Annotated in this window: 54 protein-coding genes, 2 tRNA genes and 1 pseudogene (2 of these 57 running past the window's edge); 22 read left to right on the top strand and 35 right to left on the bottom strand. The window is 65.8% G+C overall.

All coding sequences use genetic code 11. The features are described from left to right. The 6 genes in view from GZH52_RS03140 to GZH52_RS03115 are tightly spaced (at most 43 nt apart) and all read left to right on the top strand, a layout consistent with a single transcriptional unit that may run on beyond the window. Positions 1 to 90: the end of an urease accessory protein UreD gene (locus tag GZH52_RS03140; protein ID WP_203525600.1), read on the top strand. The gene continues 849 nt to the left of window position 1, outside the view; the window shows 90 of its 939 coding nt (coding positions 850-939); its start codon lies off the left edge, out of view; its stop codon occupies positions 88 to 90. 30 nt (positions 91 to 120) lie between these two features. Beyond that, a complete protein-coding gene (gene yut, locus GZH52_RS03135) occupies positions 121 to 1,104 on the top strand; it encodes an urea transporter (protein ID WP_163315051.1) in 984 nt (327 codons plus the stop codon). A gap of 43 nt (positions 1,105 to 1,147) precedes the next feature. Then, positions 1,148 to 2,149 (top strand): energy-coupling factor ABC transporter permease, encoded by a 1,002-nt coding sequence (locus GZH52_RS03130; protein WP_163315050.1) that lies wholly within the window; start codon positions 1,148 to 1,150, stop codon positions 2,147 to 2,149. 13 nt (positions 2,150 to 2,162) lie between these two features. Then, positions 2,163 to 2,975: an energy-coupling factor transporter transmembrane component T family protein gene (locus GZH52_RS03125; RefSeq protein ID WP_163315049.1), complete on the top strand. Its 813-nt coding sequence runs from the start codon at positions 2,163 to 2,165 to the stop codon at positions 2,973 to 2,975. A gap of 4 nt (positions 2,976 to 2,979) precedes the next feature. Next, positions 2,980 to 3,762, top strand: a complete 783-nt coding sequence (locus GZH52_RS03120; RefSeq protein ID WP_163315048.1) for an energy-coupling factor ABC transporter ATP-binding protein — start codon at positions 2,980 to 2,982, stop codon at positions 3,760 to 3,762. Then, positions 3,759 to 5,234, top strand: coding sequence for an MFS transporter (locus tag GZH52_RS03115; RefSeq protein ID WP_163315047.1), 1,476 nt, complete (start codon positions 3,759 to 3,761; stop codon positions 5,232 to 5,234). The genes GZH52_RS03120 and GZH52_RS03115 overlap by 4 nt, the downstream gene beginning before the upstream one ends. Positions 5,235 to 5,712: 478 nt before the next feature. Here GZH52_RS03115 and GZH52_RS03110 read toward each other — a convergent pair whose 3' ends face one another. From GZH52_RS03110 to GZH52_RS03050, 13 genes and pseudogenes are all read right to left on the bottom strand, one after another. After that, positions 5,713 to 7,041: an FAD-dependent oxidoreductase gene (locus GZH52_RS03110; protein WP_163315046.1), complete on the bottom strand. Its 1,329-nt coding sequence runs from the start codon at positions 7,039 to 7,041 to the stop codon at positions 5,713 to 5,715. A gap of 121 nt (positions 7,042 to 7,162) precedes the next feature. After that, the gene (locus GZH52_RS03105) at positions 7,163 to 8,377 is read right to left on the bottom strand and encodes an SAM-dependent methyltransferase (protein WP_163315045.1); all 1,215 of its coding nucleotides are present in this window, start codon (positions 8,375 to 8,377) and stop codon (positions 7,163 to 7,165) included. Between the two features lie 77 nt (positions 8,378 to 8,454). Next, the gene (locus GZH52_RS03100) at positions 8,455 to 10,011 is read right to left on the bottom strand and encodes a multicopper oxidase family protein (RefSeq protein ID WP_163315044.1); all 1,557 of its coding nucleotides are present in this window, start codon (positions 10,009 to 10,011) and stop codon (positions 8,455 to 8,457) included. A gap of 358 nt (positions 10,012 to 10,369) precedes the next feature. Beyond that, a complete protein-coding gene (cueR, locus tag GZH52_RS03095; protein ID WP_163315043.1) occupies positions 10,370 to 10,771 on the bottom strand; it encodes a Cu(I)-responsive transcriptional regulator in 402 nt (133 codons plus the stop codon). 41 nt (positions 10,772 to 10,812) lie between these two features. Further along, positions 10,813 to 13,209: a heavy metal translocating P-type ATPase gene (locus GZH52_RS03090; RefSeq protein ID WP_163315042.1), complete on the bottom strand. Its 2,397-nt coding sequence runs from the start codon at positions 13,207 to 13,209 to the stop codon at positions 10,813 to 10,815. 148 nt (positions 13,210 to 13,357) lie between these two features. Then, a complete protein-coding gene (locus tag GZH52_RS03085; RefSeq protein ID WP_163315041.1) occupies positions 13,358 to 13,555 on the bottom strand; it encodes a heavy-metal-associated domain-containing protein in 198 nt (65 codons plus the stop codon). Positions 13,556 to 13,748: 193 nt separating this feature from the next. Next, positions 13,749 to 14,201 (bottom strand): annotated as a pseudogene (locus tag GZH52_RS03080) (IS5 family transposase); the annotation flags it as partial. A 223-nt stretch (positions 14,202 to 14,424) separates the two neighbouring features. Then, on the bottom strand, positions 14,425 to 15,441 hold the full coding sequence (locus GZH52_RS03075) for a site-specific integrase (RefSeq protein WP_163315040.1): 1,017 nt from the start codon (positions 15,439 to 15,441) through the stop codon (positions 14,425 to 14,427). 156 nt (positions 15,442 to 15,597) lie between these two features. Beyond that, positions 15,598 to 17,277, bottom strand: a complete 1,680-nt coding sequence (locus GZH52_RS03070) for a recombinase family protein (RefSeq protein ID WP_163315039.1) — start codon at positions 17,275 to 17,277, stop codon at positions 15,598 to 15,600. Then, positions 17,274 to 17,453 carry a hypothetical protein gene (locus GZH52_RS03065; protein WP_163315038.1) on the bottom strand — a complete coding sequence of 60 codons (180 nt, stop codon included), beginning with the start codon at positions 17,451 to 17,453 and terminating at the stop codon, positions 17,274 to 17,276. Before GZH52_RS03065 ends, GZH52_RS03070 begins: the two co-directional genes overlap by 4 nt. A 12-nt stretch (positions 17,454 to 17,465) precedes the next feature. Next, on the bottom strand, positions 17,466 to 18,479 hold the full coding sequence (locus GZH52_RS03060; RefSeq protein WP_163315037.1) for a site-specific integrase: 1,014 nt from the start codon (positions 18,477 to 18,479) through the stop codon (positions 17,466 to 17,468). Between the two features lie 158 nt (positions 18,480 to 18,637). Then, positions 18,638 to 18,713: transfer RNA gene (locus GZH52_RS03055), tRNA-Asn, on the bottom strand. A 37-nt stretch (positions 18,714 to 18,750) separates the two neighbouring features. Beyond that, positions 18,751 to 18,841 (bottom strand) — tRNA-Ser (locus GZH52_RS03050). A 213-nt stretch (positions 18,842 to 19,054) separates the two neighbouring features. Here GZH52_RS03050 and GZH52_RS03045 point away from each other — a divergent pair. Both GZH52_RS03045 and lolA read left to right on the top strand, forming a co-directional pair. Next, complete coding sequence (locus GZH52_RS03045) at positions 19,055 to 20,647, top strand: NAD+ synthase (RefSeq protein ID WP_163315036.1); 1,593 nt, start codon at positions 19,055 to 19,057, stop codon at positions 20,645 to 20,647. Then, positions 20,648 to 21,256, top strand: a complete 609-nt coding sequence (gene lolA / locus GZH52_RS03040; protein ID WP_163315035.1) for an outer membrane lipoprotein periplasmic chaperone LolA — start codon at positions 20,648 to 20,650, stop codon at positions 21,254 to 21,256. A gap of 71 nt (positions 21,257 to 21,327) precedes the next feature. Here the strand turns inward: lolA and GZH52_RS03035 are convergent, their stop codons facing one another. The 10 genes from GZH52_RS03035 to GZH52_RS02990 form a co-directional block, all read right to left on the bottom strand. After that, positions 21,328 to 22,590, bottom strand: coding sequence for a dicarboxylate/amino acid:cation symporter (locus tag GZH52_RS03035; RefSeq protein WP_163315034.1), 1,263 nt, complete (start codon positions 22,588 to 22,590; stop codon positions 21,328 to 21,330). A 134-nt stretch (positions 22,591 to 22,724) separates the two neighbouring features. After that, positions 22,725 to 23,501 carry an MBL fold metallo-hydrolase gene (locus tag GZH52_RS03030; RefSeq protein WP_163315033.1) on the bottom strand — a complete coding sequence of 259 codons (777 nt, stop codon included), beginning with the start codon at positions 23,499 to 23,501 and terminating at the stop codon, positions 22,725 to 22,727. Next, positions 23,494 to 24,267: a TatD family hydrolase gene (locus tag GZH52_RS03025; protein WP_163315032.1), complete on the bottom strand. Its 774-nt coding sequence runs from the start codon at positions 24,265 to 24,267 to the stop codon at positions 23,494 to 23,496. The genes GZH52_RS03030 and GZH52_RS03025 overlap by 8 nt, the downstream gene beginning before the upstream one ends. A 40-nt stretch (positions 24,268 to 24,307) precedes the next feature. Further along, on the bottom strand, positions 24,308 to 24,679 hold the full coding sequence (locus GZH52_RS03020) for a PilZ domain-containing protein (protein ID WP_136553748.1): 372 nt from the start codon (positions 24,677 to 24,679) through the stop codon (positions 24,308 to 24,310). A 12-nt stretch (positions 24,680 to 24,691) separates the two neighbouring features. Next, positions 24,692 to 25,678, bottom strand: coding sequence for a DNA polymerase III subunit delta' (gene holB / locus GZH52_RS03015; protein WP_163315031.1), 987 nt, complete (start codon positions 25,676 to 25,678; stop codon positions 24,692 to 24,694). Beyond that, positions 25,678 to 26,298, bottom strand: coding sequence for a dTMP kinase (gene tmk, locus GZH52_RS03010; protein ID WP_203525599.1), 621 nt, complete (start codon positions 26,296 to 26,298; stop codon positions 25,678 to 25,680). The genes holB and tmk overlap by 1 nt, the downstream gene beginning before the upstream one ends. Next, on the bottom strand, positions 26,298 to 27,290 hold the full coding sequence (gene mltG / locus GZH52_RS03005; RefSeq protein WP_163315029.1) for an endolytic transglycosylase MltG: 993 nt from the start codon (positions 27,288 to 27,290) through the stop codon (positions 26,298 to 26,300). The genes tmk and mltG overlap by 1 nt, the downstream gene beginning before the upstream one ends. 54 nt (positions 27,291 to 27,344) lie before the next feature. Beyond that, on the bottom strand, positions 27,345 to 27,872 hold the full coding sequence (locus GZH52_RS03000) for a DUF2946 family protein (protein WP_163315028.1): 528 nt from the start codon (positions 27,870 to 27,872) through the stop codon (positions 27,345 to 27,347). A 9-nt stretch (positions 27,873 to 27,881) separates the two neighbouring features. Further along, positions 27,882 to 30,374: an ABC transporter permease gene (locus GZH52_RS02995; protein WP_163315027.1), complete on the bottom strand. Its 2,493-nt coding sequence runs from the start codon at positions 30,372 to 30,374 to the stop codon at positions 27,882 to 27,884. Continuing rightward, positions 30,371 to 31,069 carry an ABC transporter ATP-binding protein gene (locus tag GZH52_RS02990; RefSeq protein WP_163315026.1) on the bottom strand — a complete coding sequence of 233 codons (699 nt, stop codon included), beginning with the start codon at positions 31,067 to 31,069 and terminating at the stop codon, positions 30,371 to 30,373. Before GZH52_RS02990 ends, GZH52_RS02995 begins: the two co-directional genes overlap by 4 nt. Here GZH52_RS02990 and GZH52_RS02985 point away from each other — a divergent pair. Next, a complete protein-coding gene (locus GZH52_RS02985; RefSeq protein WP_163315025.1) occupies positions 31,068 to 31,661 on the top strand; it encodes an arylesterase in 594 nt (197 codons plus the stop codon). The genes GZH52_RS02990 and GZH52_RS02985 overlap by 2 nt on opposite strands. Before the next feature lie 126 nt (positions 31,662 to 31,787). Here the strand turns inward: GZH52_RS02985 and selD are convergent, their stop codons facing one another. After that, on the bottom strand, positions 31,788 to 32,828 hold the full coding sequence (gene selD / locus GZH52_RS02980) for a selenide, water dikinase SelD (RefSeq protein WP_163315024.1): 1,041 nt from the start codon (positions 32,826 to 32,828) through the stop codon (positions 31,788 to 31,790). Positions 32,829 to 32,846: 18 nt separating this feature from the next. Here selD and mnmH point away from each other — a divergent pair, with 18 nt between their 5' ends. Together mnmH and mnmC are read left to right on the top strand one after the other, a co-directional pair. Continuing rightward, positions 32,847 to 33,887 carry a tRNA 2-selenouridine(34) synthase MnmH gene (mnmH, locus tag GZH52_RS02975; RefSeq protein WP_163315023.1) on the top strand — a complete coding sequence of 347 codons (1,041 nt, stop codon included), beginning with the start codon at positions 32,847 to 32,849 and terminating at the stop codon, positions 33,885 to 33,887. Then, positions 33,887 to 35,845 (top strand): bifunctional tRNA (5-methylaminomethyl-2-thiouridine)(34)-methyltransferase MnmC2/FAD-dependent 5-carboxymethylaminomethyl-2-thiouridine(34) oxidoreductase MnmC1, encoded by a 1,959-nt coding sequence (gene mnmC, locus GZH52_RS02970; RefSeq protein ID WP_163315022.1) that lies wholly within the window; start codon positions 33,887 to 33,889, stop codon positions 35,843 to 35,845. The genes mnmH and mnmC overlap by 1 nt, the downstream gene beginning before the upstream one ends. On the opposite strand, the gene GZH52_RS02965 is transcribed toward mnmC, so the two are convergent. Further along, positions 35,842 to 36,273 (bottom strand): acyl-CoA thioesterase, encoded by a 432-nt coding sequence (locus tag GZH52_RS02965; RefSeq protein ID WP_163315021.1) that lies wholly within the window; start codon positions 36,271 to 36,273, stop codon positions 35,842 to 35,844. The two genes, mnmC and GZH52_RS02965, sit on opposite strands and share 4 nt — an antisense overlap. 155 nt (positions 36,274 to 36,428) lie before the next feature. Here GZH52_RS02965 and GZH52_RS02960 point away from each other — a divergent pair, with 155 nt between their 5' ends. The 8 genes from GZH52_RS02960 to GZH52_RS02925 all read left to right on the top strand — a co-directional run bounded on the left by GZH52_RS02960 (position 36,429) and on the right by GZH52_RS02925 (position 44,462). Next, a complete protein-coding gene (locus GZH52_RS02960; RefSeq protein ID WP_163315020.1) occupies positions 36,429 to 36,995 on the top strand; it encodes an isochorismatase family protein in 567 nt (188 codons plus the stop codon). Beyond that, positions 36,986 to 37,876 carry an EamA family transporter gene (locus GZH52_RS02955; protein ID WP_163315019.1) on the top strand — a complete coding sequence of 297 codons (891 nt, stop codon included), beginning with the start codon at positions 36,986 to 36,988 and terminating at the stop codon, positions 37,874 to 37,876. Before GZH52_RS02960 ends, GZH52_RS02955 begins: the two co-directional genes overlap by 10 nt. Continuing rightward, entirely contained in the window at positions 37,873 to 38,829 is a 957-nt protein-coding gene (locus tag GZH52_RS02950) for a GlxA family transcriptional regulator (RefSeq protein WP_163315018.1), read from the top strand. Before GZH52_RS02955 ends, GZH52_RS02950 begins: the two co-directional genes overlap by 4 nt. A 113-nt stretch (positions 38,830 to 38,942) precedes the next feature. Further along, a complete protein-coding gene (locus GZH52_RS02945) occupies positions 38,943 to 39,869 on the top strand; it encodes an alpha/beta fold hydrolase (protein WP_163315017.1) in 927 nt (308 codons plus the stop codon). A 59-nt stretch (positions 39,870 to 39,928) separates the two neighbouring features. After that, a complete protein-coding gene (locus GZH52_RS02940) occupies positions 39,929 to 40,573 on the top strand; it encodes a 2OG-Fe(II) oxygenase (RefSeq protein ID WP_163315016.1) in 645 nt (214 codons plus the stop codon). A 70-nt stretch (positions 40,574 to 40,643) separates the two neighbouring features. Then, positions 40,644 to 41,750, top strand: a complete 1,107-nt coding sequence (aroC, locus tag GZH52_RS02935) for a chorismate synthase (RefSeq protein WP_163315015.1) — start codon at positions 40,644 to 40,646, stop codon at positions 41,748 to 41,750. A 20-nt stretch (positions 41,751 to 41,770) separates the two neighbouring features. Continuing rightward, entirely contained in the window at positions 41,771 to 43,090 is a 1,320-nt protein-coding gene (locus tag GZH52_RS02930) for an EAL and HDOD domain-containing protein (RefSeq protein WP_163315014.1), read from the top strand. 19 nt (positions 43,091 to 43,109) lie between these two features. Further along, a complete protein-coding gene (locus GZH52_RS02925) occupies positions 43,110 to 44,462 on the top strand; it encodes an EAL and HDOD domain-containing protein (protein ID WP_163315013.1) in 1,353 nt (450 codons plus the stop codon). A gap of 1 nt (position 44,463) precedes the next feature. Here the strand turns inward: GZH52_RS02925 and corA are convergent, their stop codons facing one another. The 9 genes from corA to GZH52_RS02880 form a co-directional block, all read right to left on the bottom strand. Continuing rightward, positions 44,464 to 45,462: a magnesium/cobalt transporter CorA gene (gene corA / locus GZH52_RS02920; protein ID WP_163315012.1), complete on the bottom strand. Its 999-nt coding sequence runs from the start codon at positions 45,460 to 45,462 to the stop codon at positions 44,464 to 44,466. Next, positions 45,455 to 46,957, bottom strand: coding sequence for an exopolyphosphatase (ppx, locus tag GZH52_RS02915; protein WP_203525598.1), 1,503 nt, complete (start codon positions 46,955 to 46,957; stop codon positions 45,455 to 45,457). Before ppx ends, corA begins: the two co-directional genes overlap by 8 nt. A gap of 79 nt (positions 46,958 to 47,036) precedes the next feature. After that, complete coding sequence (gene phoU / locus GZH52_RS02910) at positions 47,037 to 47,744, bottom strand: phosphate signaling complex protein PhoU (RefSeq protein ID WP_163315171.1); 708 nt, start codon at positions 47,742 to 47,744, stop codon at positions 47,037 to 47,039. 77 nt (positions 47,745 to 47,821) lie between these two features. Beyond that, positions 47,822 to 48,481 (bottom strand): ribose-5-phosphate isomerase RpiA, encoded by a 660-nt coding sequence (rpiA, locus tag GZH52_RS02905; protein WP_163315011.1) that lies wholly within the window; start codon positions 48,479 to 48,481, stop codon positions 47,822 to 47,824. A gap of 71 nt (positions 48,482 to 48,552) precedes the next feature. After that, positions 48,553 to 49,029, bottom strand: coding sequence for a 2-C-methyl-D-erythritol 2,4-cyclodiphosphate synthase (gene ispF / locus GZH52_RS02900; RefSeq protein ID WP_163315010.1), 477 nt, complete (start codon positions 49,027 to 49,029; stop codon positions 48,553 to 48,555). Continuing rightward, a complete protein-coding gene (gene ispD, locus GZH52_RS02895) occupies positions 49,017 to 49,721 on the bottom strand; it encodes a 2-C-methyl-D-erythritol 4-phosphate cytidylyltransferase (protein ID WP_163315009.1) in 705 nt (234 codons plus the stop codon). Before ispD ends, ispF begins: the two co-directional genes overlap by 13 nt. Beyond that, complete coding sequence (gene dnaQ, locus GZH52_RS02890) at positions 49,718 to 50,440, bottom strand: DNA polymerase III subunit epsilon (RefSeq protein ID WP_163315008.1); 723 nt, start codon at positions 50,438 to 50,440, stop codon at positions 49,718 to 49,720. The genes ispD and dnaQ overlap by 4 nt, the downstream gene beginning before the upstream one ends. A gap of 40 nt (positions 50,441 to 50,480) precedes the next feature. Next, positions 50,481 to 50,924, bottom strand: a complete 444-nt coding sequence (gene rnhA, locus GZH52_RS02885; protein WP_136553697.1) for a ribonuclease HI — start codon at positions 50,922 to 50,924, stop codon at positions 50,481 to 50,483. After that, positions 50,921 to 51,652, bottom strand: coding sequence for a class I SAM-dependent methyltransferase (locus GZH52_RS02880; RefSeq protein ID WP_163315007.1), 732 nt, complete (start codon positions 51,650 to 51,652; stop codon positions 50,921 to 50,923). Before GZH52_RS02880 ends, rnhA begins: the two co-directional genes overlap by 4 nt. A 17-nt stretch (positions 51,653 to 51,669) precedes the next feature. On the opposite strand from GZH52_RS02880, the gene gloB reads away from it, so the two are divergent. Both gloB and GZH52_RS02870 read left to right on the top strand, forming a co-directional pair. Beyond that, complete coding sequence (gene gloB / locus GZH52_RS02875) at positions 51,670 to 52,425, top strand: hydroxyacylglutathione hydrolase (RefSeq protein ID WP_163315006.1); 756 nt, start codon at positions 51,670 to 51,672, stop codon at positions 52,423 to 52,425. 161 nt (positions 52,426 to 52,586) lie between these two features. Then, on the top strand, positions 52,587 to 54,587 hold the full coding sequence (locus tag GZH52_RS02870) for a lytic transglycosylase (protein WP_163315005.1): 2,001 nt from the start codon (positions 52,587 to 52,589) through the stop codon (positions 54,585 to 54,587). A 57-nt stretch (positions 54,588 to 54,644) separates the two neighbouring features. Here the strand turns inward: GZH52_RS02870 and dtd are convergent, their stop codons facing one another. Then, positions 54,645 to 55,097, bottom strand: a complete 453-nt coding sequence (dtd, locus tag GZH52_RS02865; protein ID WP_163315004.1) for a D-aminoacyl-tRNA deacylase — start codon at positions 55,095 to 55,097, stop codon at positions 54,645 to 54,647. An 84-nt stretch (positions 55,098 to 55,181) separates the two neighbouring features. On the opposite strand from dtd, the gene yaaA reads away from it, so the two are divergent. Next, a protein-coding gene (gene yaaA / locus GZH52_RS02860) for a peroxide stress protein YaaA (RefSeq protein ID WP_163315003.1) crosses the window boundary here: on the top strand, positions 55,182 to 55,763 show its 5' portion. 195 nt of this gene lie beyond the right edge of the window; 582 of the gene's 777 nt are visible here — the first part of the coding sequence; the start codon lies at positions 55,182 to 55,184; the stop codon falls past the right edge of the window.

Genomic DNA, 55,763 nt, shown 5'->3' with positions numbered 1-55,763 from the left:
CAGGTGCGCGAGCGGATCAGGGAGTGCTGGCAGGTCGTGCGCGAAGAGGCAACCGGACACACGCTGCCAGCCGAGTTCCGCTGGCGCTGAAACCAAGTCAAGTAGCCTAGGAGGATGATCATGGGTTACCGTTTACCGGAGCATTTCATCACGTACTGCCTGCGTGGTGCGGGTCAGGTTTTCTTCATGGAGAATGCACTGACGGGGGTGTGCTTTCTGCTCGCGATTGCGTATGCGTCCGTTGACACCGGCAACTGGGCCACCACTGTTGGTGCCGTTCTTGGGCTGGTCGTCTCGACCGGGACTGCCTATCTGATCGACGCACGCGACAAGGCGATCACCCAAGGCTTGTATGGCTTCAACGGCATTCTGGTTGGGATTGCTGTCCCCACCTTCCTGGCGGCAGGGCCGGTGATGTGGGTCTTGCTGCTACTGGGCGCCGCCATCTCGACGGTCGTCATGGACGCATTCTCTAATGTGGTCACCAAAAACTGGGGCGTTGCCGCATCGACTGGCCCCTTCGTGCTGACTACCTGGATGCTGATGCTGGCAGCCTACGCCTTTGCCAACCTGCCGATCGCCAGCATGGGGCCGCCCAAACTGCCCGAAGCTATCTCCGTGGCAGGCTTCGCGGGTATGGCGCCGCAGGACATGCTGGTCATCCTCTGCCGCAATATCGCGCAGGTCTTTCTTCTAGGCAATGCGGTCAGCGGCGTACTGATCGTGATCGGCCTTCTAGTCGAATCAATACCCGCCACCATCGCCGCCATCCTGGGCTCGGTAGTTGCACTCTTTTGCAGCGTGCTGTTCGGCGCGGATCCGGCTGCGGTCAAAGCTGGCCTGTATGGCTTTAGCCCGGTACTGACGGCGATTGCGTGTGGTGTCATCTTCCTGAAAACCGGCCCGAAGGTGCTTGTGTTTGCCCTGTTGGCGACCATTTTCACGGTCATCGTACAAGGAGCGCTCGACACCCTCTTGGCGCCTGTCGGCATCCCGACCTTTACCGCTCCTTACGTCTTGGCGATGTGGCTCTTCACGCTGCCCAAAACACAATTGCAGCCTCACCCGCATGCACCAAGCCCAGACGCAAAAATTGGCAACTAGTGGGCTCTTATCTTTCCTTAAACGACCTCCTTGGAGAACCCACATGCACATGGCCGATGCTTTGCTGTCCCCCGAGGTAGGCGCCAGTTTTCTCGCCGCGAGCCTCACCGCCCTGGCCATTGGCGCACGCCGCCTGCAAGCAAGCTTGCAGGAAGACAGCCAGCTCGTTGCGCTGATGGGTGTTCTCGGTGCTTTTGTATTTGCCGCACAGATGATCAACTTCAGCATCCCCGGAACCGGCTCTAGCGGTCACCTAGGTGGCGGAATGCTGTTAGCGATCCTGCTGGGGCCTTGGGCTGGGCTCATCGTGATCGCGTCGGTCCTGCTGGTGCAGGCCCTGTTTTTTGCCGACGGCGGCTTGCTGGCCTGGGGTGCCAATGTGTTCAACTTGGGAGTGGTCAGCTGCCTGATCCTCTATCCGCTGATTTACTGCACGCTGGCCGGAGACGGCAATAGTCGCACCCGTGTCACCCTGGCGGCGGTGCTCGCCTGCACGCTGTCAACCACACTGGGCGCAACAGGCGTCGCCCTGGAAACGGCAGCGAGTGGAATCACCCGCTTACCCCTGCCCGAGTTCCTGACGTTGATGATCCCGATCCATCTGGCCATCGGTTTTGTAGAAGGTCTCGTCACGGCCGGCGTGCTGGCTGCGCTGGCGCAACGACGGGGTGGCTTTTCCGGGCGACCTTTGCAGGCTGGGAGCCGTGGCATCATCGCCAGCTTCATCCTGGCCGCGCTACTGACAGGTGGCGTGCTCTCATGGCTGGCCTCGGCACATCCGGATGGTCTGGAATGGTCGATCGAGCGGCTGGGGGCAACTCATCTGCTGGAAGAGGCACCCGTCGACGCTTTGCACCGCCAGAGCGCGCAGGTGCAACAAATCACCGCGATCCTCCCCGACTACGAGCTGCCTGCCGCTTTGCCCAAGGCCGGAATTGTCGCGCCTGGCGTGTCGATTGCCGGCATTGTCGGCAGTCTGGCGACCCTTGCGCTTGTTGCGCTGGTCGCCCTGATATTGCGCCGCCCCTCGCGCCGCATTAAATAGGCCATGGCGAGCCATGGCAGGCTTGGCACACGCACTTTCCTCGATCCGGCGGGCCGATAGCCTCGCCGGCCGGTCAACTCTCGCCTCTACAATCGATGCGCGGGCCAAGTTGTTGGCTAGCTTGTGGGTCGTTGGGGTGCTCGCCTCGTTCCCATCTTACGAAGTCGCCAGTCTCCTACCGCTCGCATTGTTTCCGGTCGTCCTGCTGGTAACAGGCGAAGTGCCGCTTGGCTGGCTGTGCGGACGCCTGCTGCTGGCCCTGCCATTTGTACTGATGGTTGGAATGTTGAACCCTTGGCTTGACCCAAGCCCCATGGCATCGCCGTGGGGTGCTCCGATCGCGGCGGGATGGTTTTCGCTGGCGTCTATCCTGCTGCGTGGCCTGATTGCCGTCTCCAGCGCGCTCCTGCTGCTGGCGACCACCGGCATCATCCGCATTGGCTACGCCATGTCGGCCTTGGGCTTGCCCGCTGTGCTCGTTAACCAGGTGCTGTTTCTGTACCGCTACCTTTTTGTGGTCGGCGAGGAGCTCGCGCGCACCGTACAGGCTTGGCAACTGCGTAGAGCCGGAAAACCTCGGCATGGGGTACCACCGCATCAGCTCAAGTTGCTGCTCGCAGCAGTGCTTGCGCGAACGTTCCAGCGTGCCATGCGCATCCACCAGGCCATGCTCGCGCGCGGCTTTGACGGGCAATTGCGTCTGCCAAGCGCCCCTCGCTGGCACCTGCGTGATACCGTATTTTTGCTGTTCTGGATCGCCTTCCCGCTACTCGCAAGACTGGTGGACATCCCCCTGACGCTGGGCCGCTTGCTAACTGGAGCATGAGCACATGAGCCATCACCTGCTGCAGGTCGAAAACCTAGGCTTTGCCTATCCGGGACAAGCACCGGCACTGGACAAGGTCAGCTTCACCCTGCACCACGGCGAGGCGGTTGCCGTCGTCGGCGGCAACGGCGCGGGCAAGTCAACGCTGCTGCAGTTACTGACCGGCTTTCTCATGCCCGCGCAGGGGCAGATCCGCGTCGGAGAACTGCGCGTCGAGCGACGCACTCTGCCGCAACTGCGCCGCACGCTGGGCTTTGTCTTCCAGAACCCAGACGACCAGTTGTTCATGCCTACAGTGTACGAAGACGTCGCGTTCGGCCCCCTCAACCTTGGTGTATCCCCCCAGGACATCGACCGAGTCGTGATACACGCCCTTGAACAGGTCGGCGCAGCTAGCCTAGCCGGACGTGCTCCGTGGGAGCTCTCGGGCGGGCAAAAAAGAGCAGTCGCCATTGCTGGCGTGCTCGCCATGCAACCGGACATCCTGATCCTTGACGAGCCATCCGACGCACTAGACCCTGCCGCACGGCGACGGCTGATCGGGCTGCTGCAGCGTTTCGAGCACACAAAGCTGATCGCCACCCACGACCTCGACCTCGTCCTTGACGTATGCAGCAGGGTAATCGTGCTCTCGCAAGGCAGGGTACTTGCCAACGCCCGCCCGCTCGAATTGTTCAGCGACGATGCACTGTTGGCACAGGCCTCCCTTGAACGCCCGCTCTCTATGCAAACACGGGGCTCAATACCAAATGCATCCCACCTGCGGCCAATACGCGAAATCAAATGAACACACCCGCTCCGCAAGACTCCAGTCCCCATCAGGGGCTGCTCGACCTGATCGACCAGGCTACGCTTGATCGTAGTCATGCGCGGCTATGGGCGCTGGCCAGCGGCGGTACTTTGCTAAATGGTATGTCGCTAATGTTGCTAGGAATCGCGCTCCCGCTGCTCACGGTCAAATTTGCGCTGTCGCCTACCGAACAAGGACTACTGGGGGCAGCACTAGTATTCGGCTCGGTGCCTGGCGCGCTTCTGGGCGGTTTCGCGGCCGACCGTGCTGGCCGCAAACCCGTTTTCATTGTCGACATGGTACTGGTTGCGTTGGGCGCAGCGCTCGCGGCCTGGGCGCAGACACCGCTCGTGCTGGCTGCGGGACTGCTGCTGGTCGGTTTCGGTATCGGAGTCGACTTCCCGGTCAGCGGCACCTACGTTGCCGAATGGATGCCCGTCGCCAGCAGACCGCGCGCGATGGTCGCTCTGAAAGGGTCGCAGGCAGCCGGTATGGTCATCGGGGCAGGCGCGGGGCTCGCTCTGCTCGACGCAAGCCCCGCAAGCGAGGTCTGGCGTCTGCTGCTGGGATGTACGGGCTTGTGCGCGGTGCTGATCGCATTGGCAAGGCTGACCCTGCAGGAAAGTCCCCGCTGGCTGATGCTGCACGGACGCAACCTGGAGGCTGCGCATGCACTCGCCAGCATCCTGCCACACCTGGCTGGGCACAGCCTGCGCCATGCGCAGGCTGCCGGCACGGCACGGCATGTCCAGACCCTCGCCAATCCAGCACACGCCATGCACGTACGCAGCCTTCTACAAACGCCCTACCGGCGTAGGACGGCGTTGTCATGCCTCCCTTGGTTGCTAATGGATATCGCGACGTACGGAGTCGGCCTGTTCACGCCAGTCATCCTGGCGAGCTTGGGTCTGAACGACGCTGGCGCCAGCCTAATCGGCCGAGACGCAGCCGCCACCCGCGGCAGCACGCTGGTCGACCTGGCCCTGCTCGCTGGCGCGGTTGCCAGCCTGTACTTTGTTCCCTGGCTTGGCGCCATCCGCGCACAAGCGATCGGCTTCGCCGGGATGGTCTGCGGCATGTTACTCATGCTGCTAGCCATCAGCGGTCTCGCTAGCCCACACTCACTGGTCTGGACACTGAGCGGCTTCGCACTGTACAACTTGGCCATGTACGCAGGCCCTAACGCGACAACCTTCGCGCTGCCGCCGGTGCTTTTTCCGACGCAACTTCGGGCAACCGCCTGCGGTATTGCCTCCAGCATGGCCAAGGTAGGTGCTTGCATCGGCATCCTCTTCTTGCCGATGGTTCGAGAACAGTGGGGCATTGCGGCCGTGCTGGAACTGGCTGCCATCATTAGCCTGAGCGGCTGCATCCTGACCCTGTGGTTGAGCGGTCGCAACATCCCGGTCAGACCGCTTGAATATCATCAAACCACAGCTTCCCTACCAGAAATACCATCTATCCGCTAGCGCATACCAAGCAATAACAATTAATCAATAAAGAACTTACCAATCCAAAACCGGCGGCAACCAAGTCCTAGACTGGGCACAACCTACATATAACCAAACGAAATATCAGCCTTCTGACGCCTGCAAAACGCCTGAAACCCTGTAAAATCCACCCCAAAGACAAATAGAAAGACTACTAGCGATAGAAAAAATACAATCGACAAATAAGCATTATCCCTCGTTAGCTACGAAAGTAGTCAGGAGACAGACCCCTGGAAGTTCCCATCAAGACCTTCCGACAAAACCGCACAGGTCATCATGAATTTACCGATCTGCCCAGCACGCGAAGGCCAGAATCATAATTTATTTAAAAACTCTAAATGCACTGCCATAGCAATAAATACAGAAAGTGAACACGAACACTAGGAAATAAGCACAGGAAAATCCGAAATAAATTGACATGACCACTTTAAATCCACACTTCTTTTTTACTCCGCATTCAATTTATCTGCATGAGCAACTCGTTAAAAGCTTCACTCATCGTTGGGTGTGTATAAACATGGTCACGCAAAACCCTATATGACAAACCATTATCCATGGCCAGCTTAACAATATTAATTGTTTCATGCGAATCTCGACACAACAACGCCGCCCCTACAATCTGGTCGGAATCAACCGAAACCAGCACTTTTAATATGCCACGCGTGTCACCAAGGGTATGAGCCCGAGTCACAGCTACAGCAGGAATTGATGCAATTTTTACCGCAACACCCAGCTTACTAGCCTGCTGTTCGGTTAATCCGATTCGAGATAATGTGGGCGTCATAAAAACAGAATAAGGAACCTGCCCCCGATTTCCAGTATTACGAACCCCATCGCCGTACAGTTGATCGCGCACAATACGGAAGTCATCCAAAGAAATATAAGTAAACTGTGGCCCACCCTTAACATCCCCCATAGCCCAAATATGGTGCTGACTGGTACGTAGATATTCGTCAACTTCTATTGCACCGTTGGCATCTATTTTGATACCTGCGAGATCTAGACCCAAGCCATCCGTATTGGGAGCTCGACCCGACGCCAGTAATACGGCATCGAATGATTCTCGTAAATTCGATCCGTACATCACACATGCATCATTGCCATCAGCAAATAACCCCATAACATTAGCCCCAAGATGCAAATTAATCCCTTGCTCACGCAAAATAGATTCCACCAGATCTGCAATATCTCTATCTTCACGACCTAGAAATGATTGCGCAGAATCAAACAGAGTCACCTCTGTTCCAAAACCGCTGAATATCGATGCAAACTCGATACCAACATAACCTGCTCCAATGATACCAAGTCGCTTTGGTTGTGTTTCAAGTTGCAGTATTCCAGTGCTATCGTATACATTCGGCAATTTTTCCAAACCAGGTATCGCCGGCAGGCGCGCTCTCGCCCCAGTATCAATAAATATCCTATCGCCACGAATAGAATACAATTCTTTTTCGTTGGCAACCTCCACCGTGTGAGAGTCGATGAACTTGGCATGCCCATTTATTAGAGTTACGCTCGAAATACCAATGAGCTTTTCCTTGTTTTTTTCTCGCAGAAGTTCTACAACCTGCCGTTTGTGCTGCATGGCAGCAGCAAAGCCAATTTTTACATCCGAGTCATGCACTAGTGTTTTAGTTGGAATGCAACCTACATTTATACAGGTACCGCCATACATATTAGGATCTTGCTCGATAATTGCTACAGACTCCCCCTTTTCCCCCAAAAATGCAGCCAAGGTTTTTCCTGCCTTGCCAAAGCCTATCACGACATTATCATAGGTGATCATGGGTTTCTCCTAACTGCAGTTCAAGTTGGCAAATTTACAACTCATCAGCGGCAAAAACATCGGCACCATCATGCGCAATTAATGCATGTTAAGGTCGATCCAATTTGAGCCTTTTCTTAAATCACCCTGAAATATCAGCGCTCCAACTCAGCGGCACACTGCCGCTATATAGGTAGCCCCAGTCGCGCGGCAGGGTATTGTTGTTGCCCTTGGAGACCAGCAGCTGGTGGATGTCGAGATCCCCCGCACGGAAGGCGGCCGAACAGCCGCGCAGGTACAGCGTCCACATGCGCTCGAAACGCACGTCGAACATCGCAAGCACCTGCGGCGTCACCGCCTTGTAGCGATCAAGCCAGCACTGCAAGGTCTGCGCGTAGTGCAGGCGCAGGCTTTCCATGTGCACAAGTTTTAAGCCCTGCGCCGGCAGCGCCGCAACCAGCGTCTCCGGCGCCGGGATATAACCGCCAGGGAAGATGTACTTCTCAATCCATGGGTTGGTTTCGCGAGTCTCCGGCCCGGTGATGGTATGCAGCAACATCAGCCCGCCCTCCTTCAGCATGCTGCTTGCGCGCCCGAAGAAATCGTCGTGGTGACCGCGGCCGACATGCTCAAACATGCCGACGCTGACCACCCGGTCGAAACGCTCGGCGTTGCCATCGAGGTCGAGGTAGTCCTGCAGACGGATGTCGACACGGTCTGCCAGTCCTGCCGCTGCGACCCGGTCACAAGCACCGCTGCGCTGCTCTGCAGAAAGCGTGATACCGACAACCCGCGCGCCACGGCGCGCCGCGGCGATCGCCATCTCGCCCCAACCGCAGCCGATGTCGAGCAAGCGGGTGCCTTCGCCGACGCCCAGCTTATCTAGGCACAGCGCGACCTTGTTGCGCTGTGCGGTGAGCAGCGAGTCGTTAGGGTTGCGGAAGTACGCGCAGGAGTAGGTCTGCGTCTCGTCCAGCCACAGCCGGTAGAAATCGTTGCCGATGTCGTAGTGATGACGGACGTTGTGGCGTTGCCGCTCGCGCCGCGCGGCAAACTTCTCGCCCAGCCAGCCCAATGCCTTGCCAGTGCCGCGTCCCATCAGCGTGGCGGAGCTGGCAACCATCGTGGCGAGCAACGCGTCCCACGAGCCGTCAATCTCGAGTGTGCCATCCATATAGCACTCACCGAGGTAGACAACAGGCTCGTCCGGCTGCCCATTGGGCTCGCGAGTGAAACGCAACGTGAAAGCGGGCTCGCCCCGCCCGTAGATAACCTGTGCGCCGTCCCAGTACGCGACAACAAATGGTACCGGCCCGTTTAACCCCGAGAATAGCGCCTGCAACATCAGTTTGAGCATGCCCACCTTCTTCTCCGTTAACAACGGATAATACGAAACTTGTCATCCGCAGAAAATCACAGCGAGCCACCAAAATACTACCCAGAAATGTCAGTTGCGTTATAACTAATCACACGTAGCATGCCTGCTGCCATATGATACATATTGTGACAATGAAAAACCCATCGTCCAGGATTATCTGAATAGAACGCTAGTGTCACTTTGGATTTAGGTGGAACAGAATAGGTATCCATTAAGGGTGCATACTCATCTTCTGGCATGTCTTCGCGTTCAACCCGGAAGAAATGCCCATGCAAATGCATCGGGTGATACATCATGGTGTCGTTTACCACTTCAAGTCGTACTCGTCGGCCTGATGCGATGATCTCTGGCTTAGCATCAGGATAGTATTCGCCATTAATACTCCAACGATAGCTTTTCATATTACCTGCAAGTACCTCCCGAATGGTTTCTACGTTAGCATCAGGAAGTACCGTTGAATATTGAGACCTTATATCATTGGCATCAATGGTTTTACCTTCAAACCTGGTATTCCCTGGCAGAGGAGCATCAATCTTCACTGGCAATGGCGAATTGCCTACTCTCAACAGCGCCAGCGCACCCGTAGTTTGCCCGACAGCGGCACCTGTGATTCTGTAAACACCGGGCTTGCCGACTTTAATCAGTGCATCATATCGTTCTGCGGTGGCAATCAGGATATTTTGGGTAGCAAGTGGACGTGTACGATTACCATCCTTGGCGACAACTTCCAGATTATGATCGTCAACCTTGAATAAAAAATACGAAGACGCAGAGGCGTTGAGTATGCGCAGACGCAGCACTTCATCCGGCATAGCATCAATGATAGTAGGAGAATTCGGCAAGTTACCATTCAACGGGAAGCGGGTATACTGCACATCAACACCGAACATTTTTCCATCAGGGTAGGGAAAAATCGGAGCACTTGGGGCAGCAATGGCAGCTTTAGCTGCAGCGGGTGCCGTTTTCCCTTGCAGGGCGTCAAGTACCTGATTGGGGTTAGCTGAAAGGCGATCTTCCATGAAAAGCACAGCCTCGCGATCATAGTTTAGACCATCGTTGTCTGAGCTTTCAAGAATAAGTGGGCCGGCTAACCCCTGCTGTTCTTGCAGTCCCATGTGTGAGTGATACCAGAACGTACCAGACTGGATCACCGGCCAAGCATAAGTAGTTTCGATTCCCGAAGGGATGGGAACTTGCGATACGTGCGGAACACCGTCCATTAAGTTTGGAACGATAATACCGTGCCAATGCACGGTCGTGGCTTCACGCAAACGGTTGCGTACAGTGACGTAGAACACCTCGCCCTGCTTCAGGCGAATTTCCGGGCCGCTTTTCTTACCATTAATACTAATCAGTTTCCCACCACCTGACATAACAGCACCTTCAGCAATATCAAGGTGAAACCGCTTCCATGGAAAACCAGGGGGAGTGGCTCGTGTCAGGTCTTCAGGTTTAATTTTACCCACAGGGCGCGGCACAGCATGTGCGTGATCAGGCCTGAGGACCGGTGCAATCAAAATGGCCGCGCCTAGACCTAGGACTTGACGACGATTGAGTAGATTTCCAGACGAAATATCCTGTCTGGCTGGCTTGGCAGAACGATACGGCGACATGACCATCTCCAGAAGAAACTAGATGAAATCCCAGTTCACTCTAGAGTAGAAGTCATTGACGATATCGCAAGCCATCTTGAAAATGCAGAAAAATCACCCTACTGCGAGATGCTTGACGTGACAGACTTGTCGTAGATCCGCTAATAAAACCGAACGAGCCACCAATAAATTACTGATTTGCCAAGCACGAGAGACCAGAAATGTGGGTTTTGTGAGCCACTCTTAGAGTCGCTAACAAAACTACACGGGCAACCAGTAAGTTGCTGATCCGCCAAATTCTCGACAGCCAGAAATATAGGTTTTGTTAGCCGGTCTTAGTCGTCCTACCCTCATCGCAAGTGGCTTCTGATCAGACTACCTAGGTCGAGCCGCCTTGTTGTGCCAGCCCTTGCAGGATCGGACAATCGGGGCGGACGTCGCCGGCGCAGCCGGTCGCCAGCGCGGACAGGGCGTCGCGCATCGCGCTCAGTTCGCGGATGCGCTGGTCCAGCTCGGCGATATGCGCCGCCGCCAGCTGCTTGACGTCGGCGCTGCTGCGCTGGCTGTCCTGCCACAGCGACAGCAGTAGGCGGATCTGCTCCAGCGGGAAGCCCAGCTTGCGGGCCTGGCCGATAAAGCGCAGCAGGTGCACGTCGCGTTCGCTGTACTGGCGATAGCCGGCGGCGCTGCGCAAGCCCGGCTGGATCAGGCCGATGCTTTCGTAATGGCGGATCATCTTGGCGGAAACGCCGCTGTGATCCGCCGCCTGGCCGATATTCATGTGCTACTCCTGTCAAAACGGCGGGCATGCCCGCCGCGGGTTCAGTGATGCGGGACCGGCTGCCAGCGGCGCAGCAGTAGGGCGTTGGCTACCACGCTGACACTGGAAAACGCCATCGCCGCGCCGGCGACCATCGGGTTGAGCAGGCCGAACGCCGCCAGCGGGATGCCCACCAGGTTGAAGATAAACGCCCAGAACAGGTTCTGTCTGATTTTGCGGTAGGTCAGGCGCGAGATGGCGATGGCCTGCGCCACCAGCGCCGGGTCGCCACGCATCAGCGTCACCCCCGCGGCGTGCATGGCCACGTCGGTGCCGGTGCTCATGGCCATGCCGACATCGGCGGCGGCCAGCGCCGGCGCGTCGTTGATGCCGTCGCCTACCATCGCCACGCGTACCCCGCCTGCACGCAAGCGTGCCACATGTGCCGCCTTGTCACCCGGCAGCACCTCGGCGATCACTTCGTCGACGCCCAGCGCTGCCGCCACCTGCTGCGCCGCGCCCTGGTTGTCGCCGGAAATCATCACGCTGCGTATTCCCAGCTGGTGCAGCTGGCTGATGGCGGCCGCGGCACCGGGTTTGACGCTGTCGCCAAAAGACAGCATGCCGAGCAGCAGGCCGTCGCTTGCGCGCGCCAGCCACGATACGCTGCGCCCCAGCTGTTGCTCTTGCTGCTGGGCATCACGCATGGCCGACAGCTCGACCCCGTGCTCCTGCATCAGGCGCTGGTTGCCCAGCAGCCAGCCGACGCCGTCGACCTCGGCTTGCAGACCGCGCCCGGGCAAGGCCTGCAGTTGTTGTGCCGTCGCATCCAGCGTCACGCCGCTGGCCGCCTGCCGCACCGCCTGCGCCAGCGGGTGCTCGCTGCCTTGCTGCAAGGTCGCGGCGAGCTCCAGCACGCGGTCTTCATCGCCGTCGCGGGCGACGATGCGGGTCAGTTGCGGTTTGCCCGCCGTCAGGGTGCCGGTCTTGTCGAAGGCCACCAGCCGCACGCCGTGCGCCAGCTCCAGCGCCGTGGCGTCCTTGATCAGGATGCCGTGGCGCGCGGCGACGCCGGTGCCGGCCATGATCGCGGTCGGCGTCGCCAGGCCCAGCGCGCAGGGGCAGGCAATCACCAGCACGGCGACGGCGTTGAGGATCGCCTGTTCGATATTGCCGCTCAGCAGCCACCAGATGCCTAGCGTCAACAGGGCGATCAGCAGCACGAGCGGGACGAAGACCGCGCTGACGCGATCGACCAGCCGTTGCACCGGCGCCTTGCCCGCCTGCGCGTCTTCGACCAGGCGGATGATGCGGGCGAGCGTGCTGTCCCGGCCGACGGCGCGGGTTTCGATCAGCAGCAGGCCGTCGTGGTTGATGGCGCCGCCGGTGACGTAATCGCCCGGCTGCTTGGCCAGTGGCAGGCTTTCGCCGGTCAGCATCGATTCGTCCAGCTGGCTGCTGCCTTCGCGGATTTCGCCGTCAACCGGCACGCGCTCGCCCGGACGCACCACCACCAGGTCGCCAGGCACGACTTGTTGCAGCGGGACCTCGCGCTCGACTCCGTCCTTGCGCACGCGGGCCGAGCTGGGGCGCAGCGCCTGCAGGGCGCGGATGGCGGCCGTGGTCTGTTGCTTGGCGCGCGCTTCCAGCTGCTTGCCCAGCAGCACCAGCGTGATGACGACGGCGGAGGCTTCGAAGTACAGGTGGCCGCCACCATGCCCGCCCGCCTGCCACCATTGATACAGCGACAGCCCGTAGGCGGCGCTGGTGCCGATGGCGACCAGCAGGTCCATATTGCCGCTGCCTGCGCGCAACGCTTTCCAGCCGGCGCGGTAGAAGCGCGCCCCCAGCCAGAACTGGACCGGGGTCGCTAGCAGGAATTGCAGCCACGGCGGCAGCATCCAGTTGGCGCCGGCGAAGTGGCCCAGCATCGGCAGCACCAAGGGCAGCGCCAGGGCGGCAGCCAGCAGCACCGGCCACCATGGCGTCGCATGCGGCGGCTCGGCCGGCTGCTCTTCATCCTGGCGCAGCACGGCCTGGTAGCCGGCGGCAGCGACAGCGGCGAGCAGGGCGGCGGGGGCGGTGCCGGCGCGCAGGGTGACGCGGGCGCTTTCGCTCGCCAGGTTGACGCTGGCCGCGCTGACACCATCGAGTGCGAGCAGGGCGCGTTCCACCCGGCCGACGCAGCTGGCGCAGCTCATGCCGCCGATCGACAGCTCGACGCTGTGGCTGCCGACTTGGTAGCCGGCTTGTTCGATCGCGCCATACACCGCGCCCAGCGCGAGGGTAGGCGCGACATCCAGCGTGACCGATTCGGTCGCCAGGTTGACGCTGGCGGCGCGGACGCCGTCCACTTTGCCTAGCGCTTTTTCCACCCGGCTGGCACAACTGGCGCACGTCATGCCCAGCACGGGCAACTGCAGGCGGCGAGCGCTGGCGGGGGAGGAGGAATGGGACATGATGCATGTCTCCTGTAGTGGGGATCGCGCCAGCATCGACCTTGCCATCATGGCAAGGTCAAGCCCTGGCGCTGCTTGGGGGATACGCCGCCGCCCATGCCAGCGCCCCTGTCGGCAGGGGCTGGTGATGGTACGGCTTGGCAGCGCTTCAGACGGAGCGGGCCGGGTAGCCGCTTTTGCCCAGTTGTTCGCACACGCTGGCCAGCGACGCAGTCGTTTCGATATGGGCCAGTCCGCTGGTACGGTCGATCTCGACGCGGACATTTTCGTCTAGTTGTTGCAAGGCGCGGGTCACTCGGGCGACGCAGCCGCCGCAATGGATATTGTCGATATGTAGCTGATGCATGGCGTGTCCTTTCGGTTGAGAACGGCCGGTGATCTGGCCGTGACTGCAGTCTGAACCTTGCCACCGTAGGAAGGTCAAGCTACAGATCCGAAGTAAATGTGATGGTCATCCTGACCATGGCGTTGATTGAGAACGTGTGGGGGCTTTGTTGCACAAATCACCTGAAGGCTAGCCCCCCCTTTCCCCAACGCAGTTACCCCACGCGCACAGTGAGCGGCCTGCTCAACTGCGTGAGGCGGTTGAGGAGTACCGCGCAAATCTGTCACTCTGCCGCTTGGCGTTCAAACGTTCGCGCCATGACGCGCTCACCCAGCCGTTTGAAGCAGCGTATCTTCGTTTCGACTAGGCTACGCCGGTGGTAGCCACTCCAGCGCTTCCAGAGGGTCGCTCCCAGTCTTCGGGTAGCACGTAGAATTTCGTTCCGCGCCCTAGCACCCGCGCCATCCTCCTTCCACGGTCGGCCATTCTTGCGAACCGGGATGATGGCTTCGGCGTGGCGTGCCGCAATGGCCGCGTGACAGGATTTGGTGTCGTACGCACCGTCGGCGCTGACGCTCGCAATCGCCTAGTCAGACGGGATCTACTTGAGTAGCTCTGGCAACATCGGGGCGTCACCCATGCCATTGCTGGTCACTTCGATCGCGCGGAATCCTCCGCTCTGCTTTGGCAGTCAGGTCAGCTCAACACCGTTTTGTATTGTTCTGGGAACCGGGTGATACAAATTTAATGCCGGAACGCAACGCAAATCTCCCTTATAAACGGCGGGATTTTCGTCCAGCCGGCGCTACAGGGACGGCGCATTGGCGGCTGTGCCGAGGTAAAACGGCCCCGAACACAGCTTGACCATACCGGACACACAGTTTGAAGGCTCAGTGCAGGCATGCCGCCGGCGGCGTGCGACCGATCGCCGCGTGCAGTTCGGCGATCTGTGGGTTGTAGTAGCGCATCGCCATCTGCAGGTTCTTCCAGCCGAACAGCTTGGCGAGGGTCTGCGGAGGCATCTGCGGCGCGCGCAGCGAAGCGGCCTCGTGCCGTAGATCGTGAAAGCGCAGCCCCTCGATGCCAGCGACCCCACAGGCCCGCTTGAACGCACGGTCCAAGCCCGAAGTGTCGTAGAAGTTGGGAATGACACGCAGGCCAGGCCGGGGCAATGCGGTCAGTACCGCCTCGGCTTTCTCCGACAAGGGCACCAGCCGCGCATCGCCGTTCTTGGTCTGCTCAAGTCTGACTGCGGCCGTAGCCAGGTCGACTTGCTTCCACTCCAGGCTCAGCAACTCGCCAGCGCGCATGCCTGTTTCCAGTGCAAGCTCGATACAGGCCTTCAACCAGGGTGCGGCCCGGCCACCCTGTGCGTCGATTGCCGCGAGCAGGCGCGCCAGTTCGCCCCGCTGTAGCCGACGCTCACGACCCGGTGACGCTTTGGGGCGGCTGATATTCTTCAGCTCGTGCACAAGGGGCAATGACCATTCGCGAATCGCAATGGTGTAGAGGTGAGAGAGCAGCGCGAGCTCCAGCCGCACAGTGCTCGGGCCCACCTGCTCAAGCCGCGCATTGCGGTAAGCCGCATAGTCGCAGGCCCGCAAGCCGGACATCGGGCGCAGCGCCAGTGGGTGGCGAAGCAGTTGCCTGATGCGATTGCCTTCCTGCACTGCTCCCCGCTTGCTAGGCGTCACCTCTTCGCCATAGCGGCGCAACAGATCTCCGAGGGTCAGCTTGTCGAGCAGGCGCAGATCCCGGAACTGGCCGAAGTCCATTCCCGACTCGACCATGCGGGCCCAGATCTCGGCTTCTTCTTGGCTTTCGAAAGTCCGGGTTTGCGTGGGGTAGCCCTTGCGGCGAATAATCACCTGGTACTGGTAAGGGCCACGATGGGTGATGCTTGCCATGCTGCTGCTCCAAAAGGTAGAGCAGACGTATAGCGAAGCTGCAGGAATTTCTACGCCCTTAATTGGCGGACGGATGGTTAAAGTTACCATCGCTGTCCCGACCACAAAAAACGGCGTGGTAATCACCCCGCCGTCCTGTTTGCCCCCGCCCGTGGCTTAGCTGGACAACACCTCCACCGACCAGTGCGTCCCCTTGTCGTTGCCAGCAGCGTCGCCGCGATGACGAGGCGTGTACTGCAGGCGGAAGCGCAGCGCCTGGCGGCCTTCGTCGACCTGTTCAGTACCGCTCGCCAATGCCAGAGCTGCGCCGGCGGCAAACTCGACGTAGAAGCGGGAGCAATAGCGCCCGCGTTTGCCGTCAAAACGCAGCACCGGGAACAGCCTGGCCAGCAGTGCACGCTTGCGCTCAGGCGCGAGGTCCGCCTGCAGCAGGGTGCCGAGCAGCACAGCTGGGTCGACCTGCAACTGCGCCTCGATCGCCTGGGCGTCGACCTGCAGTTGGGTGCTTTCCAGCTCTGCCAGCTCAGTCTTGCACGCGGCCACCTTGTCGCGCGTTTCCGCGTAGCGCTGCTCCAGCACGGGGTCTTCATCACTGATGCCAGTCAGCATGTGCGACAGCCGCGCCTGCGTGCGCTCCAACTGCACCAGCCGCTTGCGGCAGTCTTCCAACTGCTGGCGGGTGTCGCCGGTCAGCCGCAGTTGTAACGACGTGCGGAACGCTTCGACGAACGCAGGGGTGAGAAAACACTGCAGCATGTGGTTCAACAGAGTCTCGATACCAGCAACCGCGATGGTCTGCGTCTGATACGTACCACCCGCTTCCGATGACTGGCCGACCGTACAGTTCGCGCAGTACAGCGACTTCGCGCGCCGATGCGCCGACAGCACCAAGGTTCCGCCACAGCAGCCACAGCTGAACAGTCCGGCCAAAGCATGCTTGCCGCCGCCGTAACCGGTCCGGCTGTGCGTTTTCTGGTTGCAGCGATACCAGGTCTGGTCACTGACCAGGCGCAGCTCAGAGCGAGCAAACACCTCTTGCTCCACCTCAATGCCGCGTTTGGCCGCGCGCTTTGCGTAAGTCGTCGATCCGTGCCAAGTAAAGGTACCCCGGTAGATCGTATTGCTGAGCAGGTTGCGCACCCGCGCCGGCCGCCAATAGCCACCGTCCGACTTGCGCGCCATGCGGCTACAGGGGATCGCTTCGGTATTCAGCCAAGCCGCGATCTGATGCATCGATTGCCCAGCCTCCCGCCGCGCATACACTTCGCGCACGACCGCAGCTTCAGCCTCGTTGACCTGCCAGTGACTACCGACCCGGTTCCCAACATCGTCAAACTCCCGCTTGAGTTCGTAACCATAGGCCGGCGTCGCGATCATGTAGCCACGCAACAGTTGGCCGTACATGCCGCGACCAACCCTGTGGCGCAAGTTCCGGCCTTCCTGCTGTGCGATCATGCTCTGTAAGCCAAAGCGGATCTCCCAGCCCTGGCTGTGGCTATCCAGGCCGTCGCAACTGAGCATGCGCACCCGCCGGTTTTCCAGCAACTTCATCAACTGGGCCTGCTCTACCGGGTCGCGCGTCAGCCGCGAGGGTTCGTCGACGATGAATACGTTGAACGCCCCTTGCTGCCACGCCTTCTGGAACGCTTGGTAGCCTTCCCGCTTGTGTAAGGCGTGTGACTGGCCTGAGATGGCTGCGTCAGTGAAAATCAGCGCCTCATCGACTTCCAGCCCGTTTTGTTGGGCGAGTTCCCGGCAACGCCGGATCTGGTCGTCGAGCGACGTTTCGTTTTGCTTCTCGCACGAATAGCGCGCGTAAATCGCGACTTTTGTCATTCGCGATCTCCTTCTTGTTCGGACCCTTCCGGGATCAACGCTTGACGCTTGAGCTGCCGGCAGGCTAGTTCAGCCAACAGGTCAGCCAGTTCCCGCACGGCAGGCGACAGCTCGCTCGTGCGGTTGCTTCGTATAGCTTCGCCAGCAGAAAAGTCGCACTCATTTTTGAACGTCATGTTCGGTCCTCCTTACAGTCCGGCCGCCAGCGGCGCACGGCCGATCGCGGCGTGCAACTCAGCGATCTGCGGGTTGTAGTAGCGCATCGACATCTGCAAATTTCGCCAGCCGAACAACTTAGCGAGCGTCTGGGGCGTGACGTGCGGGGCGCGCCGCGATGCGGCTTCATGACGTAGATCGTGGAAACGCAGCCCCTCGATCCCTGCCCGCAGGCAGGCGCGTTTGAAGGCGCGATCCAGGCCAGAGGTGTCGTAGAAGTTGGGGATGACGCGCAGTTCGGGCCGGGGCAAGGCAGCCAACACCGACTCAGCATGTTCGGACAGCGGCACCAGCCGGCTGGTACCGTTCTTGGTCTGTTCCAGCTTGATGACCGCCGAAACCAGGTCGACCTGCCGCCATTCAAGGCTCAGGATCTCGCCGGCACGCATACCCGTTTCCAAAGCCAGCTCAATACAGGCCCGAAGCCAGGGTGCGGCCTGGCCGCCCTGATCTTCGATCGCAGACAGCAGGCGCGACAGCTCACCTCGTTGCAGGCGGCGCTCACGGCCAGGAGCCGCCTTGGGACGACTGACCTTATGCAGCTCATGCTCCATCGGCAGCGACCACTCGCGGATCGCTACCGTGTACAAATGGGAAAGCAGCGCGAGTTCCAGGCGCACGGTGTTAGGACCGACCCGCTCAAGGCGCTCATTGCGATAGGCAGCAAAATCGCACGCGCGTAACGTGGACATCGGTCGCAGCGAGAGCGGGTGCCTGAGCAGTTGCTTGATGCGATTGCCTTCAGCGACAGCACCACGCTTTGTCGGCGTAACTTCATCACCATAACGCTGCAACAAATCGCCTAGAGTGAGTTGGCCGAGCGGGCGCAGATCGTGGAACTGGCCCAGGTCTATTTTCGACTCAACGCTGCGTGCCCAAGCCTCGGCAGCAGCACGTGTCTCAAAGGTGCGGGTTTGTGAGGGGTAGCCCTTGCGGCGAATGATCGCCTGAACCTGATCGGGGCCCCGTCGGAGGATGCTTGCCATACTGATCCTCCATAAGTGGATGTGCGTATAGCGAAGCTGCAGTGCGGAAGGGGGCGGGAAATTTGCAGCAGGCTGCAACGAGTGCAGCAAAAATGCAGCAAAAAAGGCGGCACAAAGCAAAAAGCCCACCTAATGGCGGGCTAAATGCTTGAATCTATTGGCTCCCCGAGCAGGGCTCGAACCTGCGACCTGCGGATTAACAGTCCGTCGCTCTACCAACTGAGCTATCAGGGAACAAAACCAGTTTCGCGCTACACGCAAAACTTTAAACTGGCGGAGAGGGGGGGATTCGAACCCCCGTCAGGGTATTACCCTGAACACGCTTTCCAGGCGTGCGACTTAAACCACTCATCCACCTCTCCAGGTGCTCCGACTCGCCGGTTGACAGCGTTTCGTCGTCAGAGGCTGCGCATTGTATAGGCCATTTTTTTACAAGGCAAGGCTTTTGTGAAATTTCCTGAAAAAAACCCGAGATTGCGATGTTTTGCCGTTGAGCCGAGGCGCCGCCCGCGCGCCCGCCGGCCGGGTAAAACGGGGTAGAATGGCGCGTCTACTTCACTCTGCCGCCCTGCCCCATGCGCATCGCCCTTGCCCAGTTCAACCCCGTCGTCGGTGATATCGCCGGCAACACCCGCAGGATCCTCGAGCTCGCCCGCGAGGCGATGGCCGCCGGCGCCGACGTGCTGGTGACGCCGGAGCTGGCACTCACCGGCTACAGCCCGGAAGACCTGCTGCTGCGCGGCCACTTCTTCCGCGCGGTCAGCGCGGCGATGGATGAGCTCTTGGAACTGGACGGCATCACGCTGGTGATCGGCCACCCGGTGCGGCTGGGCGCGGAAACCTTCAATGCGGCGACCGTGCTGCGCGACGGCAACCGCCTGGGCCAGTACCACAAGATGCTGCTGCCGAACGACCAGGTATTCGACGAGTGTCGCTACTTCACGCCGGGCGCGGCGCCTTTGGTGTTCGAGCAGGACGGCGTGAAGCTGGGCGTATTGATCTGCGAGGACATCTGGTCGGTCGAGCCGGCCGCCGAGGCGGCCGACGCCGGCGCCCAGGTGCTTATCACGCTCAACGCGTCGCCGTTCCACCGCGACAAGGTCGCCACCCGCCAGGAAACCGCGCGCTACCGCGTGCAGGAGACCGGCCTGCCGCTCATCTACGTGAACCTGGTTGGCGGCCAGGACGAACTGGTGTTCGACGGCGCGTCGTTCGCGCTGGATGCCGCAGGCGAAGTCGCGGTGCAGGCGCCGGCGTACGACGAGGCGCTGGTCTACGTCGACGTCGACAACGGCCGGCTGCAGCCGGGCGACCAGGCTGCCCTGCCCGCGCCGACCGAGAGCGTGTACCGCGCGCTGGTGACCGGCGTGCGCGACTACATCGGCAAGAACGGCTTTGCCGGCGCGCTGCTCGGCCTCTCCGGCGGCGTCGACTCGGCGCTGACGCTGGCGGTGGCCGTCGACGCGCTCGGCGCGGACAAGGTGCACGCGGTGATGATGCCCAGCCGCTACACCGCCGACATCTCGCTGATCGACTCGCGCGACATGGTGAAGCGGCTTAACGTGCGCTACGACGAGATCGACATCTGGCCGACTTACGAGAGCTTCATGGCGGCGCTCTCGCCAGCCTTCGCGGGCCTGGCGGCCGACACTACCGAAGAGAACCTGCAGGCGCGCATCCGCGGCACCTTGCTGATGGCGCTCTCCAACAAGAGCGGTAAGCTGGTGCTGACCACCGGCAACAAGTCGGAGATGACCACCGGCTACTGCACGCTATACGGCGACATGGCCGGCGGCTTCGCCGTACTGAAAGACGTCGCCAAGACGCTGGTGTTCGAGCTGTGCCGCTGGCGCAATACGGTGGGCGAAGTGATCCCCGAGCGCATCATTACCCGCCCGCCGTCGGCCGAACTGCGTCCCGACCAGAAAGACCAGGACAGCCTGCCGCCTTACGAAGTGCTCGACGCGATCATGCAGCGCTACGTCGAGGAGAACCACTCGAGCGAGGAGATCATCGCCGAGGGCTTTGCCGAGGCCGACGTGCGCCGCGTGGTGCGCCTCTTGAAGATCAACGAATACAAGCGCCGCCAGGCGCCGGTCGGGCCGCGCATCACCCAGCGCGCGTTCGGCAAGGACTGGCGCTACCCGATCACCAACCGGTTCAGCTAAATGAAGAAACCCCTGCTTTTGATGCCGCTGTTGGCGGCGCTGGCGCTGCCCGCGCACGCGGCGGCCGTCGCCCAGCTCAAGGCCTTCGTCGCCGGCACCCGCACCGTGTCGGCACAGTTCGAACAGACCGTCACCAGCCAGGGGCGGCAGGAGCGCGCGCACGGCACGCTGGAGATCTCGCGCCCGGGCAAGTTCCGCTGGAGCTACGCCAAGCCCTACGAGCAGCTGATCGTCGGCGACGGCAAGCGACTGTGGATCTACGACAAGGAGCTTGCGCAGGTCACCAGCCGCGCACTCGATGCGGCGCTGGGTTCGAGCCCGGCGGCGCTGTTGGCCGGCGACAATGCGATCGAGGCCAACTACAAGCTGCGCGAAGCCGGCAAGCAAGGCGGCATCGAGTGGCTGGTCGCCACGCCGCGCCTGGCCGACAGCGGTTTTTCGTCGCTGAAGATGGGCTTTGCCGGCAATACGCTCAAAGAAATGCAGCTGACCGACAGCTTCGGCAACGTCACCGACATCCGCTTTGACGCGCTGAAGAAGAACCCGCCGCTGGCGGCCGACCGCTTCCGCTTTGCCGCGCCGCCCGGCGTCGACGTGCTGAGCGAATAAGCGCAAGCCTCCACAAGAAAACAGCCCGGCCGCTTGCGCGTGCCGGGCTGTTTTTATGTGTGAAGCCGTGTTCAGGCGTTCTCGGTGGCCGCCTCCGCCAGCGCAGGCTCGATATCACCCGCGTAGACGTCGCGTTCCAATTCGCCCTCGCTCTTGGCGACCAGCACCGCGGAGAGGGTGTCGCCGGAGACGTTGGTCGGCGTGTTGATCATGTCGATGATGCGGTCGACCGCGGCGATGGCGGCGATCACTTCCAGCGGCAGGCCGACCGACGCGAGCACCAGGCTCATCACCACCAGGCCCGTACCCGGCACGCCGGCGGCGCCGATCGCGGCCAGCGTGGTGGTCAGCACCACGGTGACCTTCTGCATCAGCGTCAGCTCGATCCCGTAGGCGTTGGCGGCGAAGATCGCCACCGCGCCCAGGTAGGTCGCCAGGCCGTTCATATTGATGGTCGCGCCCAGCGGCAGCACGAAGGACGCGATGCTGTTGTGCACGCCGAGCTTCTCTTCGGCCACCTGCATGTTCAGCGGCAGCGTCGCGTTCGAGCTGGTGGTCGAGAACGCGAACAGCTGCACCGGCAGCATCTTGCGGATGAAGTGCCACGGGTTGAGGCCAAACACGGTCAGCAACAGCGCGTAGACGACGACAAGCATGGTCAGGCACGCCAGATAAATGGTGCCGACCAGCGCCGCGAGTTCGGACAGGATCGCGAAGCCGTTGTCGGCGGTCACGTACGCCATCAGCGCGAACACGCCGTACGGCGCGAACGACAGCGCGATGTTCACCAGCTGGAACACCACGTGGTTGAGCGAACGGAAGAAGTCGGCGACCACCTCGCCCTGCTTGCCGGCCAGGTTGATCGACAGGCCGAAGAAGATCGCGAACACGATCACCGGCAGGATGGCGCCGTCGGCGAAGGCCTTGAACGGGTTGGACGGCACGATGGCCATGATGGTGTCGACGAAGGACGGCACTTCGGCCACCTTGGCCACCGCCGGCACTTCGTAGCCCAGCCCCTGGCCGATGCCGAAGAAGCTGGCCAGCGTCATCGACAGCGCGCCGGCGGCGGCCATCGTCACCATGTAGATCAGCAGGGTCTTGCCTGCGACGCGGCCCATCTTTTTCAGGTCGCGCATTGCGGTCACGCCGCACACCAGCGACACGAAGATCACCGGCATCACGACCATGCGGATCAGGGTGATAAACAGGTCGCCGACCGGCTTGAGGACCATCGCCCAATCGCCGGCGACAAAGCCGGTGGCGACGCCCAGCACCAGGCCAAGCAGGATCTTGGCCCACATGGGCAGGGGCGCCCGGGATGCCTTGCTCATTTTCTCCACTCCCTCTTGTTCGGTTCTGAATACCCGAATGTAGTGGGGAGCATCACCCGCCGTCAACTTTGAAAGCGATTGCTATTGGCATAACAGACCAAAAAAACGCTTTAAATAGCAATCGAGTAGCGCAATCAGCCAATCCTGAAGTCGAAAGATGCGCCGTCGTACGCCACCTCGACGCCGCGCGGACAGCGTGCGGACAAGGCGTGGTAGTCGAGCTCGTGCGTCATGTGGATGAGCACGGTGCGCTCGGCGCCCAGGCATTCGGCCCACGCCAAAGCCTCGTCCACCGACAGGTGCGAGGGGTAGGGGCGCTCGCGCAGGCAGTCGAGGAACAACAGGCGCACGCCGGAGAGCAGCGCGACGCTGTCGCCGGGGATGTCGGAGACGTCGGTCAACCAAGCCATGTCGCCGATGCGCCAGCCGGTACACGGCCAGCTGCCGTGCCTGAGCGGCACCGGCGTCACCACCGTCGTGCCCAGCGAGAACGCCCCGTCGACGTCGTGCGGCACCAGCACCGGCTTGTCCCAAACCGGCGTCGCCGGCATCAGCGTGTAGCCGAAGCGGGTACGGATGTTCTCCATGGTGAAGGCGTTGCCGAACAGGTCGATCGGGCCGCGCTTCACATAGCAGAACGCACGCAAGTCGTCGATGCCGCCCAGGTGGTCGGCGTGCGGGTGCGTGTAGAGCACCGCGTCGACGCGGGTAATCCCCTCGCGCAGCGCCTGCGCGCGCAGGTCCGGCCCGGTGTCGATCAGCACGCCTGCGCCGGGCAGTTCGACGTAGGCCGAGCAGCGGGTGCGGCGGTTCTTCGGGTCGGCCGACACGCAGGTCGGACAGGTACAGCCGATCGCCGGCGTGCCGGAACTCGACCCGCAGCCGAGGACGGTGATGCGGCCCTTAAGCACGGCGCGCCTTGGCGAACAACCGGAAGAAGTTGTCGGTGCTCGCCTCGCCGATCGCCTCGGCGCTCACCCCGCGCAGGGTGGCGATATGCTCGGCGACATGCGCGACATAGGCCGGTTCGTTGGTCTTGCCGCGGTACGGCACCGGCGCGAGGTAGGGCGAGTCGGTCTCGATCAGCAGCCTATCCAGCGGCACCTTCTGCGCGACCTCGTGGATCTGCTTGGCGTTCTTGAAGGTGACGATGCCGGAGAACGAGATGTAGAAGCCCAGGTCGAGCGCGGCGCGCGCGACGTCCCAGTTCTCGGTGAAGCAGTGCATCACGCCGCCCGCCTCCCCCGCGTTTTCATCGCGCATCAGGGCGAGGGTGTCATCGGCCGACTCGCGGGTGTGGATCACCAGCGGCAAGCCTGCGCGGCGCGCGGCGCGGATATGGCGCGCGAAGCGCTCGTGCTGCCAGGCAAGGTCCCCCTTGCACCAGTGGTAGTCGAGGCCGGTCTCGCCGACGCCGACCACCTTGGGGTGCGCCGCGTACGCGACCAGCTCGTCTTCGCTGGGGGTGAACGCGTCCTTGCTGTCCGGGTGCACGCCGACGGTGGCGAACAACGCGTCGTTCTGCTCGGCGAGCGCGAGCACGTCGGGGTAGGTATCCATCGCGACGCCGATCACCACCGCGTGCGTCACCCGCGCCGCGCGCATATTGGCAAGGACCTCGGGCAGGCGAGCCGCGAGGTCGGGGAAATTCAGGTGGCAGTGCGAATCGACGTACATGGCAGGCCCGGTATCGCCGCCTCGCGGGCGGCGGTATGCATTACATGGTGTGGGTGGTACGGCTCGAATTGAGCACGCCGCCCAGCAGTTTCTCGATCTTGTCGCGCGCCTGGCTGCCGGCTTCGTCGGCAGCGAACTCGACGCCGATGCCCTGCGTGCGGTTGTTGTTGGCGCCGGCGGGGGTGATCCACACCACCTTGCCCTTGACGGCAACCTTGGCCGGCTCGTCCATCAGCGTCAGCAACAGGAACACCTCGTCGCCCAGCTGGTACTCGCGCGCGGACGGAATGAAGATGCCGCCGTTGCCGACGAAGGGCATGTAGGCGGCGAACAAGGCGCTCCGCTCGCGGATCGACAGCGACAGCACGCCGGCCCGACCGGCGTCGGCACGCTCTGGGGCGTTGGCTTCCATGCTAGGTCTCCTTCAGGCAAAAACCTTCAGATACTCCATCAACAGCGCCTCAAGCTGCAAGCGCACGTTGAGCGTGTGTTGCCCGAACGGCACCAGTCGGGTCAGCGCGTCCTGGCAGCGCATCAGCGCGGCAAGGTTGGCGCGCCTTGCCAGCAGCGCCACCGCGTCCGCCTCGTCCGGATGGTAGCGCACGCGGTGCGCGAGCCTTTGCGCGGCGATGTCGGCGAGCCACTTGGCGAGCCATTCCAGGGGCTGCGCGAGCGGCAGCTTGTGGCGGTCGACCTCCTCGGCGGCGGCAAGCACGCCGACCAGCGTCGGCGTCTTCAGCGCGGACAGGAACTGCGCGCGCAAGCGGTACAGCGCCTCGTCGTGCTCGAACACCGGCGCGCCGCCGTGCCAGGCCAGCTCCGCCTCGGCGTGGGCAACGCCCTGCGACTTGAGCCAGGCGAGCGCGACCTCGTGCGACGGGCGCGACAGCGAAAACTTGCGGCAACGGCTGCGGATGGTCGGCAACAGCCGCTGCGGGCGGTCGGCGACCAGCAGGAACACCGTGTTGTCCGGCGGCTCCTCGAGCACCTTGAGGATGGCGTTGGCGGCGGCGAGGTTCAGCTTTTCGGCCGGATCGACCAGTACCACGCGGCGGCCGTGCCGGTGCGCGGTCAGCTGCGAGAACTCGATGATCTCGCGCACCGCCTCGATCTTGATCTGGGACAGCTTGCGGGCGCTCTTGCCGCCCTCCTCCTTGCCCTCGTCGGCGGCTTCCGGGCACAGGTGGCGAAAATCGGGGTGGGTACCGCTGGCGAGCCAGCGGCAGGACTCGCAGCGGCCGCAGCCGCGCCCGTCTGCCAGCGGCGTGTCGCACAGCAGCGCGCGGGCGAGCGAATACGCGAAGTCGACCTTGCCGATGCCCTCGGGACCGGTCAACAGCCACGCGTTGGGCAGGCTGTCGAACTCGCGCACGATGCGCCGCCAGTCGTCCTCTTGCCACGGGTAGCGCATCAGGCCTGCTCCACGCAGCGGGCCAGCAGTACGGCCAGTTCGCGCTGGATCGCGTCTATCGGCTGCGTCGAGTCGATCACCACGAAGCGCGGGTCGGCCTTGGCGCGCGCAAGGTAGGCGTCGCGCACCCGGCGGTGGAAGTCGGCCGCCTCGCGCTCGAAGCGGTCGAGGCTGCGGCTCGCGGCCATGCGCGCGGCGGCCACCTCGGTCGGCACGTCAAACAGCAGGGTCAAGTCCGGCTGCAAGCCGCGCTGCACCCATTCTTCCAGCACCTCGATGCGTCCGGCGGCCAGGCCTCGCCCGCCGCCCTGGTAGGCGAAGGTGGCGTCGGTGAAACGGTCGGATACCACCCAGCGCCCGGCTTCCAGCGCAGGACGGATCACCTCGGCCAGGTGCTCTTCGCGCGCGGCGAACATCAACAGCGTCTCCGCCTCCAGCGACACCCGGGTGTCGACCGCAAGCAGCAGTTCGCGCAGGCGCTCGCCAAGCGCGGTGCCGCCGGGTTCGCGGGTAAACAGCGCGTCGACGCCCAGCTGCGCGAGGGTGTCGCGGATGAACGAGAGATGGGTGCTCTTGCCGGCACCGTCCACGCCTTCGAGCGTGATGAAACGCGCGCGCATCACTCGCCTTTCTTCAGGATGAACTTGCGGACCGCCGCGTTGTGCTCGGGCAGCGATTCGGAAAAATGGGTGGTACCGTCGCCACGCGCGACGAAATACAGCGCGCGGCTCTCGATGGGCTGGGCGGCGGCCATCAGCGCCGCCTGCCCCGGCAGCGCGATCGGCGTCGGCGGCAGCCCGGCGCGGGTGTAGGTGTTGTACGGCGTGTCGCGGCGCAGGCCTTCCTTGCCGATGCGGCCCTGGTAGCGCTCGCCCATGCCGTAGATCACCGACGGGTCGGTCTGCAGGCGCATGCCGATCTTCAGGCGGTTGACGAACACCGACGCCACCTGCGGGCGGTCGGCCTCCTTCGACGTCTCCTTCTCGATCAGGCTCGCCATGATCAGCATCTCGTACGGGTTCGAGTACGGCAGCCCTTCCTCGCGTGCATCCCACGCGCTTTGCAGGTGCTGCTGCATGGTGCGGTACGCGCGGCGCATCACGTCGACGTCCGAGCTGCCGGGCACGAAGAAATAGGTGCTCGGGAAGAACATGCCCTCGGCCGGCTGCCCGGTCGCGCCAAGCTCGGCCATGACCCGCTCCTCGCTCCAGAGAGCACTCACCGGCTTGAGGTCCTTCTCCCGTGCGAGCGCCTGGCGGAACTGGCGGAAGGTCCAGCCCTCGATCACCGTCACGCTGGGCTGGTCCGGGCTGCCTTCGGAGAGGCGGCGCAGGATCTGCCACATCGCGACCGGGCTCGAGAACTCGTAGAGGCCGGCCTTGAGCTTGCGGTCGGCGCCGCTGGCGCGCGCCAGTGCGACCATCACCCAGCGGTTGCGGATCGCGCCCTCGTCCTCCAGCGTGCGGGCGACTTGTGACAGCGTGCGGTTGGGGCCGACGGTCACGCTGTACGGCGAGGTCGGCAGGGATACCGGCACGGCGACGACCCAGGCGAGCCAGAGGGCGCCGGCAGCCAGAAGCGCGGCGAGCGTACGGATGAACAGGGAACGCATCAGGCGGAATACGGATCGGGTGGAAAATATGGCTGCAATGATACCACCACGCGGCTAGGGCCCGCGCGGCGTCAGTTGCAGGGCAAAGCGCACGGCAAGCGCATCGGCCGCACAGCACGCGAGCGGCACGCGCTGCCCGTCAAGTTCTACGGCGGCAGGCAGCGTCGCCTCGTCGCCGTTCCAGCCGGGCAGGATTTCGTCGGCAAGCGACACCAGCTCCCGGTCGTCAACGAGCGCGAGCGAGCCTGCGAACGCGGCGTAGAGCTCGCCGTCGGGGGTGAGCCACAGCGCGTCAACGCTACCCGTCGCGCCGTCCGGCTCGGCGCGCCACAGGCCCGCTTCGCGGCGGATCACCCTTGGGGCGCACGCGCACGCGACGAACACCTGCTGCGGGCCGTTCTGCACGTAGGCGCGCCCCGCCGCATCAATCGCGTAGTTGCGCGCGAGAAAACCCGTGAGCGCGGCGTTAGCCACCCGCTCGCCCTTGAGCCACCACCGCCCGCGCGCGTCCAGCGCGAGAAAGCCGTACACCGCCGGCACGTCCGGCCACTTGGCCATCGCGGCCAGCACCATCGCGTCCATCGCTTCTCCTTACCCCTGCTCGTTCCTGAGCACCGCCAAAGGCGGCACCCGCGCGACCTTGCGCATCAGCGGCCAGCCGGCGGCGAACACCAGCACAAGCCCGGCCAACACGCCGCCGGGGACCAGCCAGAGGGCCGGCCAGTGCGCAAGCGCGAGCACTTTCACCGCGACCACCGCGCCGGCCGCCCATGCGCCGGCGCCGGCAATCAGGCCCGAGAAGGCGCCGACAAAGGCGAGCTCGCCGGCGAGCATCGCCGTCAGTTGCGCGCGCGACGCGCCCAGCGCGCGCATCAGCGCCATGTCCGCCTCGCGCTCCTGCCGCGTCGCGGCGAACACTGCCCACATCACCAGTACGCCGGCAGCCAAGGCCAGCACGAACATCAACTCGATCGCGTACGCGAGCCGCTCGACGATGGCGCGCACCTCGGCGATCACGTTGCCCACGTCGATCACCGTCAGGTTCGGCAGCGCGTGCACCAGCTCGCCGACAAAGCGCTCGCGCTCAGGCGGCAGGTAAAAGCTCGCGATGCGGCTCGCCGGCAGGTGCTCGAGCCAGGCCGGCGGCGCGAGCACGAAGAAGTTGGCGCGGAAGCTGTCCCACGCGACCTTGCGCAGGCTGCTCACCTTCGCCTCGAAGCGCTCGCCGCCCGACTCGAACGACAGCGTGTCGCCCATGCGGATGCCCAGCGTGCGCGCGATGTCTTCCTCGACCGAGAACTGCGGCGTCGCCGCCGCGCCCCACCAGCGCCCCGCGCTGAGCGTATTGCCTTGCGGCAGGCCGGCGCTCCACGACAGGTTGAATTCGCGCTCGGCCAGCCGCCGCGCGCGCGCGTCTTCGTAACGCGTGGGGTCAAGCGGCACGCCGCCGATCGCTACCAGCCGCGCGCGCACCATCGGATAGGTCGGAGGCGGCACCAGTTGCGCCTTGGCGAACGCCGCATCGAACGCAGCCTGCTGGTCGGATTGCAGGTTGATCACGAACTTGTTCGGCGCGTCGGCCGGTACGCTCGCCTGCCAGGCGCCGACCAGGTCGGCGCGCACCACCGTCATCAGAAGCAGTGCGAACAGCCCGACCGACAACGCGACGATCTGTGCGAGCGCGAGCGTGGGCCGCCTGGCGAGGCTGGCCACCCCGTAGCGCCAGCCCGGCCGCCTGCCTACGCGCGGCGCGCGCACGAGCTTCAACAGGCCCCACGCCATGAGCGCGGCGAGCGCGAGAAAGCCCGCCAGCGCCGGCAGCAGCCACAGCGCGATCAGCGCGTCGCCCAGTTGCAGCGCAGCGAGCAGCAGCAAGGCCGCCAGCGACAGCGCAGGCCAGGCAACGCCCGCCCTGGGCGGCGGCAGCTCGGCACGCAGCACCGCGAGCGCCGGCACCTGGCGCAAGGCGAGGATCGGCGGCCAGGCGACGCCGAGTGTCAGCACCAGCGCCGCGGCAAAGCCGACCAGCACCCCGGCGGCCGACGGCGCAGGCAGCGGCAACGACAGCAGCGGCGCGACGGCCGCGGCGAGCGCCGACTGCACCGCGAAACCGGCGAGCACGCCCACCACGCCGGCGGCAACGCCCAGCCAGGCGAGCTGCCAGCCGAACAGCGCGCCGATCGCGCCGGACGACTGTCCCTGCGCGCGCAACAGCGCGACGGTGCGCCAGTGACGCGCCAGATACCTGCGCACCGCGAGCACCACCGCGGCGACCGACAGCGCGACGGTCAACAGTGCGGTCATGCCGAGGAAACGGCGCGCACGCTCGAGCGCGACGCGCACCTCGGGCCTCGCCTCCTCGACGTTCTCCAGGCGCGCGCCGCGGGGGAGCCTGGGCTTGAGCCAGGCGCCGAATTCGGCGACGCGCGCCGTATCGCCCGCGACCAAGAGCCGGTAGCGTGCGCGGCTGCCCGGCCCGATCAGGCCGGCGTCCGCAAGGTCTGCCTCGGCCATCATCAGCCTCGGCACGAAGCCGTACATGTCGGTGATCGCGTCCGGCTCGCGCATCAGCAGCGCACCGACCGTCAGCCGGAGGCGGCCGACGCTGACCTTGTCGCCGACCTTGAGCCTGAGCCGCTCGGCGAGCCGTGCGTCGACCCACGCCTCGCCCGGCGCCGGCCCCTGCGCGAGCACCCGCTCGCGCCCCGCCGCGTCCGCCACGGTCAGCTCGCCGCGCAAGGGGTAGGCCGCGTCGACCGCCTTGATGTTGGCAAGCGTCACCCCGGCGTTGGTGCCGGCCATCGACGGGAAGGTGGTGGTATGTGCGAGCGAGAGCCCCAGCCGCGTCGCCTCGGCCTGCCACGACTGAGGCGACGGCGCGCCGGACGACACCGACAGGTCGGCCGCCAGCAGTTGCGCCGCCTGTTCAGACAGCGCGCGCTCGAAGCGCGACGCGAACATCGACACCGCGCTGATCGCGGCCACCGCCAGCGCGAGCGACAAGGCGAGCACCGTCAGTTCACCCGCGCGCGCCTCGCGCAGCAACAGGCGCAAGGCCAGCGCCGCCTTCGGGAAGCGGTTCATGCGCCGGCCCCGCCCAATACGCCGTCCTCGATGCGCAGCACCTGCTCGCAGCGCGCGGCCAGCTTCATGTCGTGGGTGACCAGCACCAGCGCGGTGCCCGCCTCGCGGTTCATGCCGAACAGCAGGTCGCCGACCTCGTGGCCGGACGCGGTGTCCAGGCTGCCGGTCGGCTCGTCGGCGAACAAAAGCGCCGGCTCGCCGACGAAGGCGCGCGCCAGCGCGACGCGCTGCTGCTCGCCGCCGGACAGGTGGCGCGGATAGTGGCCGAGGCGGTGCGCCAGCCCTACCCGCGCCAGCATCGCGCGCGCGGCCGCCTCGGCGCCCGCGTGGCCGGCCAGTTCGAGCGGCAAGAGCACGTTCTCCAGCGCGGTCAGTTGCGGCAACAGCTGGAAGTTCTGGAACACGAAGCCGACCCTGGAGAGGCGCAGCGCGGCACGCGCGTCCTCGTCGAGGGTGGACAGCGGCGCACCGAACAGCGTCACCTCGCCGCCGCTGGCGCGGTCGAGCCCGGCCAACAGCGCGAGCAGCGTCGACTTGCCCGAGCCCGACGCGCCGACAATCGCCAGCGACTGCCCGCGCGCGAGGGAAAGCGACGCGTCCTTAAGGATGGTCAGGTGCTCGCCGTGGTAGTCCACTTGCCGACTGAGGTGGCTCGCCACCAGAATCGGGGCATTGTCATCGTGAAGGTTTGTCATGCTGCGTCTTTTCTTTTGCCTGTGGATTGCCCTGGCCTCGCCGTGGGTGGCAGCCAAGACCGTACTCGTGTTCGGCGACAGCCTCTCGGCCGCGTACGGCATGAAAACCGAAGCGGGCTGGGTGGCCCTGTTGGGGCAGCGCCTCGCGCCCGCGCACCGCGTCGTCAACGCGTCGGTCAGCGGCGAAACCAGCGCAGGCGGCCTCGCCCGCCTGCCCGCCACGCTCGATCGCGTGAAGCCCGACGTGCTGGTACTGGAGCTGGGCGGCAACGACGGCCTGCGCGGGTTGCCGCCGGCCGAGCTCTCGCGCAACCTCTCGCGCATGGTCGAACTCTCAAAGGCGCGCGGCATCCGCGTGCTCCTGGTCGGCATGGCGCTGCCGCCTAACTATGGCCCCGACTATACGGCAAGGTTCCGCGCCGTTTATGACGATCTGGCAAAAAGGGCGCGCCTCGCCTACGTGCCGGTGCTGGTGGCGGGCTTCGAGACGCGGATGGACTGGTTCCAGGCAGACGGCATCCACCCGACGGCCGCCGCGCAGCCGACCATGGCGACGACCATCGAAAAGGCGCTGCGCCCGCTGCTGAAATAAAGCGGTCATCTTGCCCACAGGGCGGGGGGACAAGGCTGGGGAGCAGCTGTGGATAAGGTACGGCGACGCCCGCTGCACGGGGCGTCGCCGCGGGTTGCCCAAAAAACGGGCAAGGCTTGCGCTGCGTCAGCGCACCGCGACGCGCGGCGCACCCTCGGTCAGGTGGCCGATCACCGCCGCGTACTCGAAGCCTGCCGCGTGGAACAGGGCGAGCACTTCGTCGGCGTGCGCGGCGTCGACCGTCGCCAGCAGGCCGCCGCTGGTCTGCGGGTCGACCAGGATGCGCTGCTGCCAGGTGGCGAGATCCGGCGCGAAGTCGACGTCGTGGCCGAAGCTTGCCAGGTTGCGCTCGATCGCACCCGGGCCGATACCGGCCTCGGCGAACGGCCGCGCCTCGCGGATCACCGGCACGCGGGACATCTCGACCTCGGCGCCCAGCTTGGCGCCACGGCACACCTCCAGCAAATGGCCCAGCAGGCCGAAGCCGGTGACGTCGGTCAGCGCGTGCACGTCCGGCCGCGCGGCCAACTGGCTGCCGACACGGTTAAGCTGGGTGGTCGACGCGATCAGCGCGTCGTAGCCGGCCGCGGAGAGCTCGCCGCGCTTCATCGCCTGCGCGAGCACGCCGACGCCGAGGCCCTTGCCCAGGATCAGCACGTCGCCCGCGCGCGCGTCCGAGTTGCGCTTGAGTTCGGCCGGGTCGACCACGCCGAGTGCGACGAGGCCGTAGATCGGCTCGGGCGAGTCGATCGAATGGCCGCCGGCGACCGGGATGCCCGCCGCGTGGCAGACCGACTCGCCACCGTCGAGGATGGCCCGGATAGTTTCGGGCGGCAGCACGTTCACCGGCATGCCGACGATGGCCAGCGCCATGATCGGCGTGCCGCCCATCGCGTAGATGTCCGAGATCGCGTTGGTCGCGGCGATGCGGCCGAAGTCGAAGGCGTCGTCGACGATGGGCATGAAAAAGTCGGTGGTCGCGACGATCGCCTGCCTATCGTTGAGCTGGTACACCGCAGCGTCGTCCGCCGTCTCGCGGCCGACCAGCAAGTTGGGGAACGCCATCTTCTCGCGCGCGCCGGAGAGTATGGTCTCGAGCACCGCCGGCGCGATTTTGCAGCCGCAACCGCCGCCGTGCGACAATTGCGTCAATCTGATATCCGACATGAAAAGTCCTTCAAAATCATGCTTTACAAGCAGGCCAACGTAGCACAGCTGGGTGAGTTTGACGAGGTGATCGACGTGCGCTCGCCGTCCGAGTTCGCCGAAGACCATATCCCCGGCGCGATCAATTGCCCGGTACTCGACGACGAAGAGCGCCGCATCGTCGGCACGCTCTACAAGCAGGACTCGCCGTTCGCCGCGCGGCGGGTCGGCGCGGCTATGGTCGCGCGCAATATCGCCCGCCATATCGAGGAGAAGTTCGCCGACCGTCCCAAGCGCTGGAAGCCGCTGATCTACTGCTGGCGCGGCGGCCAGCGTTCCGGCTCGATGGCGCTGATCTTCGCGCAGGTCGGCTGGTACGCGCACCAGCTCGACGGCGGCTACAAGGCGTACCGGCGCGACCTGCTCGAGCGCTTCGACACCCTGCCCGCCTCCCTCGACTTGCGCGTGGTGTGCGGGCCGACCGGCTCGGGCAAGAGCCGGCTGCTCGGCGCTTTGGAGCGCGCCGGCCGCCAGGTGCTGGATCTCGAAGGCCTCGCCCGCCACCGCGGCTCGGTGCTGGGCAAGCTGCCGGACGCGCCGCAACCGTCGCAGAAGCACTTCGACTCGCTGCTGATGCAGGCGATGCAGTCGCTCGACCCTGCGCGCCCGGTCTACATCGAATCCGAGAGCAAGAAGATCGGCACCGTCGCGCTGCCGCAGGCCTTGTTCGACCGCATGCACGAGAGTCGTTGCGTGCTGGTCGACGCGCCGCTCGCCGAGCGCGTGCGTTTCCTGTTGGAAGACTACGACTTTTATGTAACGGAGCCGGCACGGCTGATCGAGCAACTGAACTGCCTGAAGGCGCTCTACCCGAAGGAGACGCTCGAAGCGTGGCGCGCGCTGATCGAAGCCGGTAACTTCGACGCGCTGGTGTCGATGCTACTCACCGAACACTACGACCCGCTGTACCGCCGCTCGATGGGCAAGCACTACGCGCATCTGGCCGAAGCGACGCCGCTTACGCTTGCCACGCTGGACGACGCCGCGCTCGACGCGGCCGCACGCACGCTGGACGCCTGATGCAGCACGCCGACCTCGACTGGGAAGACGGCCAGCCGCGCTCGCGCGCCTTCGGCGACGTCTACTTCTCGCGCGACAGCGGGCTCGACGAGACCCGCCACGTCTTTCTCGCCGGCAACCGCCTGCCCGAGCGCTTCGCCGCGCTTGCAGCCGGCGAGCGGTTGACCGTCGCCGAAACGGGTTTTGGCACCGGCCTCAACTTCCTCGCCGCCTGGCAGTTGTTTGACGCGGTGGCACCCGCGGGCGCCCGCCTCGACTTCGTCAGCACCGAGAAGTACCCGCTCTCGCTTGCGGACCTTACGCGCGCGCTTGCCGCGTGGCCGGCGCTCTCGCCTTACGCGGACGCCTTGCTCGCCCAGTACCGCGGTGTGGTGCCGGGCTACCAGCGCTTCGTGTTCGACGGTGGCCGCGTGGTGCTCACCCTGCTTGTCGGCGACGTGCTCGAGACGCTGCCGCAGCTTGATGCGCGCGTTGACGCGTGGTTCCTCGACGGCTTCTCGCCGGCGAAGAACCCCGACATGTGGGTGCAGGCGCTGTTCGACGCGATGGCTGCGTGTTCGGCGGCAGGGGCAAGCTTCGCGACCTTCACCGCCGCCGGCTTCGTGCGCCGCGGCCTCTCGGCAGCAGGTTTTGACGTGAAGAAGGTGCCGGGCTTCGGCAGCAAGCGCGAGATGAGCGTCGGCACCCTCCCGCACGCGCCCGAACGTCTCTGGCGGGCGCCGTGGCTGGCCCGCCCTGCCACCATAACCGGCCGGCGCGCGCTGGTCATCGGCGCCGGCATCGCCGGCGCCAGCGCGGCGGCCAGCCTCGCCCGCCGCGGCTTCGCGGTGACGGTTGTCGAGCGGCACCCGCTCGCCGCGCAGGAGGCGTCGGGCAACCCGCAAGGCGTGCTCTACCTCAAGCTCTCCGCGCACGGCACCGCGCAAACCCGGCTGCTACTCGCCGCGTACGGCTACGCGCTGCGCACGCTCGCGTCGTCACTCACCAGGGGCCGCGACTGGGACGACTGCGGCGTGCTGCAACTCGCCTTCGACGAGGCCACCGCGCACAAGCAGGACGCGCTCGCCGCCGCCTTCCCCGAAGCGCTGCTCAAGCGCGTCGACGCGGCCGGGGCGAGCGAGCACGCCGGCGTCGCGCTCGCCGAAAACGCGCTCTATTTCCCGGAAGGCGGCTGGATCAAGCCGCCGGCACTGGTGCAGGCACTGCTCGCAACACCCGGCGTCACCTGCCGTTACGGGCAGGCAGAGCAGGCGCTCGCGCGCATGGAGGATGGCTGGCGGCTGACGCTGGCAAACGGCGAGGCGCTGGACGCGGATATGGTGGTGATCGCCTGCGCCAACCAAAGCGGCGCGCTGCTACCGGACACCACGCTGCCGCTCAAGCCGATCCGTGGCCAGGTGTCGGTCGCGCCGGCCACGGAACAAAGCAGCAGGCTCAGGACCGTGCTGTGCGGAGAAGCCTACGTCGCGCCGGCCGCCGACGGCGCGCACACCTTCGGCGCCACCTTCGACTTCAAGTCGACCGACACCACGGCGACGCTAGCCGACCACCGCGCCAACATCGACGCGCTTTCCGCGCTGTCCCCGGCGCTTTACGCGGCGCTAGGCGGCGACGCGCTCGCGCCCGAGGCACTGGGCGGCCGCGCCGCGCTGCGCTCGAGCACGCCGGACTACCTGCCGCTGGTCGGCCCGCTGGCAAGCCACACGGGCGTCAGCGAGGCCTACGCCGAACTTGCCCGCGACGCGACGCTGCCGCTCACCACGACCATGCCGTGGCTGCCCGGCCTCTACATCAGCGCCGGGCACGGCTCGCGTGGCATGGTCAGCGCGCCTCTGGCCGGCGAGCTGATCGCCAGCCTCGCCTGCGGCGAGACGCTGCCGCTGCCCGCCCCCATCGTCGACGCGCTGTCCCCGTCGCGCTTCGCGCTGCGTGCGCTGATGCGCAGGAAAAAAACCTAACCCGTGCAGGTGGCCGCGGCTGCCTCGCACAGCGCGCGGATCTCTTCCGGCAAGGGCACGCTCTTGCCGGCGGCGTAGTCGACCCACACCAGCGTCACCTCGCCCAGCGCGTAGACGGTTTCGCGGTCGTCGCCCACGTAGAAGTGGTGGCGCAGCCTGAGGCTGGAGCGGCCCAGGTGCTCGAGTTCGATCGACACGGTGACGGTCGCCGGGTAATTGATCTCGCGCTTGAAGTGGCAGGCGGTGTGCACGATCACCGGGCCGACCGCGCCTGGCTCGATCGGCAGGCCGATGTCTTCCAGCCACTGCACGCGCACTTCTTCGAGCAGGCGGAAGTACACCGTGTTGTTGAGGTGGCCGATCGCGTCGAGGTCGCCCCAGCGCACCGGCAACTGCTTCTCGCCCAGGCTGGGCAAAGTTTTCTGCATCGCGTACCCTTTCCTTTTAATGCAAAAAGAATAACACGCCGCACCGCGGCATGGCCGGATCCGCCCCCACCCTGTCCGCTTCCGCCCTCGCCGCGGCGCTTGCCGGCGCGCATGCTGTGGCTGACACCCACACGCCCCGCCACCAAGGAGAGACCATGCCCGCCGCCCTCATCGTGATCGACGTCCAGCAATCCTTCCTGCACCGCCCGTACTGGTCGGATGAGGACCTGCCCGCTTTCCGCGCGGCCCTTGTCAAGCTGATCGCCGGTTGCCGCGCGCGCGCCGTGCCGGTAGTGCATGTGCTGCACGAAGACGGCGAGTGGCCGTTCGACGCGGCAAGCGGTTTGGTGCAGCCGCTTGACTGGCTGCCCGCAGAGGCTGATGCGACCTTCATCAAGCATGTGCACAACGCGCTGACCGGCAGCGGCCTCGCCGGCTGGCTCGCCGCGCGCGGTATCGACACCCTGCTGATCGCCGGCATCCGTACCGAGCAGTGCTGCGAGACGACTGCGCGCGTCGCTGCCGACCTGGGCTACCGGGTCGACTTCGTCAGCGAGGCGACGCTGACCTTCGCGATGCAGGACGCGCACGGGCGCACCGTCAGCGCAGCCGCCATCAAGGCGCATACCGAACTGGTGCTCGCCGGCCGCTTCGCGGCCATCCGCGACGTTGACGCCACGCTCGCGGCGCTGGACGAGCAGGAGGCGGCCGCATGCCCGTGAAAGACCGCCTGCTCGCGCTCGCCGTCGTCGCGGTGTGGGGCTTCAACTTCGTGGTGATCAAGTGGGGCGTCGCCGGCGTGCCGCCTTTCGGCCTGGGCGCCCTGCGCTTTGCTGCTGCCTTCGGCTGCGGGGTGTTCCTCGTGCGCGCGCCAGCGCTGCCGTGGCGCTACCTCGCCGCCTACGGGCTGACCATGGGCTTTGGCCAGTTCGCCTGCCTGTTCTGGGCAATCAAGGCCGGCATGCCGGCGTCCGCCGCGTCCATTGTGCTGCAGGCGCAGGCGCTGTTCACCCTGCTCTTGGGCGCGCTGTGGCTGTCCGAGCCGGTCAGCGCCCGCCAATGGCTGTCGCTCGCGGCGGGCAGCGGCGCGCTTGCGCTTTTCGCGCTGGACGGCGGCAAGACGCTGCCGTGGGCAGGCCTTGCGCTGACGCTTGTCGGCGCCGCCAGTTGGGCGATGTCCAACCTGGTGGTGCGCCGCGCAGTGCGCGACGGCTACCAGCCGGACGCGCTCGCGCTGGTGGTCTACGCGAGCGCGGTGCCCATCCTGCCCTTCGCGCTGATGTGGGCGCTGTTCGAGCAGGACGCGACCCACTGGCCATCGGTGTTGTCCGCCCGCAGCGTGTTCGCCGTCGCCTACCTGGCGCTGGTTGCCACGCTGTTCGGCTACGGGGTATGGAGCCGGCTGCTCGCCCGCCACCCGGTCAGCCAGGTCGCGCCGTTCAGCCTGCTGGTGCCGCTGTTTGGCGTGCTGTTTTCGGCGCTACTGTTGGGCGAACGGCTGAGCGCCCTGCAGCTGGCCGGCGGCGTGCTGCTGATCGGCGCGCTGGCCGCAGGCAGCGGCGCACTCAAGCTGCCCACATTCAAACGCAAGGCGGCCGGATGAGCACGCCCGTCTACTTCGTGCTGACGCCAAACTACCTGGCGCTAGACTTCGCCGGCCCCGCCGAGGTACTGCGCATCGCCGCCGACGAGGGGCTCGCGCTGACCCTGTTCACCGTCGGCCCCGAGCGGCTGTGCCGCAGCTCGCTGGGGCTCGTCAGCGAAATCGACCCGCTGCCGGACGCACTGCCCGACAAGGCGCTGCTGGTGCTGGTCGGCACCGTCGACGAGGCGCGCGACTACCAGGGCGAGCCGGCGCTAAGGCTGGTTGGCTGGCTCGCCAGCCGCCTGCGCGCGGATACCCACGTCGCGTGCATCTGCTCGGGGGCGCTCATCGCGGCGATGGCCGGCCTGCTGGATGGCCGGCGCTGCACCACCCACCACGCGCTCACCGATGCGCTGCGCACGCTCGCGCCTACCGCGCTGATCGAGGAAAACCGCCTGTTCGTCGAGGACGGGCCGCTGGCCACCTCGGCCGGCATCACCGCCGGCGTCGACCTTGCGCTGCGCCTTGTCGAGCGGCTGGGCGGCGTGGAACTGGCCGCGCGCGTCGCCCGCCGCATGGTGGTGTGGGCGCGGCGCAGCGGCGCCGACCCGCAACTGCCGCCGCAACTGGCCGCGCGCAAACACCTGCACCCGGCGGTGCACCGCGCGCAGGACGCGCTGGACGCGGACCCCGCGCGTAGCTGGACGCTCGCCGAGCTCGCCCGTCTCGCCTGCGTCAGCGAGCGCCACCTGAGCCGGCTGTTCCGCGAGCACGCCGGCTGCAGCGTCGGCGCGTACCGGCAAGCGCTGCAATTGGCACGCGCCCGCGCCGCGCTCGAACAAGGCGCGACGGTCGAGGCGGCGGCGAGCGAGGCGGGCTTCGACAACGCGCGCACGCTGCGCCGGCTGTGGCGCGCGCACTACGGCGAAGCCCCGGCCGCCGGCCGCGCACGCGCCGCCCTCGCGCGATAGCGCTCGCACCCCTCATGCCAACGTGATTCAATCGTCCGTTTGAAAGACTGCCGCCGCTACACGGGTGCGGCAGGCCGATGGCGCGCCAGACGCCGCAGACGAGAAAGAGGGTCATGCACACACGCGAAGAAAGCCTGTATATCGACGTGGGCGGCGGCGAGCGCCTGCACCTGCGCCGCATCCGCCACGCCACGCAAGAAGACGGCCCGCCGCTGCTCATGCTGCACGGGGTGATGGGCAACGGCCGCATCTTCTACAGCGACTCGGGCAAGGGGCTCGCGCCGTGGCTCGCCGCCCAGGGCTGCGACTGTTTCGTGCTCGACCTGCGCGGGCGCGGCCAGAGCACGCCGCCGATCAGCCGCGCGAGTCGCCACGGCCAGCACGAGACGATCTGCGCCGACCTGCCCGCCGCGCACGCATTGGTGCGCCGCCTGCGCCCGGACCGGCCCGCGCACTGGATCGCCCACTCCTGGGGCGGCGTGCACATGCACAGCTGCCTCGCGCGCCACCCCGAAATCGCCGCCGGGGTCGCCAACGCCGTCTACTTCGGCAGCAAGCGCAGCGTGCACGTGAAAAACCTCAACAAGCTGGTCGAGGTCGACCTGTTCTGGAACCTTGCCGCGCGCGCGCTGGTCCGCGCGGTCGGCTACCTGCCGGCCAGAGGGCTGCGCTTGGGCGCCGACAACGAGAGCGACCGCAGCCACCTGGACAGCAAGCGCTGGGCGAAGGTCGCACCGTGGATCGACGCCGACGACGGCTTCGACTACCGCGCGGGCGCCCAGCGGGTGGCGCTGCCGCCTACCCTCTACTTCGCCGCGCCGCGCGACCCCTGCCGCGGCCACGTCGACGACGTGCGGCGTTTCCGCGACGAATCGGGCGCGCACATCGGCCGCGTGCACCTGCTCTCGCGGGCGCTCGGCCACCGCCACGACTACGACCACGTCAGCCTGCTCACCCACCCGGACGCAGCCGCCGACCACTTCCCGCTGGCACTTGCGTGGCTCTTGGGCGACTACGCGCACGTCAGGGAAAATATCTAGCCGTATTTCATCATTCAGGCGATCTGCTTATGGCAACATGGAGCCAAAGGAGAACGCAGATGGAAACGCTGTACCGCACACAGGCTGACGGCCTCACCGACCGCATCGTCGACGCGCTCGCGACCCAAGGCTGGGTCGTCGTCGACGACGTGTTCACGCCCGCAGAAGTGCAGGCATTGCGCGAGGCGTGCCTCGCGCGCTGGGACGGCGGTGACTTCCGCGCGGCAGCCGTCGGCAAGGGCGGCGGCGAGGCGGTGCGCAGCGAGATCCGCTCCGACTCGGTACTGTGGCTGAACGAGGCAGACGACGCGCCGGCGATCACCCGCTACTTCGACACCATGGACGCGCTGCGGGTCGCGGTGAACCGCGGCCTCTACCTGGGCCTTGCCGACCTCGAGGCGCACTTCGCGGTCTACCCGGCCGGCAGCTTCTACAAGAAACACCTCGACCGCTTCCGCGACGACGACGCGCGCACGCTGACGTCCGTGTTTTACCTGAACGAGGGCTGGCCCGCCGGCGCAGGCGGCGAGCTCAGGCTGTACCTGGACGCCGATTGCCGGCAATCGGTCGACATCCGCCCGCTGGCGGGCACCATGGTGCTGTTCCTGTCCGACCGCTTCTGGCACGAGGTGCTGCCGGCACGCCGCCAGCGCCTGTCGCTGACCGGCTGGTTCCGCCGCCACGGCGGCTCGATGACGTGGTAATCGTCAATCGCGTGGTAGAATCCCCAGATAATTAAACGGCCCGGCGGCGCCGGGCACAGCAGGGGATTCTATGTCTGGCAATAGCATGGGACTGTTGTTCACGGTCACCTCCTTCGGCGAGAGCCACGGCCCGGCAATCGGCTGCGTGGTCGACGGCTGCCCGCCCGGCCTCGAGTTGTGTGCCGAGGACATCCAGCACGACCTCGACCGCCGCAAGCCCGGCACCAGCCGCCACGTAACGCAAAGGCGCGAGGCGGACGAAGTCGAGATCCTCTCCGGCGTCTACGAGGGCAGAACGACCGGCACGCCGATCGCGCTGTTGATCCGCAATACCGACCAGCGCTCGCGCGACTACGGCAATATCGCCGACACCTTCCGCCCGGGACACGCCGACTACAGCTACTGGCACAAGTACGGCGTGCGCGACCCGCGCGGCGGCGGGCGTTCGAGCGCGCGCGAGACCGCGGTGCGCGTCGCCGCCGGCGCCATCGCCAAGAAGTGGCTGGCCGAGAAGTTCGGCATCGTGATCCGCGGCCACCTCACCCAGTTGGGCGAGATCGAAATCCCGTTTACCGGCTGGCCGCACGTCGCGGCCAACCCCTTCTTCGCCGCCGACGACGCGATCGTGCCGCGCCTCGAAGACTATATGGACAGCGTGCGCAAGTCGCTCGACTCGGTCGGCGCCCGCCTGCGCGTGGTGGCGGAAAACGTGCCGGTCGGCTGGGGCGAACCGGTGTACGACCGGCTGGATGCCGACATCGCGTGGGCGATGATGAACATCAACGCGGTCAAGGGCGTCGAGATCGGCGCGGGCTTCGCGTCGGTCGCGCAAAGGGGCTCCGAGCACGGCGACGAGCTGACCCCCGAGGGCTTCGCCAGCAACCACGCCGGCGGCATCCTGGGCGGCATCTCGACCGGGCAGACCATCGAGGTCGGCGTCGCGATCAAGCCGACCTCCAGCATCGCCCAGCCGCGCCGCTCGATCGATAAGGCAGGCAACGCGCTGACCATGGAGACGCACGGCCGGCACGACCCCTGCGTCGGCATCCGCGCGGTGCCGGTCGCCGAGGCGATGCTCGCGCTGACGCTGATCGACCACGCCCTGCGCCACCGCGCGCAGAACATGGACGTCGCGGTCGGCACTCCGCGCATCGCCGGCCCCGCCCGTTCGATCTGACCCAGGCAAGAGGCCGGCCCATGCTCAAGACCCTTTTCGGCGCCCGCGACAGCACGCGGCACGCGCAGGCGGACGACAAGCCGCTGCCCTCGGCGATCGGCTTCGCGCGGCAGCAAGCGCTGTTCGACGCAAGGCTCAGGCTGTGCGGCAACGACTTCTCGCTCAGCCGCGCGCTGGGCGAGACGGGCGCGCACGGCGCGCACTTCGACCGCCAGCTGTTGCAGGTGCTCGCCAACCTCGGCGCGGTACGCGAGAACTCGCCGCGTTTCGCGCTGGTGCGCCTGCAGACGGCCGCTTCCGTCGACGCACCCGAACTCTTAGCGCTGCCCGCGTCGCGCCTGATCCTCTACCCGGCACTCGATAGCACAGACTTCACCGCGCTCGAGGCGACCTCGGCGCGGCTCTCGGCGTTCAAGTCCCGCGGCGGCCGCCTCGCGCTGCCCGCCACCGACCACGGCCAGCCGCTGCCCGCGTCGCTGCTCGCGCTCGCCGACCTGGTGGTGCTCGACCTCGCCGGCGACAGCCGCAGCGTCCTGGGTGCACTCGCCGGCCGCGGCCTGCCCGCCGCCCCGACCCTGCTGGCCGACCGGATCGGCTCCGAGGAGGCGCTGGCGGCCTGCCTGAAGCTTGCCGGGCACCGCCGGCTGCTGCTCTCGGGCAGCGTCTTCGCCCAGCAGCGCCCGCGCGTCGACGCGCGTGCGCAGGCGTCGAGGCTGCGCGTGCTCGAGATCCTGCGCCTGCTGCGCTCGGGCGCACCGGTCGCCCAGATCGAGGCGCAGTTCAAGCTCGACTCGACGCTGCTCTTCAAGTTGCTGCGCTACATCAACTCGCCGGCGATGGGCTTCTCGCGCCGCATCCAGACGCTGGAAGAGACGCTGATGCTGATGGGCCGCGACGCGCTACTGCGCTGGCTGTCGCTGCTGCTGTTCACCGCCGGCGACGAAGACCCGGCCGCCGGCGCGCTGATGGAGCGCGCGCTGCGCCGCGGTCGCTTCATGGAAACGCTGGGCGGCGAGCTGGGCGCCAAGCGCATCGAGTGCGAACACCTGTTCCTCGCCGGGATGTTCTCCGAGCTCGACAAGCTGCTGGGCATGCCGATGGCCGAGGCCGTCGCCCCGCTAGAATTGCCGGTGCCGGTGCGCCAGACCCTGGTCGACGGGCGCGGCCTGTTCGCGCCACACCTCAACCTTGCCGTCGCGCTGGAGACGGGCGACGACGCGCAGGCGGGCACGCTCGCGCGCATGCTGGGCGTCGGGTTCGCCCGCGCGGGCATGCTGGACGTCGAGGCGGCACAATGGGCGGAATCTGTCAGCTGCGCGCCAGCGACCGCCCCCGACTGAACTTACACCAGGCAAGACCATGCTCAAATCCCTGTTCGGCCATCGCGGCGACGCGGCCCCCGCCCCGGCAACGCCGGAAAACAGCGAGGCGCCGCTGCCGGCGACGCTAGGCTTCGTCGGCCACCAGCCGATCTACACCGCCCGCCACGAGCTGGTCGCCTACGAGTTCGCACCGCGCGACGCCGGCCACCGCAACATGATGGCGGCCGGCACCCTCAACCGGCACGACCACCTGCTGCTACAGACGCTCGAAAACCTCGACATCTTCAGGCTGCTCGAGCGCCGGCGCGCGTTCATCAACCTGTCGCTGGACGCGCTGGACGACCCGCTGCTGCCCTCGCTCGCCGAAAAGCGTGCGATCTGCATCGTGTCGCCGGCCGAAAACGACGACGCGCTCACCGCCGCGCTGCCTGCGATCAGGGCGCTGCGCGCGGCCGGGCTGTCGTTCGCGCTGGAGCCCGCGCTGTTTCCGGAGACCCGCTTCTCGCCTGCCGTGCTCGACGTGCTGTTCGCCGAGATGAATTTCCTCGTGCTCGACTTCTCGGCGCAGACGGAAGACCTGCTCGAGCCCCTGCTCGCCCGCCTGCCGCAGCGCTACCCGCACGCGCGCTGGTACGCGCGCAACGTCAACTCGATGGAGGCGTACGAGGTATCACGGCGCAGCCAGGGCGCCAGCGAACGCTTCGTGCTGTTCAGCGGCCCCTACCTGACCCGGGTGCCGCTCCGCCACGGCAGCGGCAAGGTCGACACCGGCCAGTTGAGGGTGATGGAAATCCTGCGCCTGCTACGCAGCGGCGCAGACAACGAGGCGATCAACGCGCAGTTCAAGCTCGACTCGGTGCTGCTGTTCAAGCTGTTGCGCTTCATCAACTCGCCGGCCAACGGCCTGAGCCGCCAGGTGCAGACGCTGGACGAGACCTTGCTGCTGCTCGGGCGCGAGGCGCTGTTCCGCTGGCTGTCCTTGCTGCTGTACACCGCACCGCGCGAGGACGGCCGCAACCGCACGCTGCTCGAGCGCTCGCTGTGGCGCGGGCGCTTCATGGAAAGCCTGGGCCGCGCGCAGGGCAACAACCGCCTCGAGTGCGAACACCTGTTCGTCACCGGGATGTTCTCGACGCTGGACGCGCTGTTCGAGCAGCCGCTGTCCGACGCGATCGCCCCGCTGTCGCTCCCCCCCACCATCTCGTCGGCGCTGGTCGACGGCCAGGGCCTGTTCGCGCCCTACCTCGCGCTCGCGTTCTCGCTGGAAAAAGGCGACAGCGCGCGCGCCGCCGCGATCGCCACCCGGCTGGGCGGCCAGCCCGAAGCGGTCAACCGCCTGCAGCTCGAGGCGATGGCCTGGGCACAGAAGGTCGCCACCGAAGGCGGTTGAGCTACAGCCAGCGCCGCCGCCAGAACACACCGACGATGGCGGCGGCGATCCCCCCCATCAGGCCGAGCACGCCGAAGTAGCCCCAGCGCCAGCCAAGCTCAGGCATGTACTCGAAATTCATCCCGTAGATGCCGGCGATCAGCGTCAAGGGCATGAACACGATGGAGATGATGGTCAGCACCCGCATCTGCTGGTTCAGGCGGTTCGACTGGATGGAAAGATAAAGGTCGAGCATGCCGGAGACCATGTCGCGCGCGGCGTCGAGCGACTCGCCCAAATGCAGGCAATGGTCGTACGCGTCGCGCAACCACAGCCGTGTCTCGTCGCCGAACAGCGCGTGTTCGCCGCGCGTCATCTGCGCGAGCATCTCCCTCAAGGGCAGCAGCGCGCGGCGCAGGCGGATCGCGTCGTGCTTCAGCCGGTGGATGCCGCGCAGCACCAGCGTACTGCGGTCGGCGACCAGTTGGCGGTCGAGGGCCTCGACCCGGCTGGTGAACGCGTCGAGCACGTCGAAATAGGCGTCGATGATCGCGTCGATCAGCGCGTACGCAAGAAAGTCGGCGCCGCGCGCGGCAAGTAGCCCGTCGCCGCGGCGCAGACGCTCGCGCAGCTGGGTGAACACGCCCAAGGGGTGCGGCTGGAAGCTCAGCACGAAGTCCCGCCCGACCACCAGCGAGACATGCTCGTAATGCAGGCGGGTGGATGCGTCGCGCTCGGAGAACACGCGGGTGGACAGGAACAGGTAGCCGTCGTACGCCTCGACCTTGGGGCGCTGGCGCGCGTTGAGGATGTCTTCCTCCACCAGCGGGTGCAGCCCGAAGCGCTCGCCGATCGCGCGCATGGTCGCGGCGTCGGCGACGCCGTACACGTTGAGCCAGCGTACCGGCGCGCGGCTCTGGTAGGCGAGCCCCGCCTCGATGCTAGCAAAACGCGTCTCGGTCAGCGCGCCGTCGCCGTACTCGAACAACACCACTTCCGGAGACTGTACCGGCTCAGCCATGGTCCTGCCGTACGTCGAGCGCCAGCTTCAGGCCGATGCGCCGCCACTGCACGGCCTCCTGCTCGAGCGCGCTGGCGGTCAGCGGGTTCTCCTCCAGCCAGGCGGCGGGCAGCTCGAAGCGCACGCCGCGCGGCTGGGCGAACAGCACCGCGCCGGCCGGCAGGGCCAGCGGGCGTCGGCTGCGGCAGAACAGCACGGCCATCCGCAGCGCGAGCACGCTGTACCACAGGTCCGGCTGCTGCGCGAAGTCCCTCATCTTGCCGCTGTCGCCGCGCTGGCACAGCACCAGCGTCGAGAGCGCGGCCTGTTCCGGGCGGGAGAAGCCGGGCATGTCCGCGTTCTGCAGGATGTAGGCCGAATGCTTGTGGTAGGCGGTATGCGCGATCGACAACCCGATCTCGTGCAGCGCGGCCGCCCAGCCCAGACGCCTGAGCGTCAGCACCTGGCAATCCTCGCCGGCGAGCTGGCGGTAGAAGTCGAGCGCCAGCGCCTTGACGCGGGCCGCCTGCGCCGGGTCGGCGTGGTAGCGCCGCGTGAAGGTCGCTACCGTCTGTTCGCGCTGGTCGCGCTCGCGGCCGCGGCCGAGGATGTCGTACAGCACGCCGTCGCGCAGCGCGCCGTCGGCGATGGTCATCGCGTCGACGCCCAACTCCTCGAACACCGCGAGCATCACCGCGAGTCCGCCGCAGATCACCGGCGCGCGGTCGGCCTTCAGCCCGTTCAGTGAAATCTTGTCGATGCGGCCGATGCGGATCAGCGCGTTGCGCAGTTCGCGCATCCCGCCATAGGTGATGTTGCCGGCCGACCAGTCGTTCAGTTCGAGCAGGTCGCGGATCGAGCGCGCGGTGCCCGAGGTGCCGACCGCCAGCTCCCACGACGTGCGCGGGAAGGCGTGCACCACGCGCTGCAGCTCGGCGCGCGCCGCGTACACCGCGCGGTTGAACGAGGCCGAGTCGATCCGCCCGCCCTCGAAGAAACGCAGCGTGTAGCTGACGCAACCCAGGGGCAGGCTCTCGGTCACATGCGCCTGGAAGTGGCTGCCGACGATCAGCTCGGTCGAACCGCCGCCGATGTCGACCACCAGCCGCCGCTCGCGGGTATTCGGCAGCGAGTGCGCGGCGCCCAGATAGATCAGGCGGGCCTCTTCGCGGCCGGCGATGATTTCGATCGGGAAACCCAGCAGGCGCTCGCCCTCGGCGATCAGCTCGGGCGCGTTGCGCGCGACGCGCAGGGTATTGGTGCCGACCACGCGCACCTGCGCGCCTTCCAGCCCGCGCAGACGCTCGCCGAAACGGGCGAAGCAGGCGAGCGCCCGTCCGACGCTCGCCTCGTCGAGCACCTTGTCCGGGCCCAGGCCCGCACCCAGCCGGGTCGTCTCCTTCAGCGAGTCGAGGGTGAACAGCTGGCCGTCGACCACGCGCGAGACCTGCAGGCGAAAGCTGTTCGACCCCAGGTCGACCGCCGCCAGCACCGGATGGGGAAAATCGGCACGCATCAAACGCAGGCTCCCAGCAAAAAGAAAAAAGCGGCAACCATGTTACCGCTTTCCTTCCACCTACATGAAGCCCGATCGCTTACACGGACTGGCCAAGTTCCCGCTTGATCGCGTCGATCGAGGTGTGGCGGATGTCCTTGCCCTTGACCAGATAGACGACGTACTCGGAAATGTTCTTGGCGTGGTCGCCGATGCGCTCGATCGCCTTGGCGATGAACAGCGTGTCGATCGACATGCTGATGGTGCGCGGGTCTTCCATCATGAAGGTGATCAGCTGGCGAACTTCGGCGCTGAAGTCGTCGTCGAGCTCGCGGTCGTCCTCGGCGAGATCCAACGCGGCCGTCGCGTCCAAGCGTGCGAACGCGTCGAGCGCACGGCGCAGCATCGCCACCGCCGCCTCGGCCATCTTGCCGATCTCGCGCAAGCGCGGGCTCTGGTAGCGCTCGGCGCTGTGGATCACCTTGCCCATGCGGGCAATCTTGGAGGCCTCGTCGCCGATCCGCTCGAGGTCGGTGATGGTCTTGATCACGGTGATCACCATGCGCAGGTCGGACGCCGCCGGCTGGCGGCGCGCGATGATGTGCTGGCAGTCCTCGTCGATCGCGACTTCGAGCGCGTTGACCTGCGCGTCGTCAACGATCACCTGGTCAAAGCGGGCGATGTCGCCGCTGGCAAGCGCGTCGAGCGCGCTGAGGATCTGCTGCTCGACCAGCCCGCCCATTTGCAGCACGCGGGTACGGATGGTTTCCAGTTCGAGGTCGAATTGTTTGGAAATATGGTCGGGCATGATGCTCTCGTGGCAGGACAGGATGGACAGGGTTGCCATCTTGCCAGCGCAAGATGACAACCCTGTGACAGGCAGGCTCAGCGCAGCACTTCGACGCCGCCCTGGCGGGCGAGCACCAGCACGTCGGCGCGGCGGCGGGCAAACAGGCCGCAGGTGACGACGCCCGGCAGCTGGTTGATGCGCTCCTCGAGCTCGACCGGCTTGGCGATGGCCAGGTCGTGCACGTCGAGGATGATGTTGCCGTTGTCGGTCACGAAGTCGTGGCGCATCTCGGGGTGGCCGCCCAGCTTGACCAGCTCGCGCGCGACGAAGCTTCTGGCCATCGGGATCACCTCGATCGGCAGCGGGAACTTGCCCAGCACGTCGACGTACTTGCTCTCGTCGGCGATGCAGATGAATTCCTGCGCCGCCGCGGCGACGATCTTCTCGCGGGTCAGCGCACCGCCGCCGCCCTTGATCATGTGCAGGTAGTGGTTCACCTCATCGGCGCCGTCGACGTAGATCGGCATCTCGTCGATGGTATTGAGGTCGTACACCGGGATATGGTGCGCCTTCAGGCGGGCGGTCGACGCCTCGGAGCTGGAGACTGCGCCCTTGATGCGGCCCTTGATCGCGGCCAGTTCGTCGATGAACAGGTTGACGGTGCTGCCGGTGCCGATGCCGATCACGGCGTCGTCCGGGACGAACTCCAGGGCTTTTCGCGCTGCAGCCAGCTTCAATTCATTGGCGGTAAGCATCTCGCGGCTCCTTAAACGGTTGATCTTGACTCACTCCGATTATCCCACAACGCGAAGCATATGTCGTTTTGCTAGCCTTTTGTCAGCAAACAGACCGCCTGCGCCTCGATTGCCTCGCAACGCCCCAGGTAGCCGAGCTTCTCGTTGGTCTTGCCCTTGACGTTGACGACGTCGACGCCGACCTGCAGGTCTTCGGCGATGCGCGCGCGCATCGCGTCCACGTGCGGCGCGAGCTTGGGCTGTTGCGCTATCAGCGTGGCATCGATATTGACGACCCGCCAGCCGGCTGCGCGCACGCGCGACACGGCCTCGCGCAGGAGCACGCGGCTGTCGGCGCCCGCGTGCTGCGGGTCGGTATCCGGGAACAGCCGGCCGATGTCACCCAGCGCCGCCGCGCCCAATAGCGCGTCGGTAATCGCGTGCAACAGCGCATCGGCGTCCGAGTGCCCGAGCAGGCCCTTGTCGTGCGGGATCACCACCCCGCCCAGCACCAGCGGCCGCCCCTCGACCAGCCGGTGCACGTCGTAACCCTGCCCTACCCTGAACATGCCGTCTCTCCCGTCTGTTTGCGCGAAGCGAGGATGGCGCGTGCCAGCGCCAGGTCGCGCGGATAAGTGACCTTGAAATTCTGCGCGTCGCCCTCGATCAGTCGCGGCGAAAACCCCAACAGTTCGATCGCCGAGGCCTCGTCGGTGACCGCGCCCTTCCCGTCGAGCGCAAGCGCACGGGCTAAACGCGCGGCGCGGAACATCTGCGGCGTCTGCGCGAGCCACAGCCCGTCCCGCGCGAGCGTGCGCTCGACGCGGCCGTTCTGGCCCGCGCGCTTGACGGTATCGGCCACCGGCAAGGCGAGCAGGCCGCCGACCTCGTCGTCCGCCAGCGCGCCGATCAGCCGCGTCACCAGCGCCGGCGTCACGCAGCAGCGCGCCGCGTCGTGCACCAGCACCCAGTCGTCGGGCGCCGGCGCGAGTGCCGAGAGACCGGCCGCGACCGACGCGGCACGGCTCGCGCCGCCGACACGCAGCACCTCCAGGTCCGGGATGTCCCATTCGAAGTCGTCGAACCACTCGTCGGCCGGCGAGATCACCACCGCAAGGCGGTCGATCTCGGCGACCCGGGACAGTGCGCTCAGGGTGTGCCACATCAGCGGCCGGCCTTCGAGCTGCAGGTACTGCTTGGGGCTGGGCGCGCCGAAACGGCTGCCGGAGCCGGCCGCCGGCACCAGGGCGATCACGCTCATGCGACCGCCTCCTTGCCCGCGGCGAGTTTTCGCCACAGGCACTCCCCCTTGACCGCCTTGTCCAGCGCGTCGAGGTAGGCCTCGTGCTCGGCGGCCTCCGCTTCGCTCGCACGCAGCACCTTAAGCGGCTTACGCACGAAGTCGGCCGGCAGGCCCGACACGGCGGCGCCGGCCTCCGGCTCGATGTCCATCATCAGGCTTTCCTGGCCGCGGGTCATCCACAGATAGACCTCGGCCAGGAGCTCGCAGTCGATCAGCGCGCCGTGCAGGGTACGGTTCGAGCGGTCGACGTCGAAGCGGTCGCACAGGGCGTCCAGGCTGTTGCGCTTGCCCGGGAACTGGTCGCGTGCCATCGCGAGGGTGTCGATCACGCCGGCACACTGGCGCACCGTCGGCGGCAGTCCCAGCCGGGCGAACTCGGCGTCCATGAAGCCGACGTCGAACGGCGCGTTGTGAATGATCAGCTCGGCGTCGCCGATGAATTCGGAAATCTGCGACGCCACCTCGGCGAACCTGGGCTTGCCTTCCAGGAAGGCGAGCGAGATGCCGTGCACGCGCTCGGCATCGGGGTCGATCTCGCGCTCCGGGTGCATGTAGAGGTGCAGGTGGCGGCCGGTCAGCTTGCGGTCGACCATTTCCAGCCCGGCGAATTCGATGATGCGGTGACCCTGCGAGGGCTCGAGGCCCGTCGTTTCGGTGTCGAGGATGATTTGTCTCATGATGCAGCCTGCGTGACGGGCGCAGCCGCGCCCGCGAAAGTCATGCCGCGGCCGCTACGCCGCGGTTGGCGAGCGCGTCGGCGCGCTCGTTGAATTCATGGCCGTTGTGGCCGCGCACCCAGCGCCACTCGACCGACAGGTGACGGCCGCGCGCGGCGTCCAGCAACTGCCAGAGGTCGGCGTTCTTCACCGGCTCCTTCGCTGCGGTGACCCAGCCGCGCTTCTTCCAGCCGTGGATCCACTCGGAAATGCCTTTTTGCACGTACTGCGAGTCGGTGTAGACGACGATATGGCAGGGGCGGTTGAGCGTTTCCAGCGCGCGGATCACCGCCATGAGCTCCATGCGGTTGTTGGTGGTGCCGGCTTCGCCGCCGAACAGCTCCTTTTCCTTGCCCTTGTAGCAAAGCAGCGCCCCCCAGCCGCCTGGGCCCGGATTGCCCTTGCACGCGCCGTCGGTATAGATTTCGACCTTGTCCTGGTTCATAACGTCTCGTCGTGGGGCTGGCACGCCGCGTGGCGGCGCTCGCCGGCGGTCACCAGCTGGGCCGCGGGCCTGGCCAGCTGCCAGCGCGGCGTGATCAGCCGCATCCCGCGCTGGCGCTTGATCGCGCATACGCCGTAGACGCCGGCGGCCAGCGGCCACCAGCGTTCGCCCGGCGCTTCCATGAAGCGGCAGCGGGTGAGCCAGTCGCCCCGGTTAAAGGGCGGAGCGTAACACATGAAGGCATCGTCCGCGCGCTCGAAGCCCAGCAGCTCGAGCCAGTCGCGCAGCCGCGACAGGCGCAGGAAACGGCCGCTCCACGGCGGGCAGCGCGCGCCCTGCACCAGCCGGCGCCCGCCCCACAGGGACAGGGGGTTGAAGCCGGTGAGCACCAGCCGCCCCTCGGGCAGCAGCACGCGCTCGGCTTCGCGCAGCACCTGGTGCGGATGCGCGTTGAAGTCCAGCGTGTGCGGCAGCAGCAGCAAGTCGACGCTGCGGCTGTCCAGCGGCAACTGCGCCGCGTCGCACACCACGCCGACTTCGCCGTCCTCGCCGATGCGCGCGCGCCACGGGATGCGGTTTTCGCGCAGGAAGTCGTGCCGGCTTGCGCCGTACTGCACGGCACGATAGCCGAAGACGTCGGCGACCGCGCGGTCGAAGAACGCCTGCTCGCGCACAAGCAGGTAACGGCCAAGTTCGGTGCCGTCCAGCCAGTTAGAAAACGCAGTCATCTGATGAGGAAGTACGAATGTTGTCGTTCATTCCGTTGCCGGCTTTTGCCGACAATTATATCTGGCTTTTGCCGCAGCCTTCCGGCGCCTGCGTCGTCGACCCGGGCGACGCGTCCCCGGTGCTCGACTATCTCGCGGCGAACGGCCAGCACCTCGCCGCCATCCTCGTCACCCACCACCACGCCGACCACACCGGCGGCGTCGCGCGCCTGAAGGCCGCTTTTCCACACGCCGTGGTGCACGGGCCGGCCGGCGTCGCCAGTGTCGACGCCGCACACGCCGACAGCGACAGCTTCGCTGTCGGCGACGTCCGCTTCCGGGTGATCGCCACACCGGGCCATACCCTCGACCACCTGTGCTACTACACCCCCGGGGCACTGCTCAGTGGCGACACCCTGTTCGGCGCCGGCTGCGGGCGCCTGTTCGAAGGCAGTGCCGAACAGATGTACGCAAGCTTGGCGCGCCTCGCCGCCCTGCCGCCCGACACCTGGATTTACCCGGCACACGAGTACACGCTGGCCAACTTGGCTTTCGCCCGCGCCTGCGACCCAGACAACCCGGCCGTCCGCGCACGGTTGTTGCAAGACAGCCAACGCCGCGAACGGGGCGAACCGACCCTGCCGGTACGGCTCGACGCCGAGTTGGCGAGCAATCCCTTTCTGCGTTCCGGCGAGCCTGCCCTGCTTGCGGCAAGCACTCAGCATGAGGGCACCCCCGTCAACAGTGCACTGGAATCATTTGCCATTCTGCGCCGCTGGAAAAACATCTTCTAAAAAAACAGAACACGGTCTCTTTAGATTAGAACTGCATACCCGGCGCGCGCACCTGCATGACGTGCAATAGCTTTGATTTTGTTTGATTTATTGCGTTGACACACCTGTTGCGCGTGGTAGCATCGGCCACAATCGAAAAAGAATGACCGGGCGCCCTCCTGATGAAAAAATTCTCCATTGCCCTGTCGCTGTCGCTCGCCTTTACGGCCTGGGCGGCACCGGCCAAGGCAGCTACCATTTTTGGCAAGCCCGAACGCTTAGCAGTTGACGAAGCACTCGCCGTTGGTCTGGATATGATGTTGCAGAACACCAGCTTGCTGCGTAATGGCGACAATCTGATCCTGCGCATGCGCGAAGGCTTCCAGATGAGCGAGGTCAACCCCGAACTTGTCCGCCGTCTGGAACGCCAATATGCGGCCAATCCTGCCGGTTTGCGCCGTTCCATGGACCGCAGCAGGAAATATCTCTTCTACATCATGAACGAGGTCGAGCGCCGCGGCATGCCGACCGAGCTTGCGCTGTTGCCGGTCGTCGAGAGCGCCTTCGTGCCGACCGCGCGCTCGCACGTCGGCGCCGCCGGCCTGTGGCAGTTCATGCCGGCAACCGGCCGCCAGTACGGCCTCGAGCAGACCTGGTGGTACGACGGCCGCCGCGACGTGGTCGAATCGACCAACGCCGCGCTCGACTACCTGCAGACGCTGTACGGCATGTTCGGCGACTGGAGCCTTGCGCTGGCCAGCTACAACTGGGGCCAGGGCAACGTGTCGCGCGCAATCGAGCGCGCCCGCGCGCAGGGCCTCGAGCCGACTTACGAGAACCTCAGGCTGCCGAACGAAACACGCAACTACGTGCCCAAGCTTCTGGCCGTGCGCAACGTGATCCTCGAGCCCGAGCGCTTCAACCTCTCGCTCGGCGACTTCCCGAACAAGCCTTACTTCGTCGCGATCTCGACCGGCCGCCACATGGACATCGACGTGGCCGCCCGCCTCGCCGAAATGCCGGTGTCCGAGTTCAAGGAGCTGAACCCGGCGTTCAACCTGCCCGTCTACGCACACAAGAGCGGCCGCCAGATGCTGCTGCCGGCCGACCGCCTGCACCGCTTCGAGCGCAATGTCGCCAAGTGGGACAAACCGCTGATGAACTGGGAAGTCCACGTGCCGCAGGACGGCGTCGACGCCTCGACGCTGGCCGGCGAGTACGGGATGAACGTCGGCGAGCTCCTGGCCGTGAACAACGCGCGCGGCGGCCGTTTCGCGCCGGGCCAGCCGGTGCTGGTCGCCTCGCGCAACGCGCGCGCCGAGCCGCTGACCCTGCGCGTCGCCAACGAGCGTCGCGCGACCGCGTTTGAGGTACCGGTACTGGCGACCCTCGACAGCTCGCAGGCCAACCCGTCTGCCAGCCCGCCCATGCTTGCCGCCGCCGGGCCGGCAGCGGTCGCCCAGGTTCAGCGCGTCGCCGTCGCCGAGCAGGCCGCGCCGGCAATCCAGCCGCTGGCGATCGCGCCGCTGCAAGCGCCGGCCGTCTCCACCGCGACGCAAACCGTCGCCTTGGCCGAACCGGCAGTAACGGCCACGCCGGCCGCGTCGATCGCGCCGCTGGCGGTGTCCGCCACGCCGGCCGCGCCGCAACGGCTCGCCGTCGCAGAGCAGGCCACGCCGCTGGCCATCGCGCCGCTCAAGGCCGAAACGCCCCAACGCGCCGCGCCCGCCCAGCCGGTCAGGGTGGCCGTCACCGAGCGCACGCTCGCGACCCGCGCAGTCGAAGCCGTCGCCAGCGCGCAGCAAGAGAATGTCGCCAACCTGCACACGGTGCAGGGCGGCGACACCCTGTACAACATCTCGCGCCGTTACGGCATGAACGTCGCCCAACTGCAGGCCCTGAACGGGCTGGAAGACAGCCGCCTACAACTTGGGCAGACGCTGAAGGTCAGCGGCACGCCGATCATCGGCACGCCAGTCAGCGCTCAGGCTGACGCGGTCAGCGAACTGGCCGCCCTGTCCGGCGGTCAGCCGCAGCGCGAGTACATCGTACAGACCGGCGACACCGTTTACGGCATCGCCCGCAAGTTCGGCGTCCATCATACCGACATCAAGCGCTGGAACGCTGCGGCACGCCTCGCCGCACTGCAGCCCGGCCAAAGGCTGATCGTACAGGGGCTGTAAGCTTCGACCGCACAAGACAAACGGCCCGCCTAGGCGGGCCGTTTTCGCGCGTATTCCCTACTCCGGCGCGCGGCTGTCCAGCCACAGGGTGACTGGGCCGTCGTTGCAGAGGCTCACCTGCATATGCGCGCCGAACACGCCGGTCGGCACCGGCTTACCGAGCACCTTGCCAAGCTCGCCGACAAACGACTCGAACAGCGGTGCCGCGTGCGCGGGCGGCGCCGCACGGCTGTAGCCCGGACGGTTGCCCTTGCGCGTGCTCGCGAACAGCGTGAACTGGCTGACCGCCAGCGCCTCGGCGCCGGTGTCGAGCAAGGACAGGTTCATCACCCCCGCCGCGTCGTCGAAAATGCGCAACTGGCTGATTTTGCGCACAAGGTAGGCGACGTCGTCCGCCCCGTCTGCCGGCTCGATGCCGACCAGCAGCAACACCCCCGTACCGATGCACCCGACCGTCCGGGCGTCCACCTCGACGCTCGCCTTGCTGACCCGCTGCAACAACACTCTCATGCAACCCGCTCCCTAGCTTCAAACGGCTTATTCTATGCCAGAGTGCGCTACAATCATCCCCGCTTTCACCACAGGGTTCCCGCCATGCTGATGGTCGTCTCGCCAGCCAAGACGCTCGACTTCGAGCGATCGCTCCCGCCCGCCGCACATACCCAGCCCGAGTTGCTGGAACAAAGCCGCGAACTGGTCGCCATCCTGCGCGAAAAAAGCCCGGCCGATCTCTCGGCGCTGATGGGCATCAGCGACGCGCTCGCCCGCCTCAACGTCGGCCGCTACCACGACTGGCAGCCGCCGTTCGACACCGGCAACGCACGCCAGGCGGTGTTTGCCTTCATGGGCGACGTTTACGAGGGGCTGGACGCCACGAGCCTTAGCGCAGGCGAGATCGCCTACCTGCAGGACCATCTGCGCATCCTGTCCGGCCTCTACGGCGTGTTGCGCCCGCTCGACCTGATGCAGGCCTACCGGCTGGAGATGGGAACCCGGCTCGCCAACCCCGCCGGCGCCAATCTCTACGCGTTCTGGGGCGCGCGCATCGCGCAGCTGCTCGCGCGCGAGCTCGACGGCATGGGAGAGCGCACGCTGGTCAACCTCGCCTCCGAAGAGTATTTCAAGTCGGTGCGCCGCGACGCGCTGCCCTACCCGGTCATCACCCCGGTGTTTCGA

This window comes from Crenobacter caeni (assembly GCF_010435965.1).
GTDB lineage: Bacteria > Pseudomonadota > Gammaproteobacteria > Burkholderiales > Chromobacteriaceae > Craterilacuibacter > Craterilacuibacter caeni.
The sequence above is the reverse complement of the archived record's forward strand: the minus strand, read 5'-3'. Positions and strand labels throughout refer to the sequence as shown.

Coding starts and splice junctions, on each gene's coding strand:
- GZH52_RS03025 (WP_163315032.1), bottom strand. CDS start 24,267: ATGTACGTCGATTCGCACTGCCACCTGAATTTCCCCGACCTCGCGGCT.
- corA (WP_163315012.1), bottom strand. CDS start 45,462: ATGGCTGAGCCGGTACAGTCTCCGGAAGTGGTGTTGTTCGAGTACGGC.
- GZH52_RS02965 (WP_163315021.1), bottom strand. CDS start 36,273: ATGCAGAAAACTTTGCCCAGCCTGGGCGAGAAGCAGTTGCCGGTGCGC.
- mnmC (WP_163315022.1), top strand. CDS start 33,887: ATGCAGCACGCCGACCTCGACTGGGAAGACGGCCAGCCGCGCTCGCGC.
- mnmH (WP_163315023.1), top strand. CDS start 32,847: ATGCTTTACAAGCAGGCCAACGTAGCACAGCTGGGTGAGTTTGACGAG.
- GZH52_RS03115 (WP_163315047.1), top strand. CDS start 3,759: ATGAACACACCCGCTCCGCAAGACTCCAGTCCCCATCAGGGGCTGCTC.
- rpiA (WP_163315011.1), bottom strand. CDS start 48,481: ATGCTTACCGCCAATGAATTGAAGCTGGCTGCAGCGCGAAAAGCCCTG.
- GZH52_RS03110 (WP_163315046.1), bottom strand. CDS start 7,041: ATGATCACCTATGATAATGTCGTGATAGGCTTTGGCAAGGCAGGAAAA.
- GZH52_RS02990 (WP_163315026.1), bottom strand. CDS start 31,069: ATGACAAACCTTCACGATGACAATGCCCCGATTCTGGTGGCGAGCCAC.
- GZH52_RS03000 (WP_163315028.1), bottom strand. CDS start 27,872: ATGGACGCGATGGTGCTGGCCGCGATGGCCAAGTGGCCGGACGTGCCG.
- cueR (WP_163315043.1), bottom strand. CDS start 10,771: ATGAATATCGGCCAGGCGGCGGATCACAGCGGCGTTTCCGCCAAGATG.
- GZH52_RS03065 (WP_163315038.1), bottom strand. CDS start 17,453: ATGACGTTCAAAAATGAGTGCGACTTTTCTGCTGGCGAAGCTATACGA.
- yut (WP_163315051.1), top strand. CDS start 121: ATGGGTTACCGTTTACCGGAGCATTTCATCACGTACTGCCTGCGTGGT.
- aroC (WP_163315015.1), top strand. CDS start 40,644: ATGTCTGGCAATAGCATGGGACTGTTGTTCACGGTCACCTCCTTCGGC.
- GZH52_RS02950 (WP_163315018.1), top strand. CDS start 37,873: ATGAGCACGCCCGTCTACTTCGTGCTGACGCCAAACTACCTGGCGCTA.
- GZH52_RS03070 (WP_163315039.1), bottom strand. CDS start 17,277: ATGACAAAAGTCGCGATTTACGCGCGCTATTCGTGCGAGAAGCAAAAC.
- rnhA (WP_136553697.1), bottom strand. CDS start 50,924: ATGAACCAGGACAAGGTCGAAATCTATACCGACGGCGCGTGCAAGGGC.
- GZH52_RS03075 (WP_163315040.1), bottom strand. CDS start 15,441: ATGGCAAGCATCACCCATCGTGGCCCTTACCAGTACCAGGTGATTATT.
- holB (WP_163315031.1), bottom strand. CDS start 25,678: ATGCGCTACCCGTGGCAAGAGGACGACTGGCGGCGCATCGTGCGCGAG.
- GZH52_RS03060 (WP_163315037.1), bottom strand. CDS start 18,479: ATGGCAAGCATCCTCCGACGGGGCCCCGATCAGGTTCAGGCGATCATT.
- GZH52_RS03105 (WP_163315045.1), bottom strand. CDS start 8,377: ATGCTCAAACTGATGTTGCAGGCGCTATTCTCGGGGTTAAACGGGCCG.
- GZH52_RS02985 (WP_163315025.1), top strand. CDS start 31,068: ATGCTGCGTCTTTTCTTTTGCCTGTGGATTGCCCTGGCCTCGCCGTGG.
- GZH52_RS03120 (WP_163315048.1), top strand. CDS start 2,980: ATGAGCCATCACCTGCTGCAGGTCGAAAACCTAGGCTTTGCCTATCCG.
- GZH52_RS02925 (WP_163315013.1), top strand. CDS start 43,110: ATGCTCAAATCCCTGTTCGGCCATCGCGGCGACGCGGCCCCCGCCCCG.
- GZH52_RS02955 (WP_163315019.1), top strand. CDS start 36,986: ATGCCCGTGAAAGACCGCCTGCTCGCGCTCGCCGTCGTCGCGGTGTGG.
- GZH52_RS03125 (WP_163315049.1), top strand. CDS start 2,163: ATGGCAGGCTTGGCACACGCACTTTCCTCGATCCGGCGGGCCGATAGC.
- lolA (WP_163315035.1), top strand. CDS start 20,648: ATGAAGAAACCCCTGCTTTTGATGCCGCTGTTGGCGGCGCTGGCGCTG.
- GZH52_RS03100 (WP_163315044.1), bottom strand. CDS start 10,011: ATGTCGCCGTATCGTTCTGCCAAGCCAGCCAGACAGGATATTTCGTCT.
- selD (WP_163315024.1), bottom strand. CDS start 32,828: ATGTCGGATATCAGATTGACGCAATTGTCGCACGGCGGCGGTTGCGGC.
- GZH52_RS02870 (WP_163315005.1), top strand. CDS start 52,587: ATGAAAAAATTCTCCATTGCCCTGTCGCTGTCGCTCGCCTTTACGGCC.
- GZH52_RS02960 (WP_163315020.1), top strand. CDS start 36,429: ATGCCCGCCGCCCTCATCGTGATCGACGTCCAGCAATCCTTCCTGCAC.
- dtd (WP_163315004.1), bottom strand. CDS start 55,097: ATGAGAGTGTTGTTGCAGCGGGTCAGCAAGGCGAGCGTCGAGGTGGAC.
- GZH52_RS03085 (WP_163315041.1), bottom strand. CDS start 13,555: ATGCATCAGCTACATATCGACAATATCCATTGCGGCGGCTGCGTCGCC.
- ispF (WP_163315010.1), bottom strand. CDS start 49,029: ATGTTCAGGGTAGGGCAGGGTTACGACGTGCACCGGCTGGTCGAGGGG.
- phoU (WP_163315171.1), bottom strand. CDS start 47,744: ATGCCCGACCATATTTCCAAACAATTCGACCTCGAACTGGAAACCATC.
- GZH52_RS02940 (WP_163315016.1), top strand. CDS start 39,929: ATGGAAACGCTGTACCGCACACAGGCTGACGGCCTCACCGACCGCATC.
- ispD (WP_163315009.1), bottom strand. CDS start 49,721: ATGAGCGTGATCGCCCTGGTGCCGGCGGCCGGCTCCGGCAGCCGTTTC.
- GZH52_RS03020 (WP_136553748.1), bottom strand. CDS start 24,679: ATGGAAGCCAACGCCCCAGAGCGTGCCGACGCCGGTCGGGCCGGCGTG.
- mltG (WP_163315029.1), bottom strand. CDS start 27,290: ATGCGTTCCCTGTTCATCCGTACGCTCGCCGCGCTTCTGGCTGCCGGC.
- GZH52_RS03090 (WP_163315042.1), bottom strand. CDS start 13,209: ATGTCCCATTCCTCCTCCCCCGCCAGCGCTCGCCGCCTGCAGTTGCCC.
- gloB (WP_163315006.1), top strand. CDS start 51,670: ATGTTGTCGTTCATTCCGTTGCCGGCTTTTGCCGACAATTATATCTGG.
- GZH52_RS02995 (WP_163315027.1), bottom strand. CDS start 30,374: ATGAACCGCTTCCCGAAGGCGGCGCTGGCCTTGCGCCTGTTGCTGCGC.
- GZH52_RS03045 (WP_163315036.1), top strand. CDS start 19,055: ATGCGCATCGCCCTTGCCCAGTTCAACCCCGTCGTCGGTGATATCGCC.
- ppx (WP_203525598.1), bottom strand. CDS start 46,957: ATGCGTGCCGATTTTCCCCATCCGGTGCTGGCGGCGGTCGACCTGGGG.
- GZH52_RS03035 (WP_163315034.1), bottom strand. CDS start 22,590: ATGAGCAAGGCATCCCGGGCGCCCCTGCCCATGTGGGCCAAGATCCTG.
- GZH52_RS03130 (WP_163315050.1), top strand. CDS start 1,148: ATGCACATGGCCGATGCTTTGCTGTCCCCCGAGGTAGGCGCCAGTTTT.
- tmk (WP_203525599.1), bottom strand. CDS start 26,298: ATGCGCGCGCGTTTCATCACGCTCGAAGGCGTGGACGGTGCCGGCAAG.
- GZH52_RS02930 (WP_163315014.1), top strand. CDS start 41,771: ATGCTCAAGACCCTTTTCGGCGCCCGCGACAGCACGCGGCACGCGCAG.
- dnaQ (WP_163315008.1), bottom strand. CDS start 50,440: ATGAGACAAATCATCCTCGACACCGAAACGACGGGCCTCGAGCCCTCG.
- GZH52_RS02880 (WP_163315007.1), bottom strand. CDS start 51,652: ATGACTGCGTTTTCTAACTGGCTGGACGGCACCGAACTTGGCCGTTAC.
- GZH52_RS02945 (WP_163315017.1), top strand. CDS start 38,943: ATGCACACACGCGAAGAAAGCCTGTATATCGACGTGGGCGGCGGCGAG.